The 56,574-nt window shown below is 61.9% G+C and carries 55 protein-coding genes and 1 tRNA gene (2 of these 56 only partly in view); 32 read left to right on the forward strand and 24 right to left on the reverse strand.

All coding sequences use genetic code 11. The features are described from left to right. Positions 1-870, reverse strand: partial view of a penicillin-insensitive murein endopeptidase gene (gene mepA, locus AMK05_RS01090; RefSeq protein WP_064835772.1) — the 5' portion only. 207 nt of this gene lie to the left of the window's left edge; the window shows 870 of its 1,077 coding nt (coding positions 1-870); it begins with the start codon at positions 868-870; the stop codon falls past the left edge of the window. A 212-nt stretch (positions 871-1,082) separates the two neighbouring features. Between mepA and AMK05_RS01095 the strand changes: the two genes are divergently transcribed. From AMK05_RS01095 to pncB, 7 genes are all read left to right on the forward strand, one after another. Continuing rightward, positions 1,083-2,915, forward strand: coding sequence for an extracellular solute-binding protein (locus AMK05_RS01095; RefSeq protein ID WP_064835774.1), 1,833 nt, complete (start codon positions 1,083-1,085; stop codon positions 2,913-2,915). A gap of 150 nt (positions 2,916-3,065) precedes the next feature. Further along, entirely contained in the window at positions 3,066-4,151 is a 1,086-nt protein-coding gene (locus AMK05_RS01100; protein ID WP_064835776.1) for a microcin C ABC transporter permease YejB, read from the forward strand. Then, positions 4,151-5,299 (forward strand): ABC transporter permease, encoded by a 1,149-nt coding sequence (locus AMK05_RS01105; RefSeq protein ID WP_064835778.1) that lies wholly within the window; start codon positions 4,151-4,153, stop codon positions 5,297-5,299. The genes AMK05_RS01100 and AMK05_RS01105 overlap by 1 nt, the downstream gene beginning before the upstream one ends. Next, positions 5,296-6,933 (forward strand): ABC transporter ATP-binding protein, encoded by a 1,638-nt coding sequence (locus AMK05_RS01110; protein ID WP_064835780.1) that lies wholly within the window; start codon positions 5,296-5,298, stop codon positions 6,931-6,933. Before AMK05_RS01105 ends, AMK05_RS01110 begins: the two co-directional genes overlap by 4 nt. 8 nt (positions 6,934-6,941) lie before the next feature. Beyond that, complete coding sequence (locus AMK05_RS01115) at positions 6,942-7,898, forward strand: 2-hydroxyacid dehydrogenase (RefSeq protein WP_064835782.1); 957 nt, start codon at positions 6,942-6,944, stop codon at positions 7,896-7,898. Between the two features lie 87 nt (positions 7,899-7,985). Continuing rightward, on the forward strand, positions 7,986-8,348 hold the full coding sequence (locus AMK05_RS01120) for a hypothetical protein (RefSeq protein ID WP_171899735.1): 363 nt from the start codon (positions 7,986-7,988) through the stop codon (positions 8,346-8,348). Between the two features lie 188 nt (positions 8,349-8,536). After that, complete coding sequence (gene pncB, locus AMK05_RS01125; RefSeq protein WP_064835786.1) at positions 8,537-9,841, forward strand: nicotinate phosphoribosyltransferase; 1,305 nt, start codon at positions 8,537-8,539, stop codon at positions 9,839-9,841. Here pncB and AMK05_RS01130 read toward each other — a convergent pair. The 3 genes from AMK05_RS01130 to AMK05_RS01140 all read right to left on the reverse strand — a co-directional run bounded on the left by AMK05_RS01130 (position 9,823) and on the right by AMK05_RS01140 (position 11,436). Then, a complete protein-coding gene (locus AMK05_RS01130) occupies positions 9,823-10,062 on the reverse strand; it encodes a CrpP-related protein (RefSeq protein WP_064841231.1) in 240 nt (79 codons plus the stop codon). The two genes, pncB and AMK05_RS01130, sit on opposite strands and share 19 nt — an antisense overlap. 386 nt (positions 10,063-10,448) lie before the next feature. Further along, positions 10,449-10,658, reverse strand: a complete 210-nt coding sequence (locus AMK05_RS01135) for a KTSC domain-containing protein (RefSeq protein WP_003555857.1) — start codon at positions 10,656-10,658, stop codon at positions 10,449-10,451. A 157-nt stretch (positions 10,659-10,815) separates the two neighbouring features. After that, a complete protein-coding gene (locus AMK05_RS01140; protein WP_064835788.1) occupies positions 10,816-11,436 on the reverse strand; it encodes an RBBP9/YdeN family alpha/beta hydrolase in 621 nt (206 codons plus the stop codon). Positions 11,437-11,477: 41 nt separating this feature from the next. Between AMK05_RS01140 and AMK05_RS01145 the strand changes: the two genes are divergently transcribed. Beyond that, on the forward strand, positions 11,478-11,954 hold the full coding sequence (locus AMK05_RS01145; protein WP_064835790.1) for an Lrp/AsnC family transcriptional regulator: 477 nt from the start codon (positions 11,478-11,480) through the stop codon (positions 11,952-11,954). 212 nt (positions 11,955-12,166) lie between these two features. On the opposite strand, the gene AMK05_RS01150 is transcribed toward AMK05_RS01145, so the two are convergent. Then, positions 12,167-12,256, reverse strand: a tRNA-Ser gene (locus tag AMK05_RS01150). A 227-nt stretch (positions 12,257-12,483) separates the two neighbouring features. Between AMK05_RS01150 and AMK05_RS01155 the strand changes: the two genes are divergently transcribed. From AMK05_RS01155 to deoA, 9 genes are all read left to right on the forward strand, one after another. Next, positions 12,484-12,801, forward strand: coding sequence for a hypothetical protein (locus tag AMK05_RS01155; protein ID WP_003589247.1), 318 nt, complete (start codon positions 12,484-12,486; stop codon positions 12,799-12,801). 316 nt (positions 12,802-13,117) lie between these two features. After that, the gene (locus tag AMK05_RS01160) at positions 13,118-14,110 is read left to right on the forward strand and encodes a BMP family lipoprotein (RefSeq protein WP_064835792.1); all 993 of its coding nucleotides are present in this window, start codon (positions 13,118-13,120) and stop codon (positions 14,108-14,110) included. Positions 14,111-14,198: 88 nt separating this feature from the next. After that, a complete protein-coding gene (locus tag AMK05_RS01165; RefSeq protein ID WP_064835794.1) occupies positions 14,199-15,710 on the forward strand; it encodes an ABC transporter ATP-binding protein in 1,512 nt (503 codons plus the stop codon). A 7-nt stretch (positions 15,711-15,717) separates the two neighbouring features. Continuing rightward, a complete protein-coding gene (locus AMK05_RS01170; protein ID WP_064835796.1) occupies positions 15,718-16,821 on the forward strand; it encodes an ABC transporter permease in 1,104 nt (367 codons plus the stop codon). A 9-nt stretch (positions 16,822-16,830) separates the two neighbouring features. Further along, positions 16,831-17,802 carry an ABC transporter permease gene (locus AMK05_RS01175; RefSeq protein ID WP_064835798.1) on the forward strand — a complete coding sequence of 324 codons (972 nt, stop codon included), beginning with the start codon at positions 16,831-16,833 and terminating at the stop codon, positions 17,800-17,802. A 2-nt stretch (positions 17,803-17,804) separates the two neighbouring features. Continuing rightward, on the forward strand, positions 17,805-18,194 hold the full coding sequence (locus tag AMK05_RS01180; protein WP_064835800.1) for a cytidine deaminase: 390 nt from the start codon (positions 17,805-17,807) through the stop codon (positions 18,192-18,194). Then, positions 18,191-18,991: a purine-nucleoside phosphorylase gene (locus AMK05_RS01185; protein WP_064835802.1), complete on the forward strand. Its 801-nt coding sequence runs from the start codon at positions 18,191-18,193 to the stop codon at positions 18,989-18,991. The genes AMK05_RS01180 and AMK05_RS01185 overlap by 4 nt, the downstream gene beginning before the upstream one ends. A 114-nt stretch (positions 18,992-19,105) precedes the next feature. Next, on the forward strand, positions 19,106-19,882 hold the full coding sequence (gene deoC / locus AMK05_RS01190) for a deoxyribose-phosphate aldolase (RefSeq protein ID WP_064835804.1): 777 nt from the start codon (positions 19,106-19,108) through the stop codon (positions 19,880-19,882). 1 nt (position 19,883) lies between these two features. Next, entirely contained in the window at positions 19,884-21,191 is a 1,308-nt protein-coding gene (gene deoA, locus AMK05_RS01195) for a thymidine phosphorylase (protein ID WP_064835806.1), read from the forward strand. A 6-nt stretch (positions 21,192-21,197) separates the two neighbouring features. Here the strand turns inward: deoA and AMK05_RS01200 are convergent, their stop codons facing one another. From AMK05_RS01200 to AMK05_RS01230, 7 genes are all read right to left on the reverse strand, one after another. After that, on the reverse strand, positions 21,198-21,767 hold the full coding sequence (locus AMK05_RS01200; protein ID WP_064835808.1) for a TIGR02281 family clan AA aspartic protease: 570 nt from the start codon (positions 21,765-21,767) through the stop codon (positions 21,198-21,200). A gap of 128 nt (positions 21,768-21,895) precedes the next feature. After that, positions 21,896-22,525 (reverse strand): uracil phosphoribosyltransferase, encoded by a 630-nt coding sequence (gene upp, locus AMK05_RS01205; RefSeq protein WP_049734167.1) that lies wholly within the window; start codon positions 22,523-22,525, stop codon positions 21,896-21,898. A gap of 113 nt (positions 22,526-22,638) precedes the next feature. Next, positions 22,639-23,607 (reverse strand): adenosine deaminase, encoded by a 969-nt coding sequence (locus tag AMK05_RS01210; RefSeq protein ID WP_064835810.1) that lies wholly within the window; start codon positions 23,605-23,607, stop codon positions 22,639-22,641. Next, a complete protein-coding gene (locus AMK05_RS01215; protein ID WP_064835812.1) occupies positions 23,604-24,824 on the reverse strand; it encodes a phosphopentomutase in 1,221 nt (406 codons plus the stop codon). Before AMK05_RS01215 ends, AMK05_RS01210 begins: the two co-directional genes overlap by 4 nt. Before the next feature lie 111 nt (positions 24,825-24,935). Next, a complete protein-coding gene (locus tag AMK05_RS01220; protein WP_064835814.1) occupies positions 24,936-25,517 on the reverse strand; it encodes a TadE/TadG family type IV pilus assembly protein in 582 nt (193 codons plus the stop codon). Beyond that, on the reverse strand, positions 25,517-26,152 hold the full coding sequence (locus AMK05_RS01225; RefSeq protein ID WP_064835817.1) for a TadE/TadG family type IV pilus assembly protein: 636 nt from the start codon (positions 26,150-26,152) through the stop codon (positions 25,517-25,519). Before AMK05_RS01225 ends, AMK05_RS01220 begins: the two co-directional genes overlap by 1 nt. A 114-nt stretch (positions 26,153-26,266) precedes the next feature. Then, complete coding sequence (locus AMK05_RS01230; RefSeq protein ID WP_064835819.1) at positions 26,267-26,674, reverse strand: pilus assembly protein N-terminal domain-containing protein; 408 nt, start codon at positions 26,672-26,674, stop codon at positions 26,267-26,269. A 378-nt stretch (positions 26,675-27,052) separates the two neighbouring features. Here AMK05_RS01230 and AMK05_RS01235 point away from each other — a divergent pair, with 378 nt between their 5' ends. The 10 genes from AMK05_RS01235 to AMK05_RS01280 all read left to right on the forward strand — a co-directional run bounded on the left by AMK05_RS01235 (position 27,053) and on the right by AMK05_RS01280 (position 36,591). After that, positions 27,053-27,241: a Flp family type IVb pilin gene (locus AMK05_RS01235; RefSeq protein WP_003571085.1), complete on the forward strand. Its 189-nt coding sequence runs from the start codon at positions 27,053-27,055 to the stop codon at positions 27,239-27,241. Between the two features lie 122 nt (positions 27,242-27,363). Further along, complete coding sequence (locus tag AMK05_RS01240) at positions 27,364-27,876, forward strand: A24 family peptidase (protein WP_064835821.1); 513 nt, start codon at positions 27,364-27,366, stop codon at positions 27,874-27,876. Positions 27,877-27,986: 110 nt separating this feature from the next. Beyond that, on the forward strand, positions 27,987-28,802 hold the full coding sequence (gene cpaB / locus AMK05_RS01245) for a Flp pilus assembly protein CpaB (RefSeq protein ID WP_064835823.1): 816 nt from the start codon (positions 27,987-27,989) through the stop codon (positions 28,800-28,802). Between the two features lie 12 nt (positions 28,803-28,814). Continuing rightward, positions 28,815-30,314: a type II and III secretion system protein family protein gene (locus AMK05_RS01250; protein ID WP_064835825.1), complete on the forward strand. Its 1,500-nt coding sequence runs from the start codon at positions 28,815-28,817 to the stop codon at positions 30,312-30,314. Next, positions 30,311-31,069, forward strand: a complete 759-nt coding sequence (locus tag AMK05_RS01255) for a CpaD family pilus assembly protein (RefSeq protein ID WP_082935605.1) — start codon at positions 30,311-30,313, stop codon at positions 31,067-31,069. The genes AMK05_RS01250 and AMK05_RS01255 overlap by 4 nt, the downstream gene beginning before the upstream one ends. A 14-nt stretch (positions 31,070-31,083) precedes the next feature. Continuing rightward, on the forward strand, positions 31,084-32,361 hold the full coding sequence (locus AMK05_RS01260; protein WP_064835828.1) for an AAA family ATPase: 1,278 nt from the start codon (positions 31,084-31,086) through the stop codon (positions 32,359-32,361). Positions 32,362-32,392: 31 nt separating this feature from the next. Next, positions 32,393-33,868: a CpaF family protein gene (locus AMK05_RS01265; protein WP_064835829.1), complete on the forward strand. Its 1,476-nt coding sequence runs from the start codon at positions 32,393-32,395 to the stop codon at positions 33,866-33,868. 5 nt (positions 33,869-33,873) lie between these two features. Next, the gene (locus tag AMK05_RS01270) at positions 33,874-34,881 is read left to right on the forward strand and encodes a type II secretion system F family protein (RefSeq protein ID WP_064835831.1); all 1,008 of its coding nucleotides are present in this window, start codon (positions 33,874-33,876) and stop codon (positions 34,879-34,881) included. 15 nt (positions 34,882-34,896) lie between these two features. Next, positions 34,897-35,883, forward strand: coding sequence for a type II secretion system F family protein (locus AMK05_RS01275; RefSeq protein WP_064835833.1), 987 nt, complete (start codon positions 34,897-34,899; stop codon positions 35,881-35,883). 75 nt (positions 35,884-35,958) lie between these two features. Continuing rightward, on the forward strand, positions 35,959-36,591 hold the full coding sequence (locus tag AMK05_RS01280) for a LysE family translocator (protein WP_064835835.1): 633 nt from the start codon (positions 35,959-35,961) through the stop codon (positions 36,589-36,591). A 7-nt stretch (positions 36,592-36,598) separates the two neighbouring features. Here the strand turns inward: AMK05_RS01280 and AMK05_RS01285 are convergent, their stop codons facing one another. Then, positions 36,599-37,435: a tetratricopeptide repeat protein gene (locus AMK05_RS01285; protein WP_064835837.1), complete on the reverse strand. Its 837-nt coding sequence runs from the start codon at positions 37,433-37,435 to the stop codon at positions 36,599-36,601. Between the two features lie 143 nt (positions 37,436-37,578). Between AMK05_RS01285 and AMK05_RS01290 the strand changes: the two genes are divergently transcribed. The 3 genes from AMK05_RS01290 to AMK05_RS01300 all read left to right on the forward strand — a co-directional run bounded on the left by AMK05_RS01290 (position 37,579) and on the right by AMK05_RS01300 (position 40,361). Continuing rightward, a complete protein-coding gene (locus tag AMK05_RS01290; protein WP_064835839.1) occupies positions 37,579-38,970 on the forward strand; it encodes a leucyl aminopeptidase family protein in 1,392 nt (463 codons plus the stop codon). Positions 38,971-39,129: 159 nt separating this feature from the next. After that, positions 39,130-39,480, forward strand: coding sequence for a MarR family transcriptional regulator (locus AMK05_RS01295; protein WP_064835841.1), 351 nt, complete (start codon positions 39,130-39,132; stop codon positions 39,478-39,480). Between the two features lie 23 nt (positions 39,481-39,503). Further along, positions 39,504-40,361, forward strand: coding sequence for a C40 family peptidase (locus AMK05_RS01300; RefSeq protein ID WP_064835843.1), 858 nt, complete (start codon positions 39,504-39,506; stop codon positions 40,359-40,361). A 6-nt stretch (positions 40,362-40,367) separates the two neighbouring features. On the opposite strand, the gene AMK05_RS01305 is transcribed toward AMK05_RS01300, so the two are convergent. From AMK05_RS01305 to AMK05_RS01355, 11 genes are all read right to left on the reverse strand, one after another. After that, the gene (locus tag AMK05_RS01305) at positions 40,368-41,216 is read right to left on the reverse strand and encodes an ABC transporter permease (protein ID WP_064835845.1); all 849 of its coding nucleotides are present in this window, start codon (positions 41,214-41,216) and stop codon (positions 40,368-40,370) included. A 3-nt stretch (positions 41,217-41,219) separates the two neighbouring features. Continuing rightward, entirely contained in the window at positions 41,220-42,167 is a 948-nt protein-coding gene (locus AMK05_RS01310; protein ID WP_064835847.1) for an ABC transporter permease, read from the reverse strand. Positions 42,168-42,516: 349 nt separating this feature from the next. After that, a complete protein-coding gene (locus AMK05_RS01315) occupies positions 42,517-44,046 on the reverse strand; it encodes an ABC transporter substrate-binding protein (protein ID WP_064835849.1) in 1,530 nt (509 codons plus the stop codon). Positions 44,047-44,185: 139 nt separating this feature from the next. Further along, entirely contained in the window at positions 44,186-45,091 is a 906-nt protein-coding gene (locus tag AMK05_RS01320) for a LysR family transcriptional regulator (protein ID WP_064835851.1), read from the reverse strand. Between the two features lie 42 nt (positions 45,092-45,133). Beyond that, positions 45,134-46,129, reverse strand: a complete 996-nt coding sequence (locus AMK05_RS01325; protein WP_064835853.1) for a P1 family peptidase — start codon at positions 46,127-46,129, stop codon at positions 45,134-45,136. Positions 46,130-46,257: 128 nt separating this feature from the next. Then, complete coding sequence (locus tag AMK05_RS01330; protein WP_064835855.1) at positions 46,258-46,452, reverse strand: hypothetical protein; 195 nt, start codon at positions 46,450-46,452, stop codon at positions 46,258-46,260. A 517-nt stretch (positions 46,453-46,969) separates the two neighbouring features. Next, entirely contained in the window at positions 46,970-49,891 is a 2,922-nt protein-coding gene (locus AMK05_RS01335; protein ID WP_064835857.1) for an aminotransferase, read from the reverse strand. Between the two features lie 115 nt (positions 49,892-50,006). Further along, positions 50,007-50,891 carry a formyltetrahydrofolate deformylase gene (gene purU / locus AMK05_RS01340; RefSeq protein ID WP_064835858.1) on the reverse strand — a complete coding sequence of 295 codons (885 nt, stop codon included), beginning with the start codon at positions 50,889-50,891 and terminating at the stop codon, positions 50,007-50,009. Between the two features lie 215 nt (positions 50,892-51,106). Continuing rightward, entirely contained in the window at positions 51,107-52,123 is a 1,017-nt protein-coding gene (locus tag AMK05_RS01345; RefSeq protein WP_064835860.1) for an acyltransferase family protein, read from the reverse strand. 47 nt (positions 52,124-52,170) lie between these two features. Next, positions 52,171-53,430, reverse strand: coding sequence for a hypothetical protein (locus tag AMK05_RS01350; protein ID WP_064835862.1), 1,260 nt, complete (start codon positions 53,428-53,430; stop codon positions 52,171-52,173). A gap of 2 nt (positions 53,431-53,432) precedes the next feature. After that, positions 53,433-54,482 carry a glycoside hydrolase family 5 protein gene (locus tag AMK05_RS01355; protein ID WP_064835864.1) on the reverse strand — a complete coding sequence of 350 codons (1,050 nt, stop codon included), beginning with the start codon at positions 54,480-54,482 and terminating at the stop codon, positions 53,433-53,435. A 135-nt stretch (positions 54,483-54,617) separates the two neighbouring features. Here AMK05_RS01355 and AMK05_RS01360 point away from each other — a divergent pair, with 135 nt between their 5' ends. Beyond that, on the forward strand, positions 54,618-56,267 hold the full coding sequence (locus tag AMK05_RS01360; RefSeq protein ID WP_064835866.1) for a GumC family protein: 1,650 nt from the start codon (positions 54,618-54,620) through the stop codon (positions 56,265-56,267). 59 nt (positions 56,268-56,326) lie between these two features. Then, a protein-coding gene (locus AMK05_RS01365; protein WP_064835868.1) for a hypothetical protein crosses the window boundary here: on the forward strand, positions 56,327-56,574 show its 5' portion. Its footprint extends 85 nt past the window's final position; 248 of the gene's 333 nt are visible here — the first part of the coding sequence; it begins with the start codon at positions 56,327-56,329; its stop codon lies off the right edge, out of view.

Below are 56,574 nucleotides of genomic sequence, written 5' to 3' on the forward strand. Positions count from 1 at the left end.
CGGCGGCTTCGGCGGCTTGGCGCCGGGCTTGGGCGGCTTCGGCGCGGCCCAGGGGGCCGGCGTGAACCAATAGGCGAGCGACTTGTCGCAGCCATCGCCGGGGGCAACAGGCGCCTGCGGCGTGCATCCCGCAGCACCCGGCGGGCACTTTATGCGGATGTGGAAATGCGAGTCGTGGCCGTATATCGGCCGAAGCTTGCCGAGGTTGGTGCGGTCGCCCGTCCAGGTGTCGCACATCTTCTTCTTGATCGCCGGGTTGACGAAGATGCGCTCCACCTCGGGATAGTTCGCCGCCAGCATCAGTAGCCGCGCCCGCGATTGCGTCCAAACCTTGGGGTCGACGGTCAGGAACTTATCCTTTTGCAGCATCGTGGTGAACGGCAGGTCCTCACGCTCCTTGGCCGTCATGTGGCGTGCCGGCATCGGTGTGAACCAGATATCGGCATCGAGGCCGATCTGGTGCGAGGAATGGCCGTTGAGCATCGGCCCGCCGCGCGGTTGCGCAATGTCGCCGACGAGGATGCCCGGCCAGCCTGCATATTTGACCCCGTCCTGCGAAAACCGTTCCAGAAGCGCGATCATCGCCGGGTTGCCCCAGCGGCGGTTGCGCGAAAGCCGCATCGCCTGCCAGGTCGGCCCGTCTGTGGGAAGCGCCACCGCACCCGTCATGCAGCCCTTGGCGTAAAAGCCGATCGGCTGCGCCGAGCCCTGCGTCGGCAGGCTGACTGCGCCGAACTGCCCCTTGGCACTGCCAGGGCTCGGCGTCCTCTGCTCAGCCCCGACATCGCCGGCGGCAAGGCTTGCGCCGATTGCGCCGGCAAGCGCCAGTTTGCCGAATGTCCTGAAAGCCTGAGCGAAGCCGAAAGCCATGCTGTTTCCTTGAGAAGTGATTTGCGTTTGAATCTATCGTGAAAAGTGATTTTGGTGAATCGATGTTTTGGCGGGCGGGGATGGAAGGAGTGCGAGAGGGATGATGCCAATGGCTCAAATTTTCGCGAGTCCGGCAAAAACCAAACTCTTACCTGTTTTTCGCCTGTATTTTTCGTATTGTCGAACCCACCAATAATGAGGGGAAAGTGTGAATGGCGGCTTTGTGGTCGAAGATCGGTTTGTTTGTATCGCTGGCGGGTGTCCTGGCGCCCATGACGGCAACGGGTCAGGACCAGCCCTTTCAGATCGGCAGCTCCGTCATCAGCGAGATGAAGTACAAACCGGGCTTTGCGCATTTCGACTACGTCAATCGCGATGCTCCAAAGGGCGGAGACCTGCGTCTTTCCGCCAGCGGCGCCTTCGACACCTTCAACCCGCTGTTGGCAAAAGGCCAGATAGCGGTAGGCCTGTCGCTTGCCTACGACACGTTGATGAAGCCGGCGGATGATGAACTCCTCGTCTCCTACGGTCTGCTTGCCGAGGGATTATCCTATCCCGCTGACGTCTCCAGCGCGACCTTTCGCCTGCGCAAAGAGGCGAAATGGGCAGATGGTCAGCCTGTAACCCCTGAAGACGTCATCTTCAGCCTTGATAAGACCAAGGAGTTGAACCCCCTTGCCGGCAACTATTACCATCACGTTATCAAGGCGGAAAAGACCGGCGAGCGCGACGTTACGTTCACCTTCGACGAGAAGAACAATCGTGAGCTGCCCAACATTCTCGGCCAGCTGATGATTGTGCCGAAACATTGGTGGGAAGCGCCAGGACCCGATGGCAAGCCGCGCGACATCACCAAGACGACGTTGGAGCCGGTGATGGGTTCCGGGCCGTATAAGATCGCTTCCTTTTCGCCAGGCGCAACAATCCGTTATGAGCTGCGTGACGACTATTGGGGCAAGGACCTCAATGTGAATGTCGGCCAGAACAATTTCCGCAATATCATCTACACTTATTTCGGCGACCGGGATGTCGAGTTCGAAGCCTTCCGCGCCGGCAATAGCGACTACTGGCAGGAGACGACGGCTTCCCGCTGGGCGACGGGATATGATTTTCCCGCAGTGAAGGAAGGGCGCATCAAGAAGGAAGAGGTTGCAAATCCGCTACGCTCCACCGGCATCCTGCAGGCGCTCGTGCCCAATATGCGGCGTGACCTTTTCAAGGACCAGCGGGTCCGTGAAGCGCTGAATTACGGCCTCGATTTCGAGGAACTGAACCGGACCGTTGCCTTCAACAGCTACAAGCGCATCGACAGCTACTTCTGGAACACCGAACTCGCCTCATCCGGCCTGCCGCAGGGACGTGAACTGGAAATACTGCAGGCCATGAAGGACAAGGTTCCGCCTGAGGTCTTCACGACGCCCTACACCAATCCGGTCGGCGGCGATCCGCAGAAGAGCCGCGACAACCTGCGCAAGGCGATTGCACTGCTGAAAGAAGCTGGATGGGAGATCAAGAACAATCGCATGGTCAATAGCAAGACCGGTCAGCCGATGAGTTTCGAGATCCTGTTGTCGAGCCCCATATTGGAACGCTGGGCGGTGCCCTATGCCAACAATCTCAAGAAAATCGGCATCGATGCGCGGGTGCGCACGGTCGACGCCTCGCAAGCCGTCAACCGCGAACGCAGCTTTGATTACGACATGATCTGGAATGTCTGGGCAGAGACGATGAACCCGGGCAACGAGCAGGCAGACTATTGGGGATCCGGCTCGGTCAACCAGCAAGGCTCTCACAATTATGCCGGCATTGCCAACCCGGCGGTGGATGAACTCATACGCATGATTATCTTCGCCCCCAACCGCGATGAGCAGGTTGCCGCGATCAAGGCGATGGACCGGGTCCTGCTGGCAAATCACTACGTCATTCCGCTGTTTTACCGCGATACCTATAACATCGCCTATTGGAACACTGTCACGCATCCGGCCGAGTTTCCGGCCTACAGCCTTGGCTTCCCCGATGCCTGGTGGTCCACCTCGGCAAAATGAGCGGGCTTGCAATGCAGGGGCCCTCGGCTCCAAATGGAACGAACGAATCACGACACGCCGGCGGGGCCGGCAAGGGAAGGCTGGCGGATTGAGCGGCATTGGACTGGACGGCGGGCAGACAAGAAATACATTCCCGGAGGCTGAAGGCTGATGGGCGCCTATGTCATTCGCCGTCTGCTTTTGATGATCCCGACCATCGTCGGCATCATGGCGATTTCCTTCATCGTCATTCAGTTCGCCCCCGGCGGGCCGGTCGAGCAGGTCATCGCCCAATTGACCGGCCAGGCCGATAGTGCCGACCAGCGCCTGTCCGGCGGCGGCGATCTTCCAGGCGGCGGCATCGATGAAGGCTCCAAATATCGCGGCGCCCAGGGCCTCGATCCGGAGCTGATCGCCAAGCTGGAAAAGCAGTTCGGCTTCGACAAGCCGCCGCTGACGCGTTTCGGCGAGATGATGTGGAATTATATCCGCTTCGATTTCGGCGAGAGCTTCTTCCGCAATACCTCCGTGCTCGATCTCGTCAAGGAGAAGCTGCCGGTGTCGATCTCGCTCGGCATCTGGATCCTGATCTTCTCCTATGCCATCTCCATCCCGCTCGGCATCCGCAAGGCGATCAGGGATGGATCGACCTTCGACGTCTGGACATCCGGCGTCATCGTCATCGGTTACGCCGTGCCGAGCTTCCTCTTCGGCATTCTCCTGATCGTGCTTTTCGCCGGCGGCTCGTTCTACGACTGGTTCCCGCTGCGTGGCCTGGTCTCCGACAATTTCGACCAGCTCGCCTGGTGGCAGAAGCCGCTCGATTATTTCTGGCACCTCACTTTGCCGCTGATCTCACTGTCGCTCGCCGCCTTCGCCACGACGACGCTCCTGACGAAGAATTCCTTCATCGAGGAGATCAAGAAACAATATGTGGTCACCGCCCGCGCCAAGGGCCTGAATGAGCGGCAGGTGCTTTATGGCCACGTGTTCCGCAATGCCATGCTGATCATCATCGCCGGTTTTCCCGGCGCCTTCATCTCCGCCTTCTTCACCGGCTCGCTGCTCATCGAAAATATCTTCTCGCTGGATGGCCTCGGCCGCCTCGGCTATCTCTCGGTGGTCAACCGGGACTATCCGATCGTCTTCGCCACGCTCTACATCTTCTCGCTGCTCGGCCTTGTCGTCAGCCTGGTTTCCGACCTGATCTACACCTGGATCGATCCGCGCATCGATTTCGAGCGGAGAGATGTCTGATGGACGCCGCCGCAAATCCTGCTGTCGCCACACCCGTCAAGCCGCCGCGCAAGGGCCTGCTGTCACCGACCAACATTCGCCGCTGGCAGAATTTCCGGGCGAACGGCCGTGGTTACTGGTCGCTGTGGCTGTTCCTACTGCTGTTCATCCTCAGCCTGTTTGCCGAATTCCTCGCCAACGACCGGCCGATCATCGCCTCCTACAAGGGCGAGATCCTGTTTCCGGTTCTGGTCGACTATCCAGAGGAGAAGTTCGGCGGCTTTCTCGCCGAGACCGATTACCGATCTTCGGTGATCGCAGACGAGATCAATGCCAATGGCTGGATGGTCTGGCCGCCGATCCGCTATTCCTACCGCTCGGTCAACTCAAACATTCCGCATTCGGCGCCGACCGCCCCCTTCTGGCTGATGAGCAAGGAGGAGCGGTGCTCCGGTTATCCTGAAGGGGTGAACGATCCTGCCTGCACGCTCGGCAATCTCAATTGGCTCGGCACCGACGACCAGGCGCGCGACGTGCTGGCGCGCGTCATCTACGGCTTCCGTATATCGGTGCTCTTCGGCCTGGCTCTGACCATCTGCTCGGCGATCATTGGCGTGACGGCAGGCGCCGTGCAGGGTTATTTCGGCGGCTGGACCGATCTCCTGCTGCAGCGCTTCATCGAGATCTGGTCGTCGATGCCGGTGCTTTACATCCTGCTCATCATCGCCGCCATTCTGCCGCCCGGCTTCTTCGTGCTGCTCGGCATCATGCTGCTCTTTTCCTGGGTCGGCTTCGTCGGCATCGTGCGCGCCGAATTCCTGCGCGCCCGCAATTTCGAATATGTCCGCGCCGCCCGCGCGCTCGGTGTCAACAACCGCACCATCATGTGGCGCCACATGCTGCCGAACGCCATGGTGGCGACGCTGACCTTCCTGCCCTTCATCCTCTCCGGATCGATCACGACGCTGACCTCGCTGGATTTCCTCGGCTTCGGCATGCCGCCTGGCTCCCCTTCGCTCGGCGAGATGATCGCCCAGGGCAAAAGCAACCTGCAGGCGCCATGGCTCGGGCTGACGGCCTTCTTCGCCATGTCGATCATGCTGTCCCTTCTGATCTTCATCGGCGAAGCCGTGCGCGATGCCTTCGACCCGAGGAAGACGTTTCAATGAGTGACATGACAGAACCGCTCCTTTCCGTCCGCGATCTCTCGGTTGCCTTTCACCAGGGCGGCCAGACCTCGCTCGCCGTCGATCACATCTCCTTCGATATCGCCAAGGGCGAGGTCGTGGCACTTGTCGGCGAATCCGGCTCCGGCAAGTCGGTCTCGGCCAACTCGATCCTGAAGCTTCTGCCCTATCCCTCGGCAAGCCATCCCTCCGGCGAAATTCTGTTCAAGGGCAAGGACCTGTTGAAGGCGTCGGAGCGGGCGCTGCGCGAGGTGCGCGGCAACGACATCACCATGATCTTCCAGGAGCCGATGACCTCGCTCAATCCGCTTCATACGATCGAGAAGCAGATCGCCGAGATCCTGGCGCTGCACCAGGGTCTCACCGGCCAGCCGGCGCGCCAGCGCATCCTGGAATTGTTGAACCAGGTCGGCATCCGCGAGCCGGAAAAGCGATTGAAGGCCTATCCGCACGAACTGTCAGGCGGCCAGCGCCAGCGCGTCATGATCGCCATGGCGCTCGCCAACCGGCCGGAACTGCTGATCGCCGACGAGCCGACCACCGCCCTCGACGTCACCGTGCAGGCGCAGATCCTCGAGCTGTTGCGGCAGCTGAAGGGCGAACACGGCATGTCGATGCTGTTCATCACCCATGATCTCGGCATCGTGCGCAAATTCGCCGACCGGGTCTGCGTCATGACCAAGGGCAGGATCGTCGAAACCGGAACGGTCGAAGAGGTCTTCGCCAATCCGAAGCACGACTATACCCGCCACCTCCTCGCCTCCGAGCCGCGTGGCGAGCCGCCGCTGGCCGACCCCGCCAAGCCGATGGTGATGGAGGGGTCCGACATTCGCGTCTGGTTCCCGATCAAGGCGGGCCTGATGCGCCGCGTCGTCGATCACGTGAAGGCTGTCGACGGCATCGATCTTTCGCTGCGCGCCGGACAGACGCTCGGCGTCGTCGGCGAGTCCGGGTCCGGCAAGACCACGCTCGGCCTGGCGCTCACCCGGCTGATTTCCTCGCAAGGGCGGATCGCCTTCGTCGGCAAGGATATAGCCGGCTATTCGTTCAGCGAGATGCGGCCGCTGCGCAACCAGCTGCAAGTGGTCTTCCAGGATCCTTACGGGTCGCTCAGCCCCCGCATGTCGGTCGGCGATATCGTCGCCGAAGGGCTGAAGGTGCATGAGCGCTCGCTGACATCGGAAGAGCGCGACCAGCGGGTCTGCTGGGCGCTGGAGGAAGTCGGTCTCGATCCCCTGACCCGCTGGCGCTATCCGCACGAATTTTCCGGCGGCCAGCGCCAGCGCATCGCCATTGCCCGCGCCATGGTGCTGAAGCCGCGCTTCGTCATGCTCGACGAGCCGACCTCCGCGCTCGACATGAGCGTGCAGGCCCAGGTGGTCGATCTTCTGCGCGATCTGCAGAAGAAGCATGACCTCGCCTACCTCTTCATCAGCCACGACCTGAAGGTGGTGAAGGCGCTGGCCAACGATGTCATCGTCATGCGTTTCGGCAAGGTGGTCGAGCAGGGCCCATCATCGGAAATCTTCCGTGCGCCGAAGGACGAATACACCAGGGCGCTGATGGCGGCCGCCTTCAACATCGAGGCGGTGCCGACACCAGCCGTGCAACAGTAAAGATCATCATGCCGACACCTCCCGTTCTCGTCGATATCAAGTTCAATCCCGAAGGCGTCGCCCGCGCGCTGGAGACGGCCTTTACCGATCGCGGCAGCATCAATCTCGCCGATCCGGCCGATCGGGGGCGCGATCTCCGCGAGGCCGAATATGCGCTGGTCTGGAAGCCGGATGCCGACCTTTTCGCTCGCGCGCCGAACCTCAAGGTGATCTTCTCCGGCGGCGCCGGCGTCGACCATATCATCGGCATGCACGGCCTGCCCGAAATCCCGATCGTGCGTTTCGTCGACCGCAGCCTGACGACCCGCATGAGCGAATGGGTGGTCATGCAGTGCCTGATGCACCTGCGCGGGCAATATGCGCATGACAGCCATCAGCGGCGCCGTGAATGGGCCAAGCTGATCGCGCCGGAGGCGGCCGAGGTGACCGTCGGCGTCATGGGCCTCGGCGTGCTCGGCCAGGATGCGGTCGCCAAGCTGAAGGGGATGGGTTTCGATGTCATCGGCTGGTCGCGCACCCGCAAGGAGATCGACGGCGTCGAAACCTTCGATGCCGGCGCGTTGGACGCGTTCCTTGGAAAGACCGACATCCTTGTCGGCCTGCTGCCGCTGACGCCTGAGACGACAGGTTTTTATGATAGCGGGCTATTTAAGAGGCTGCGCCGCAACGGCGCGCTCGGGGGGCCGGTCTTCATCAATGCCGGCCGCGGCAAGAGCCAGGTCGAGGCTGACATCGTTTCCGCCATTCGCAGCGGCACCCTCGGCGGTGCCTCGCTCGATGTCTTCGAGACGGAGCCGCTCAGCCCCGACAATCCGTTGTGGGAATTGGAGAACGTCTTCATCACGCCGCACGACGCGGCCGTCTCCGAAGAAAACGCGCTGTTCCGCCATGTCGAGACGCAGATCGCCCGGTTCGAGCGCGGCGAGCCGCTGCAATTCGAGGTCGACCGCGCCGTCGGCTATTAGGCGCCGGGAACCTTCCATACAGCCACCCGTTTTCTCTGCGGAAGTTCTTCGGGCCGGATCGGTCCGTTAAGACAGCGGAAGGAGACGATGATGGCGCATCAGACGGAAACACGCTGGGAACAGTCGGACGGCAAGCTTCACAAGGAAGAGCAGATCCCACCGGTGAAAGCACGGCAGGGGCGCACGGGTTACCGCATCCTGCTGGTGCTGCTCGCCGCACTGGTGCTCGCTTTCGTGGTCTGGATCCCCGTCGAGATCTGGGGCAAGCGCGAAGCAAACGAGGTGGCGCCGCAGCAGCCAGGCCAGCAGCTGCAGTCGCAGCAGCCTGGAACCCCTGCGCCGACCGTGCAAAATGGCACTGCGGTTCCCACAGAGACGCCAAACGCGACACCGGCCGCCCCCGGCGTCACGCCCGCAACGCCGGCCCAGCCCGCCGCGCCAGCGCAATAAGCCTCCGGCGGATGATCTTCCGCATCCCGCCGCCGTACCGCGGCGGGATGTTTATTGATTTGTCTGGACTTTCTCTGCCGATTTTTCGATAAGAAGGCGCACGAGCCGGTTTCGTGCGCCGGCCCCGCACTTGACAGCCCTGGGGAATTTGGCGGCACCTGACCGGGGTGGACAGGGGCAGGAATTTCATGGCCAGGACCGACATCGCAAGACGCGTCTACAATCACGCTTGGAAGCTCGATCCGATCGTTCGCAGTCTGATCGATACCGACTTCTACAAGCTGCTGATGCTGCAGATGATCTGGAAGCTCTATCCCGACGTGAACGCGTCCTTCACCCTCATCAACCGCACCACGCGTGTGCGGCTCGCCGATGAGATCGACGAAGGCGAATTGCGCGAACAGCTCGATCACGCCCGCACGCTGAAGCTTTCCAAGAAGGAGATGATCTGGCTGGCCGGTAACAGCTTCTATGGCCGCGCCCAGATCTTCGAGCCGGAATTCCTCGCCTGGCTTTCCAACTTCCAGCTCCCCGAATACGAGCTGTCGAAGAAGGACGGGCAATATGTGCTGGATTTCCATGGGTCCTGGAAGGAAACCACCATGTGGGAAATCCCGGCGCTTGCCATCGTCAATGAGCTGCGGTCGCGCTCGGCGATGAAGGCGCTCGGTCCCTTCACCCTCGATGTGCTCTATGCCCGCGCCAAGGCGAAGATGTGGTCGAAGGTCGAACGGCTGAAGGAACTGCCGGGCCTGCGCATCTCCGATTTCGGCACCCGCCGCCGTCACAGTTTCCTCTGGCAGCGCTGGTGCGTCGAGGCGCTGAAGGAAGGCATCGGCCCGGCCTTTACCGGCACCAGCAACGTTTTGCTGGCGATGGATTCCGATCTTGAAGCCGTCGGCACCAATGCCCACGAACTGCCGATGGTGGCCGCCGCCCTGGCGCAAACCGACGAGCAGCTGCGCAACGCGCCTTATAAGATCCTGCGCGACTGGAATAAGCTCTATGGCGGCAACCTCCTGATCGTCCTGCCGGATGCTTTCGGGACCGCAGCATTCCTGCGCGACGCGCCGGAATGGGTTGCCGACTGGACCGGCTTCCGCCCGGACAGCGCTCCGCCGATCGAAGGTGGCGGAAAGATCATCGACTGGTGGAAGAAGATGGGCCGCGATCCGCGCCAGAAGCTGCTGATCTTCTCCGACGGTCTCGATGTCGACGCCATCATCGATACCTACCGGCATTTCGAAGGCCGCGTGCGCATGAGCTTTGGCTGGGGTACCAATCTGACGAATGATTTTTCCGGCTGCGCGCCGACCGAAATATCCGGCCTTAATCCGATCTCGGTGGTCTGCAAGGTCAGCGACGCCAACGGCCGCCCGGCGGTAAAACTCTCCGACAACCCGCAGAAGGCGACGGGCGATCCGGCAGAGGTCGAGCGTTACCTGAAATTCTTCGGCGCCGAGGACAGGATCGATCAGACCGTTCTGGTGTAGGCGAGGGACACAGTGCCGCGATCCCGCGGCGCATTGCTATGCCCGGCCATCGCATCCTCGATCGACCAGCCGAAGCGCCAGGCGTCGAACATCGAGTACCATTCCTGGAAATCGGTGATCGGCAGGATATCCGGCTTCGACATCGGATTGTCGGCGAGGCTGCGGCCACGCGCACGGTCCCGTACGCCACGCTCCTGCATTTCAAGCAGAGTCTCGAACATCGTCATCCCCCGGTCTTGATCCGATGGATGTATGCAATCATCCTAATAAAGCATTGTCGAGTCCGGATTCGATATTTGAGGTTTTTCACAGGATTAGCCCCAAATCGCTAGTTCAGGGCATCGTCAAGACCGGCGCGGCTCGCGATGATGCGATCACCGCCAACGAAAATAGCGTAACGGGGAGGCCCGGCTTCCTGGCTGGGGTCCGCCGCCGAGCCTCCCGGCTAGCCGACCTTGAACAAGCCGGCAGCGCCGACACGTTGCCGCCTTCCGGCCGATACGATCCAACCAAGTTGATGGGAAGGGTTAACAGGCCGTTAATATCCACCGGGCCTGTCCCGATCCCGTGCACCCCCGCAGGTGGGCCGGCGGCATTCCTCGGCTTGTCAGGCAGCCAATCGCCGAAACCGGGTTCTGATCCGGTCGAGATAATAATGGCCCGGAGAGGGCGCCACCGTCATTGCATGGGCTTCGGAGGACGGAACGCCTTCGAACAGCCGCTCTTCGCCATTCTTGAAGCAAATCCTGAGCCGCCCGTCTTCCTGGCTGAAATAGACGGATTTGATGATCTTCGATTTGACCGAAAGTTCTTCCACCTGTTTTATCTCCGTTTTTTTAATTTGGCCGAAGATAAACCCAAACGTGCAAAGACGCGGTGAAGCCGCATGGTAAAAATTCAGGAATCTTGTGATGCTTTAAACGTCGCGGCGCCATCGCAAGACCCTGTTTCGGTCGTGAACTCGGAAAACAAAATCAAGCCCGGTGCGACCTTGCCAATCCGGCGGAGAAGGCCGTCAGCAAGGCCTTCCCCTGGCCCCAGTCGTCAAGGCCGCTCTGCCCGTTGATATGGGCGAAAGGGCCGATCTCAACAAGGCCGCTACCCCAGAAGTCGGCGCGCGCATGGACATAGTCGAGCGAGCCGAAAGGATCATCGGTGCTTGCGATAATCAGAGTGGGGAAGCGCATCTTTTTCGTTGGTGGATTACCGAATCCGGCCGCCTCGGCAGGGAATGAAGCGGACTTCGGATCCGGGACCGCCACAAGAAAGGCCCCTGCGACGTCAAGCGATGAGAGTTGCTGCCAATGAGCAACCAGCAGACAGGCAAGGCTGTGGGCAACGAGCAGGGGCGGGGTTGCCGATGCGCAGACGGCGCGATCGAGGGCCGAAATCCAGTCCGCCAGGTCGGGCTTGTCCCAGTCGGCTGGTTGAAAACGCCGCATTGCCGGGTTCGAGATTTCCCAGCGGGTTTGCCAATGAGCGTCGCCCGAACCACCGATCCCCGGCAATATGATGATATCCTTCATGTGGTTTCCTCTGATCATTCGTGCGGATGAAAATGATGCATTTTCATTTGCGTCGGAATGAATGATCATCGGAAAACGGCGTCCTTCTCCGATGATTTCAAGGTGTTCCCATGGCTTTTCAGGAAAACAATCGGGTGCTGCTCGATCCAACCGATGTCTCGATCATCGAGGCGTTGCAGGAAAATGGCCGCATTGCGATTTCCGAACTCGGTCGACGGGTCGGGCTTTCTCAGCCGGCGGCATCCGAGCGGGTCAAGCGGCTGGAAGACCGTGGCATCATTGTCGGCTACTCCGCCCGCATCGACCCCACTGCTTTGGGAATTGGAATGACGGCCGTGCTTCGCCTGCGCACGACGCATGAACATATCAAAGCCTGTCTGAAGCAGTTTGCCGAAATGCCGCAAGTCATGGAGGTCCTGCGTCTCACCGGAGAGGATTGTTTCCTCCTGAAGGTGCTGGTTCCGTCGCCGGGAGAACTGGAAACGATCGTCGACACGATCGCCCGTTTTGGGTCCGTGACGACATCACTTGTGTTGCGCAGCGAGAATCCGAAGCCGATCGGACGCGCCTTGCTGCAGCGTCCTTGAGAATATGCTCGGCGTGGAAGAAAATCGTCCGCGAGGCGCAGCGCGAAGAAGTGAGGTTTCACTCCGGGCTTCGTTCCCGGCATCAGACGGTATGGATGCACGTGTCGGAGAGGACCGCCTGGATGCTGAAATTGATCCTCGCATTTCGATGCGAACTGGCGTTTGTCAAACGACGTCAGACAGTGGGAGACATACGATGCGGAAATGCACCATGGCGGACAGGGTGGGATTCGAACCCACGGTACGCTTTCACGTACACACGCGTTCCAGGCGTGCGCCTTAAACCACTCGGCCACCTGTCCTTCTTGGGCGTTCGCGCCTGGATAGGAGCAAATCGTCGGAACGGCGCGATATATACCGATGAATTTTTGTCGATCAACCGAAATCTAACAGTTTTTTGACTTCTTCAGATAAAACTCGCCTCCGCCCGTCCATTGTGCTTCACCCCATCGACGACTATGTAATTCTCGAGGTGGAGAATGGCGCGGCCGGCCGGGATTGTCCGGTATAACGAGCGTCGGAGGAATTGATGCGTTTCCTGTTGCGTCTGGCCAGCCTTGTCGCGCTTGCGGCGGCCGTTATTGCCGGGACCATCGATTCGATCCAATCGGTTGCGGCCTCCTCCGTGGTGGTGACGCCGATCTCCGATGCCTGGCAGGATGTGAGCCCGGCAACCCTCACATCGCTGCAATCCTCCCTTTCCTATTATATCCACCCGCGTTTCTACGCCTTCATCTTCCAATGGCTGATGCTGCAGCCGGCCTTTGCGGTTTTCCTGGTGATCGCGCTGCTTCTCTGGATGATCGGCTATAAGAAACCGCCGGTGGCCGGTCGCTTCACCGCATAGGCACGCCGGGTTTGCCGCCACGACCGGCCCGGATTCCGATCGGCCGCCAATGTTTCTCCGGCCCCGGCAGGGCTGCCGGTTTGGCTGGAAACTCCGCATCCCGCCAGCGGAAATGTCTAAAAATCAGCCCCGGAGAATGGATTTTCGGCAATTGCTGCAAATCTTTACCGCCTGAAAAATTTCTGGTGAATTTTTCCGTGAGCCATGCAAGGATGCGCGCAGCCAGGCCTCCGGGGGGAGGTCGGTGGTTCCGCAGACATGTCCGGAAAGGACTTGCGGGAGGACCCCTAACGAATAGCAACAACAGGGCTGCACAATGAAAAAATCCCTTCTCACTCTCCTTGCCGTGGCTGCGATGTCGACGACGGCGCTGGCTGCCGATGTCAAGCCGGCGCTGGTTTACGGCACCGGCGGGAAGTTCGATAAGTCCTTCAACGAGGCGGCTTATAACGGCGCCGAAAAGTTCAAGGCCGAGACCGGCATTGCCTATCGCGACTTCGAGCCGACCGGCGACACCCAGGGCGAGCAGGCCATCCGCAACTTCGCAAGCCGCGGATTCAACCCGGTGGTTGCCGTTTCCTTCGCCTGGACTTCGGCCATCGAGAAGGTCGCAGCCGAATTCCCCGACACCAAGTTCATCATCGTCGACTCCGTCGTCGACAAGCCGAATGTCCGCTCGGTGGTCTACAAGGAAGAAGAAGGTTCCTATCTTGTCGGTATTCTTGCCGGCATGGCATCCAAGACCGGCAAGGTCGGCTTCGTCGGCGGCATGGACATCCCGCTGATCCGCAAGTTCGAATGCGGTTATGAGCAGGGCGCACGCGCCGCCAAGGCCGATGTCGAAGTTTTCCAGAACATGACCGGCACCACCGGTGCTGCCTGGAATGACCCGGTTCGCGGCGGCGAACTCACCAAGAACCAGATCGATCAGGGCGCCGATGTCATTTACGCGGCAGCCGGCGCCACCGGTCTCGGCGTTCTGCAGACCGCTGCCGACAACAAGAAGCTGTCGATCGGCGTCGATTCCAACCAGAACCATCTGCATCCGGGCTCCGTCCTGACCTCGATGGTCAAGCGCGTCGACCTCGCGGTTTACAACGCCTATACCGACACCAAGAACGACAAGTTCACCGGTGGCGTCCAGGCGCTCGGCGTCAAGGAAGACGGTGTCGGCGCCGCGATCGATGACAACAACAAGTCGCTGATCACGCCGGAAATGCAGGCGGCCGTCGACAAGGCCAAGGCCGATATCATCGCGGGGACCATCAAGGTTCACGACTATACCTCGGACAACGCTTGCCCGAAGTGATCCGCGCCCTGAAGTAATCGACGATTGAGATCGGGCGTATGGCGGAGGGAATTTTCGCCATACGCCCTTTTCTTATTTGGAGCCTGCAGTGACAGATAAGCCCGCTATCGAGCTTGTCGGCATCGACAAGAAATTTGGTGCCGTCCATGCCAACAAGGACATCAACCTCACCGTTGCCAAGGGGACGATCCACGGCATCATCGGTGAAAACGGCGCCGGCAAATCGACGCTGATGTCGATCATCTACGGTTTTTACCATGCCGACAGCGGCGAGATCCGCGTCAACGGCAATCCGGTCACCATCCGCGACAGTCAGGCAGCGATCGCCACCGGCATCGGCATGGTGCACCAGCATTTCATGCTGGTCGACAATTTTACGGTGCTCGAGAATATCATGCTCGGCGCCGAAGGCGGCATGCTGCTGGCGAGAGGCGTTGCATCGGCCCGCGCCGAACTCAAGCGGCTGGAAACGGAATACGGCCTCGAGGTCGATCCGGACGCGCTGATCGAAGAGCTGCCGGTCGGCCTGCAGCAACGCGTCGAAATCCTGAAGGCGATGTATCGCGGCGCCGAGATCCTGATCCTCGACGAACCCACCGGCGTGCTGACGCCGGCCGAAGCCGATCACCTCTTCCGCATCCTCAAGGTGCTGCGCGATCAGGGCAAGACGATCATCCTGATCACCCACAAGCTGCGCGAGATCATGGCGATCACCGATACGGTCTCCGTCATGCGCCGCGGCGAGATGGTCGCGACCCGCAAGACGGCGGAAACGACGGTGGAAGAGCTTGCCGAGCTGATGGTCGGCCGCCGCGTGCTGCTGCGCGTGCAGAAGGGCGAGGCGAATCCTGGGGCCGCCGTGCTCTCCGTCCGCAACCTCACGGTCAAGGACAATCGCGGCGTCACCATGGTCGACAATGTCTCCTTCGACGTGCGCGCCGGCGAGATCGTCGGCATTGCCGGGGTTGCCGGCAATGGCCAGTCCGAATTGCTGGAGGCGATTGCCGGCATCCGCAAGCCGGCCTCCGGCGAAATCCTTCTTGACGGCGAGACGATCGACAAGGCCGATCCCGCCCGCCTGCGCGAGCTCGGCCTCGCCCATATTCCCGAAGATCGCCACCACATGGGTCTGGTTCTGAAATTCGAGGAATATGAAAATTCCGTGCTCGGCTATCACCGGCGTCCGGGTTACAGCAAAGGTCCGCTGCTCGATCTCGAAGCGATCCGCAAGGATGCGATGGAGAAGATCGAAAAATACGACATCCGCCCGCCGAACCCGCGGCTGAAGACGGCGAACTTCTCCGGCGGCAACCAGCAGAAGATCGTCGTTGCCCGCGAGATCGAGCGCGACCCGAAGATGCTGATCATCGGCCAGCCCACCCGCGGCGTCGATATCGGCGCCATCGAATTTATCCACCGCCGGATCATCGAGATGCGCGACGCGGGCAAGGCGATCCTGCTCGTCTCCGTCGAACTCGATGAGATCCGCGCCCTTTCAGACCGTATCCTTGTCATGTTCGCCGGCCATGTGGTCGGCGAGAAGACGCCCGATGCCGGTGAACAGACCCTCGGCCTGATGATGGCCGGCATTGCCGCGTGAGGCCTTTATGAGCACTGCATCAGTTCCGCTGCCAAACTGGATCAATTACGGCCTGATCCCGCTTCTGAACCTCATCGTCGCCTTCCTGATCTCCGGTTTCGTCGTCTGGCTGATCGGCGAGAGCCCGCTCGGTGCGCTGTCGCTGCTGCTTGAGGGTGCGCTCGGCAGCGGCGAAGGCATCGGCTTGACGCTGTTCTACGCGACGAGCTTCATCTTCACCGGTCTTTCCGTCGCGGTGGCGATCCATGCCGGTCTCTTCAACATCGGCTCCGAAGGCCAGGCCTATGTCGGCGGCCTCGGCTGTGCCTTGGTGGCGCTTTCGCTCGACAATTACGTGCCGTGGTATGTGACGATGCCGATTGCAGTCGTCGGCGCTGCCCTCTTCGGCGCGGTCGCAGCCTTCATTCCGGCATGGCTTCAGGCGAAGCGGGGCAGCCATATCGTCATCACGACGATCATGTTCAACTACATCATCGCGTCACTGATGAATTACCTGCTTGTGCACGTATTGATCGTGCCAGGAAAAATGGCACCCGAAACACGGACTTTCCTCGAAGGTGGGCAGTTACCGAAGCTGACTTGGTTGATGGAAATATTCGGGGCAAAGCTCGGTGCCGCTCCGTTGAACGTCTCTTTTATCATCGCGCTGGTTATGTGCTATGTCGTCTGGCTTCTCATCTGGCGTACCAAACTCGGTTTCGAAATGCGTACGCTGGGCGTCAGCCCGACGGCCGCTTCCTATGCCGGTATTCCCTATGTGCGGATCGTGATGATCGCGATGATGCTTTCCGGTGCGCTGGCTGGCATGATGGCGCTCAATCCTGTCATGGGCGCCTCTGCCCGCCTGCAGGTGGGGTTCGTCAGCGGCGCCGGTTTTGTTGGTATTGCCGTCTCGCTGATGGGGCGCAATCATCCGCTCGGCATCATTTTCGCGGCGATCCTGTTCGGCATCCTTTATCAGGGCGGCGACTGGATCTCCTTCGAAATGCCGAACATCACCCGCGAGATGATCCTGGTCATCCAGGGGCTGGTGATCCTGTTCGCCGGCGCGCTGGAATATATGTTCCGGCCGGCGATAGTGCACCTCTATCAACAGTTCAAGCGAGCCTGAGGACGGACGATGGATTATTATGACATTTTCATCAGCGTTCTCGCCTCTACGATCCGCCTGTCGATCCCGCTGATCTTCACCGCACTTGCCGGTCTGTTTTCGGAACGCGCCGGCATCTTCGATATTGGCCTGGAGGGCAAGATGCTGGGCTCGGCTTTCGCCGCCGCCTGCATCGCCTATCTCACCGATTCGGCCTGGCTGGGGCTCGGCGCTGGCATCGTCTGCTCGGTGGCGCTCAGCTTGGTACACGGCTTCGCCTCGATCACCAATCGCGGCAATCAGATCGTCTCGGGTGTGGCGATCAACTTCTTCATTGCCGGCATCACCATCGTGCTCGGCCAGGCCTGGTTCGGCCAGGGCGGGCGCACGCCGCAGCTTTCGCCGGAAGCGCGCTTCGCGCCGATCATCCTGCCGGGCGCAGATGCCATCCATAGTGTGCCGATCCTCGGCCCGCTCTATGCCAATGTCATCTCGGGCAACAACATCCTCACCTACCTGGCCTTCCTCGCCGTGCCCTTCTCCTGGTGGGTGCTTTACCGCACACGCTTCGGCCTCAGACTTCGCGCCGTCGGCGAAAATCCGGGTGCGGTTGATACGGCGGGCATTTCGGTCGCCTGGCTGCGTTATCGTGCCGTCATGTGCGCCGGTATTCTCTGCGGCTTTTCCGGCACCTATCTGGCGATTGCCCAGTCCGCCGCCTTCATCAAGGACATGTCGGCCGGCAAGGGCTATATCGCGCTGGCTGCTCTCGTCTTCGCCAAGTGGAAGCCGGTGCCTGTGATGTTTGCCTGCCTGCTCTTCGGCTTCCTCGATGCGCTGGCCAATTTCATGCAGGGCAAGCAGGTGCCGCTGATCGGCGAAGTGCCGGTTCAGGTCTTCCAGGCGCTGCCCTATATCCTGACCTGCATCCTGCTTGCCGGCTTCATCGGCGTCGCGATCCCGCCGAAGGCCGGTGGCGTGCCCTATACGAAGGAACGTTGATCATGTCCCACGATCTGTTCGAAGCCGCGCGTGGGGCCATGGCCTTTGCCCATGCACCCTATTCGAAATTCCCGGTCGGGGCGGCAATCCGCGCCGAGGATGGCAAGGTCTATACCGGCGCCAACATTGAAAACCTTTCCTTTCCGCAAGGATGGTGCGCCGAGCCGACGGCGATCGGCGCGATGATCATGGGCGGCGCCAAAAAGATCGTCGAAATGGCCGTCATCGCCGAAAAGCTGCCGCTCTGCCCGCCCTGCGGCGGCTGCCGCCAGAAGATCTCCGAATTCGCTTCCAAGGATACGAAAATCTATCTTTGCGATGACGCGGGCGTGCAGAAGACCATGACGATGGACGAGCTTCTTCCCTTCAGCTTCGAGACCGAACTCGGATGAACGCCACGGTCAACCTGCTTGCCGCATTACTCGGCGGCATCAAGCCGCGCCACGGCATCGTACTCGGCTCCGGCCTCGGCTCCCTCGTCGGTGAGCTGGACGCCGCCGTGCGCATTCCCTACCGCGACCTGCCGGGCTTTCCGGTCAGCGCCGTCTCCGGCCATGCAGGCGAAGTCGTCGCCGGCCGGCTGGGCGGCGTGCCTGTCGTCATGCTCTCCGGTCGCGTGCATTATTACGAGAAGGGCGATGCCAATGCCATGCGCCTGCCGATCGAGGTGCTGAAGGCGCTTGGCGTCGAAGCGCTGATCCTGACCAATTCGGCCGGATCGCTGCGCGACGACATACCGCCCGGCTCGGTGATGCAGATCACCGACCACATCAATTATTCCGGCATGAACCCGCTGATCGGCGAGGAAAGCGATCATCGTTTCGTCGGCATGACCAACGCTTACGACACCGGCCTCGCTACGGCGATGCAGACGGCAGCGGCAAAGCTCAAGATCGAGCTGGCGCAAGGCGTGTATATGTGGTTCTCCGGCCCGAGCTTCGAAACGCCGGCCGAAATCCACATGGCGCGCATCCTCGGGGCCGATGCGGTCGGCATGTCGACGGTGCCCGAGGTGATCATTGCAAGAATGCTCGGTCTGAGGGTTGCGGCCGCTTCGGTTATCACCAACTATGGGGCAGGCATGACCGGCAATGAGCTCAGCCATGAAGAAACCAAGGACATGGCGCCGATCGGCGGCGCCCGCCTCGCCGCCATTCTGAAAGAGATGATTGCGGCTAGAACAGGATGATTTTAGACCGGGTCGGCCTAAAATCTGAATCCTGTTCTCAATTCTATAGTTAGAGCATGATGTCGTCCGAAACCCGCTCACACTTTTCGGCATCATGCTCTAGAGGAAGTAAAGATGAATAGCCATTCCATCCGGGAAACGGCGGCGGTCGCCCTGTCCCTTCTTGATCTGACCAATCTGAAGGATGATTGCACCGAGGCGCAGATCGATGCGCTCTGCACCCGCGCGCAGACACCCTACGGCAACAGTGCTGCGATCTGCATCTGGCCGCGCTTCGTCGCGCAGGCCCGCAATATCCTCGGCACCGGCCATGCTGTGCGGATCGCGACCGTGGTCAATTTCCCGGCGGGCGAGATGGAAGTCGCCGATGTCGCCGCCGAAACCCGTGAGGCGATTGCCGACGGCGCCGATGAGATCGATCTGGTCATCCCCTACCGCAAGCTCATATCGGGCAATGAAAAGGCGGTGACCGACATGGTCAGGGCTGTGCGCGCCGAATGCACCGGTCCCGTCCTGCTGAAAGTCATCATCGAGACCGGTGAGTTGAAGGAGGCGGCATTGATTCGCCGCGCCTCCGAACTTGCCATCGAAGCCGGCGCCGATTTCATCAAGACCTCCACCGGCAAGGTCGCCGTCAACGCGACGCTCGAAGCCGCCGACATCATGATCCGCGCCATTCGCGAAAGCGGCCGCAAGGTTGGCTTCAAGCCGGCCGGCGGCATCGGCTCGGTGGCCGATGCGGCGCTCTATCTGAGCCTGGCCGAAACCATCATGGCGCCCGACTGGGCGATGCCGTCGACCTTCCGCTTCGGGGCCTCGGGCCTGCTCGATGATATCCTGGCAGTCCTGAGCGGAACGCAGTCTGCACCTGCCGCGGCGTCGAGCTATTGACATGATCCCGCAGGAGATCATCCGGCGTAAACGCGACGGCGACGAACTCGACCCCGCCGATATCCGGTCCTTCATTGCGGCACTCGCGGCCGGTCACCTGTCGGAAGGCCAGATCGGCGCATTTGCCATGGCCGTCTGGTTCAAGGGCATGTCGCGTGAGGAAATCGTCGCCTTGACGCTGGCGATGGCCGATTCCGGCGATCGGCTGCAATGGGGGGATATCGACCGCCCGATCGCTGACAAACACTCGACCGGCGGCGTCGGCGACAACGTTTCGTTGATGCTGGCGCCGATTGCTGCCGCCTGCGGCCTCGCCGTCCCGATGATATCAGGGCGCGGCCTCGGTCATACCGGCGGCACGCTGGATAAGCTCGAATCCATTCCGGGCTATAGGATCACGCCGGATGCCCGTCTGTTCCACAAGGTCGTGAAGGAGGCGGGATGTGCCATCATCGGCCAGACCGGCGCTCTGGCGCCGGCCGATGGCAGGCTCTATGCCGTGCGCGACGTGACCGCCACCGTCGATTCCATTCCGCTTATCACCGCCTCCATCCTGTCGAAGAAGCTGGCGGCCGGGCTTCAGACCCTGGTGCTCGACGTCAAGGTCGGCAACGGCGCCTTCATGGCCGACCGCGCCCAGGCAGAGATCCTGGCGCAGTCGCTGGTCGAGGTGGCCAATGGCGCGGGTGTCAGGACCTCGGCGCTGATCACCGACATGAACCAGCCGCTCGCCGATGCCGCCGGCAATGCCGTTGAAATGCGCAATTGCCTGGATTTTCTGGCCGGTGGGAAGCCGGACACGCGGCTCGAGACCGTCGTTCTTGCCTTCGCTGCCGAGATGCTGGTGACATCGGGCATTGCCGCGTCTTCTGAGGAAGGTGAGGGGGTGGCGCGTCGGGCACTGTCATCGGGGAGGGCGGCAGAGGTTTTTGCGCGCATGGTATCCATGCTCGGCGGTCCGGCCGATCTCCTTGAAAACCCCGACCGGTATCTCGCCAGGGCGCCGGTGGAAAAGCCGGTCCCGGCCGCCCGGTCCGGCTGGCTTGCCGCCTGCAATGCGCGCGGTATCGGCGTCAGCGTCATCGATCTCGGCGGCGGCAGACGCCATCCGGCCGACCGGATCGACCATCGTGTCGGCTTCTCCGAACTCCTGCCGCTCGGCACCCGCGTCAGCGCGGGGGAACCGATCGCGCTGGTTCACGCCGCCGATGACACAGCGGCGCAAAGTGCAGCGGCCGCACTTGCCGAGCACTACCGTATCGCCGAGGAAAAGCCGGAGCTGACGCCGGTGATTTCGACCCGGATCTGATGCGGTTTACTGCTTGAGGCTGAGCGAACCATCTGCGACGGAATAGGAGGCGAGCTTCTGCAGGAAGCTCATGCCGACCAGCGTCGTCGTCAGCGCGTCGTCCTTGAGCACGAAGGCTTCGACATTGCGCACGCGAATACCGCCGATTTCGACCCGGTCGAGCATCACATGCGCCGCCTTCGTCTGGCCGTTGGCGGTGTTGACCCCGTAGCGGAAATCGAGCTGGATGGCCGTGTAGCCGAGGCGGCGGGCGAGCGTCTCGTTGAGCGCCACATAGGTGGCACCGGTATCGATCAGGCCCTGCACCGGCTTGCCGTTGATCTTGAAGCTGCCGGTATAGTGGCCCTGCGCATCCGCCTGCAGGCGGATAGCATTGCCGGCGGAGACCGGCGCGGGTGCGGCGGACTTGTCGCTTTCGGTTGAGATGTAATTGGCGGAGAGAGTGTCGGCGGGCTGCTGGCCGGTGCTTCCGAAGAAGGAAGGCGCCTGTGTGGCCAGCACTGCGGCGATGCTGGCGAATATGACGGTACGCACGAGCATGAAACAGAAATCCTTCCTGTATAAACCCCGCTTCATGCGGGGCCTCATTCTTCAAGCTTGCTACGCCCCAAGTGCTGACAAGTTGCTAATGCCGACAACAAAAACGGCCCGGAATGAACCACCGGGCCGCAAACTCTTTCGATTTGGTAAAAGAAGACTGAAGTTTATTTGGTGCCGTACATGCGGTCGCCGGCATCGCCGAGACCGGGCATGATATAACCCTTCTCGTTGAGATGGCTGTCGATCGAGGCGGTGAACACCGGAACATCGGGATGGGCGGCGCGAAAGTTCTGGATGCCTTCCGGGGCGGCGAGCAGGCAGAGGAAGCGGATATTGTGGGCGCCGCGTTCCTTGAGCTTGTCGATCGCCGCGATCGAGGAATTGCCCGTCGCCAGCATCGGGTCGACGACGATGATCAGGCGCTCGGCCACGTCTTCAGGCGCCTTGAAGTAATATTCGACAGGCTGCAGCGTCTCGTGGTCGCGGTAGACGCCGATATGCGAGACGCGGGCGGAAGGCACGAGATCGAGCATGCCTTCGAGCAGCCCGTTGCCGGCCCGCAGGATCGAGGCGAAGACCAGCTTCTTGCCTTCGAGGATCGGTGATTCCATTGTCTGCAGCGGCGTCTCGATCGTTGCCATCGTCAGTTCGAGATCACGGGTCACTTCGTAACAGAGCAGTGTCGAGATTTCGCGCAGCAACCGGCGGAAACTGCCCGTCGATGTTTCCTTGCGCCGCATGATGGTGAGCTTGTGCTGCACCAGCGGGTGATCGATGACCGTGACGCCGTCCATGGGGAAGCCTTTCATTCTTTCTGTCGAATGTTTCTTTCACGGAAATCGGCCCGACCGCAAGAGTGGCGGCAAATTTGCACCGATCTTCCCCAGCCTCGCTCAGCATTTGGCTCTCAAAGCCGGGCGAGCAGGACTTTGCGTGTCTCTTCGTCGACGAAGGCCGCCTCGATCGCCGTTCGCGTCATGGCATCGATCTCGGCGTCGCTGAAGCCGAAAGCCTCGGCGGCAAGTTCGTATTCCCGCGCAAGCGAGGTGTGAAAGAAAGGCGGATCGTCCGAGCTGATCGTCACCCGCACGCCGGCTTCCTTCAGCCGGCGCAGCGGATGGGAGCCGAAATCGGGAAAGACCCCGAGCGCGATATTGGAGCCCGGGCAGATCTCGAGCACGGTGCCGAGATCGGCTAGCCGCTTCACCAGATCGAGATTCTCGATGGCGCGTACGCCATGGCCGATGCGTGCAGGGCGCACAGCATCGAGCGCGTCGGCGACGCTGAAGGCGCCGCAGACCTCGCCGGCATGGATGGTGAGCCCCAGTCCGGCATCGCGGGCGATATCGAAGGCCCTGCTATAGTCGGCGACGCGGCCCATGCGCTCTTCGCCGGCAAGGTTGAAGCCGGTGATCAAGGGATTGCCGGCTTTTGCCGCATATTCGGCAGCACCGATCACGCTCTCCGGGCCGAAATGCCGCTCGCCGGTGACGATCAGCCGCGCCTCGATGCCGCTCTTTTCCCTGGCCCGCCGGATGCCTTCGCAGACACCTGATATATAGGCGTCGGCGCCGAGACCGATGCGTTTGCCGTGGTCGGGAGAAACGATCAGTTCGCTGTAGATCGTATGGATACCGGCGAGTTCGTCGAGATAGGTTTCAGTCAGGAGCGCATAGTCCTCCTCGGTCCTGTAGACCTCGGAAACCTTGTCATAACATTCGAGGAAGCTTGCGAAATCATGCCAGACGTAGGCTCCGCTGCGCAGCTCGCCGCTGATATCGACACCGTATTTGCGTGCCTGCGCTTCGGTCAGTTCAGGAGGTGCTGCACCCTCCAGATGGCAGTGCAGCTCGACCTTCTTCAAATGCGATGTCACAGAAAATTCCTTCCATGCGGTCCGGCCGGGATGCCGAGATGGCGCGCGATGCTTTCACCAATATCGGCATAGCTGCGGCGCACGCCGATCGAACGCGACCGGATGCCGGGGCCGTAGGCGATGACGGGCACCCGCTCGCGCGTATGGTCCGTGCCGCGCCAGGTCGGGTCGCAGCCGTGGTCGGCGGTCAGCACGACGAGATCGCCCGGCTTCAATTTCTTATGGACTTCGGCCAAGCGTGCATCGAAGGCTTCGAGCGCCGCGGCATAACCCGGCACATCGCGGCGATGGCCGTACATCATGTCGAAATCGACAAAATTGGTGAACACGAGATCGCCGTCGTCGGCCTCGTCGATGGCGGCAAGCGACGCATCCATCAGCGCCTCGTTGCCGTTCGCCTTGATGAGGCGCGAAATCCCTTGATGCGCGAAGATGTCGCCGATCTTTCCCACGGCGTGCACCTGCCGGCCATGTTCGATCAGCCGGTCGAGCAGCGTCGGCTCCGGCGGCAGCACCGAGAAGTCGCGCCGGTTTCCGGTGCGCTGGAAGGTAGGGCTGGAGTGACCGACGAAGGGCCGGGCGATGACGCGGCCGATATTATAGGGATCGAGCAGTCCGCGGGCAGTGCCGCAGAAGGCGAGCAGGCGATCGAGGCCGAAATGCAGCTCATGCGCCGCCACCTGGAAGACTGAATCCGAGGAGGTGTAGCAGATCGGCTTGCCGGTGCGGATATGCTCCTCGCCGAGCCGGGCGATGATCTCCGTTCCGGAAGCATGGCAGTTGCCGAGAATGCCCGGCACGCCTGTCTCCTTGCAGAGTGCCTCGATGAGCTCCGCGGGAAAGGCGTCGCCCTCCGTCGGGAAATAACCCCAATCGAAACTGACGGGTGTTCCCGCGATTTCCCAATGGCCTGATGGCGTATCCTTGCCGCGGGAGATTTCGGTAGCGGCGCCGTAAATGCCGTAGACCTTTTCCGGAATTGGCATGCCGGCCGGAAACCGTCCGGAGGCGGAGCGGGCAATCTGCATCAGCCCGAGTTCCGACAGGTTGGGCAGGGAAAGCGGCCCGCTGCGCAATCCGGCGCGGTCTCCCGCGCCGGCGGCGCAGAACTCGGCAATATGGCCGAGCGTATCGGCGCCCTCGTCGCCATAGGCCGCCGCATCCGGCGCGCCGCCGACGCCGAAGGAATCCAGAACGAAAAGAAAGGCACGCGCCATTTTACACCCGAGAGAGCCGATCGCCGGCCCTGGAAATGTCAGAGGCGGCAGAGGTTCAGCCATATAATGCTGCGGCCGGCTTGGCAAATTCGAGGTGAGGCAAAAGTGGTGTCAGCAGTCGCCGCAGGGTATCGAGTCGCCTTGCCGCTGGCGGTAGAAATAGTTGCGGCTGATGGTGATCGTGCGCATGCCGTCCGGCATGAAGTTCGGGGCAAACAGGAACATCGTATAGGGGATGCTGAGTTCGGTGCGAACCAGGAAGCTGTTCGCCGTCTTCATATCGGACGGCACGTTGGACACTGCGGTGTTCTTGGCATAGGGCGCCGTGCCATCCTGCGCCCAGGACCAGAGCACCTTCGCATTGGCGCCGGCGTCGACGGTGATCCCGGTGATCTTCAATGTAAGCGACGTCGAGTTATAGGGCACGAAGATCGAGTTTGCGACCGACGGCATCTGCGCGAGCGCGCTCTTCGTGACGGATTGCTGCTGGGTGACGAGGTCGGCCACCGTTCCTGCGGCGCGTGTCACCCGCTTGCTGACGCTGAGGCCGATTGTGATCTCGAAAGCGCCGATATAGAGCATGACGAGCACGGGGAAGAGGATCGCGAATTCGATCGCTCCGGCGCCCTTGCGGTCTCGGGCCAGCCGTCGCGCCGTCAATACCAGCCTGGTGAACGGGTTGCGAAGCGCCATTATGGATACTGCTCGTTCTGGAAGGCCGCGGTTGCGACGATCAGATAATAATTCGGCATCGAACCATCGGAAGGCCGTATCGTCGTGATGTAAGGCCGGACCAGATCCGTGATGATTTCCCAGCGGTAGTAGGCGCGAACCATGTTGATGGTGCCGGCGCCGCCCGGCGTATATTTGAAGGCTGCCGTATTGATGTCGGCATATTTGGCGGTGGAAAGTTTGGGAATCGTCGTCGGAATGGCCGAGAAGGTGCTGAACGTCTGCACATCCACGTAGAGCTTGCTCGGCGTCGCCACTTCGCTCGTCGAGCAGCGGATCAGAATCGAGATTTCATCGCAGAAAGCCTGACGGAACTGCGTCTTGTTCATATCGGTCGTGCGGCCGAGATTATAGGTGATTTGCCCGGTTCGCATCTTGCGGCTCATCGTATCGACGGCGTTGGAAACGAGTTCCTCGGCGGCAAAGGCGACGAAGGTTTCGAGGATGGCGAAGATCACCAGGAAATAGGGAATGGCGAGCAAGGCGAATTCGATCGCCGCAGCCCCTTCGCGTGAGCGGGCGAGAGCGCGAAACCGCAAGAATCGGAACGGCGCTGGGGAGTGCGCCTTTTCCGTCTTCTGATCAATTGCCGTCATTGCCTGGACCCGAGCGACATTCTCTGTTCGCCACACTAGGGTCCGTTCGTTGATTTTCCGTTTCAGTCTGACGCGACGATTTTAACGAATGGCCGAAGAAGTGAAGGAAGCCGATCAGGGAGAGGTGGCGCCGGCCGCCTGCTGGGCGTGCTGCTCGCAGTTCGGCGTGCAGGACAGCACGGAGCGTTCGGTCTGCCGGTAAACGCGCACCGTATTGCCCTCATCGATCGACACCAGAATACGCTCGTCGAGAATGGCATTGCCATCGGCATCGAGCAGCACCAGATTGGTGGTGCCGAAACTGCGTCCTGTCAGCACGATCGTCTTGGCGTCGGCGACGGTCGCATCGGCAACCTTGGCGTTGCCGACGATGACCTTGCTGACAGGGCGGTCGAGCTTCAACACGCGCGCGTGATCCATATAGACACGCAGCATGTCATCGTCTGCGGCCGCGGAAATTCCCGTAACACCGAAAACGGCGATCATGCCGGCAAAGAATATGGTTTTGCCGCTCGATGACATTTGGTCCTCTTTCACGATCACAGCGCAATATCGCCATAGAATGGAAAAAATTGGTGAACGAAGCCTTAAGCTGGTCGCCTTGTGCCGGAATGAAGCGTGATGACCCAATTTGGTGCGGCGTCGGGAGAAGCTCGCGGCGGTTGGAAGTCGAGCCTGTGCTATTTCCGGATGAATGCAGGTGAAATAGCGGGAATATTGTTAAATATTGAGGTAAGCCTGCAAGAAAATACTTACTCTACAAAGGCATGTTGTCTCGTTCACACCTGGTTAACTCTTTTCCTTAAGCCGATGGAAACGCCCATTCGCTAGGTTGCAGTCATCCGATCAACGGCAACAGTTGGCGGACGTGCTGAACATCAACTGGAGTTAGGAGTTACCATGACCAAGCTTTTTAGCCGTTTTCTGAAGGACGAATCCGGCGCGACCGCAATCGAATACGGCCTGATCGCCGCTCTCATTTCCGTAGCGCTCATCACCGGCGCAACGGCCCTCGGCGGCAAGATCGGCAACACGTTTAACGGCTTGAGCACCAAGATGGATGGCGCTCAGACCGCAAGCGGCGGCTAATCATAGCTGCCGCCCGACGGCATCCGCATAATACCGGCCATTGATTTGGCCGAACTATCGAGCGGGCTCACAGGCTGAACGGCCGTGAGCCTTTTCGCATCAAATCAGGATCGGGTATACGCATGATCGCAGCTGCAGTCTTCGTGATACTGCCCCTCTGCCTAGCCATGGCCGCCTTCTCGGATCTGTTCACCATGACGATCCCGAACCGCGTTTCCCTGATCCTCATCGCCTCCTTTTTCGTTCTCGCGCCGCTGTCTGGCCTTGGCTTGCAGGCGATCGGCATGCATCTTGCCGCCGGCGCCATCGCCTTTACCGCCTGCTTCGCTCTTTTTGCCTTCAATGTGATGGGCGGCGGCGACGCCAAGCTGTTGAGCGCCACCGCGCTCTGGTTCGGCTTGAACGAATCCCTTCTTTTCCTGATGACCGATGTTGCCGTGATCGGCGGCTTGATCACCTTGCTGATCCTGCTGGTGAGAGCGCAATCGAACACGATCCTCGCCATTGGCCTGCCGGTGCCGAATTCGGTCCTGCTCGCCAAGAAAATCCCCTATGGCATCGCCATCGCGATCGGCGGATTCATGGCCTTCCCTTCCTCGCCACTCTTCCTCGCCGCACTGGAAAGCCTGAAATAACGGCATTTTAAATGCCTGTTAACTTAAAATGTAAGCGTTCCATTAACCATAATTATACCAATTGCTGAGCATTCTGCAGGGCGAACATATCGTGCCCTGAGGAATGATCTATGAAACCCGCCCGCCTTATAATCCTAGCTGTCGCCCTGGTGGCAGCCGGTCTCGCCGGCTTCCTGGCGATGCAAATGGCGGGTAGTGGCGGTGTCGTCACCCAGGTTCAGTCGGTGATCGAGAAGGAACCGACCGTCAACGTCCTCGTCTCCACCGGCAATCTGGCGGTCGGCGAAAGGCTGAGCGACCAGACGGTTCATTGGATGCCCTGGCCGCAGGGCGGCGTCGTCCCGGGCCTGATCACCGAAGCCGACAAGCCGGACGCGATCAAGGATCTGCAGGGTGCCGTCGTGCGCCTGCCGATCTTCGAAGGTGAGCCGATCCGGCCGGAAAAGGTCGCCGATTCCAACAGCCGCATCCTTTCCTCGCTTTTGCCGGCCGGCAAGCGCGCCGTCGCGACCGAGATATCGGTGGCGACAGGCGCCGGCGGTTTCATCCTGCCGAACGACCGCGTCGATGTCATCATGGTCCGCAAGGGCACCGAGGCCAACAAGCTCATCACCGAAACGGTGCTGAGCAATGTCCGCGTCCTCGCCATCGACCAGCAGATCCAGGAAAAGGATGACGGCTCGAAATCGGTTGTGGGAACGACCGCCACGCTCGAGTTGACGCCGGATCAGACGAAGGTCCTCGCCGTCGCCCAGCAGATGGCGGACCGGCTGTCGCTGGCGCTGCGTTCGGTTGCCGATGCGCAAGAGCAGGATACCAGCGCGGCCGACTATCTGCTGAGCGGCGACAACGGCAGTGCGATCATCCAGGTCATCAAATCGGGCGCCATCGTTACCGATGCCGGCGCAGCGCCGAAAGCGGAGTAAGAGGACGTGCAAATGGGCAATTCAAAGCGGCGCGCCGGGCTTCTCCTGAAAGGTTGCCTCTCGCTGGCAGTCGGCGTCTCCGGTATTGCGCCGGCCTTTTTCGCGCCGCTTCTCGGGTCAGGCGAGGCGCGTGCCGATTCTGAAAACCTGGTCCGCATCTCGCAGACCGGCCGTGATGCCCACCGTCGGCTGAAGCTCGGGCTGAACAAAGCCGTCGTCGTCGATCTGCCCGAGGATGCACATGATATCCTCGTCTCCGATCCGACCATGGCCGATGCCGTCACCCGCACCTCGCGGCGCATCTACCTGTTCGGCAAGAAGGTCGGCCAGACGAATATTTTCGTTTTCGGCGCCGGCGGGCAGGAGATCGTCAATCTCGACATCGAGATCGAGCGCGACGTGTCCGGCCTTGAAGTCAATCTCCGCCGCTTTATTCCAGACTCCAACATCAACGTCGAAATCGTCTCCGACAACATCGTGCTGACCGGCACCGTGCGCACGCCGCAGGATGCCACGCAGGCGGCCGATCTGGCGCAGGTGTTCCTGAAGGGCGGCGAAGCGACGACCAGAACCGAGACGGCATCCGGCACCGGCGGCGACAGCTCGGTGGCGCTCTTTGCCGAAGGCCGTCAGTCGTCGCAGGTGGTCAACCTGCTGCAGATCGAAGGCGAAGACCAGGTCACCCTCAAGGTGACGATCGCCGAGGTCCGCCGCGAGGTGCTGAAGCAACTCGGGTTCGACAATCTGGTTTCCAATTCCTCAGGGATGACGGTCGCCCAGCTCGGCAGCCCCAGCGCCGACAGCGCCACATCCGTCGTTGGCGGCGGCCTAGCGGCGCTCTTCAAGAGTTCGATCGGAAAATACGACATTTCCACCTACCTCAACGCGCTGGAGCAGGCCAAGGTCGTCAAGACGCTTGCCGAGCCGACGCTGACGGCGATATCGGGCCAGGCCGCGACCTTTAATTCCGGCGGTCAACAGCTCTATTCGACGACCGACAACGACGGCAACGTCACCGTCGTGCCGTTCAACTACGGTATCAACCTCGCCTTCAAGCCGGTCGTGCTCTCATCGGGACGCATCAGCCTTGAGATCAAGACCAATGTCTCCGAACCGGTCGCCGGCAGCGGCAACGCCACATATCAGCGCCGTTCGGCTGAAACTTCGGTGGAACTGCCTTCGGGCGGCTCGATCGCGCTGGCCGGCCTGATCCGCGACAACGTCTCGCAGACGATGGGCGGCACGCCCGGCGTCTCGAAAATCCCGCTGCTCGGTACGCTGTTCCGCCAGAAGGGTTTCGAGCGTCAGGAAACCGAGCTCGTCATCATCGCGACGCCCTATCTGGTGCGCCCGGTGGCGCGCAATCAGCTCAACCGGCCGGACGATAATTTCAGCCCCGAAAACGACGGTGCGACCTTCTTCCTCAACCGTGTCAACAAGGTCTATGGCCGCCGCGAGGCGCCCGTGGCCGATGCGCAGTTCCACGGCTCGATCGGGTTCATCTACAAATGAGCGGGGCACGGTCGGCAGCAATGGAAGAGAACAGAGATCAGGCGATGACCCATATCAATTCGACGACACCCCGCCTCGGACTCTCGAAGGCGCTGCTGGCCGCAGCCGGCTTCTCGGCGGTGATCCTTTCCGGATGCGCCGGTCCGCACGACCAGCTGACAACAGGCGGCATTCCCGACGACTATCGTGCCCGCCACCCGATCATCGTGACCGAAGCGGAACAGACGGTCGACATACCGGTGGCTTCCACCGATCGCCGCCTGACCAGCGCCCAACGCGACCTCATCCGCGGCTTTGCCGCAAACTACATGGCCCGCGCCTCGGGTCCGGTTTACGTACTGTCGCCGCAGGGTTCGCCGAATTCGGCCGCCGCCTATCAGCTGCGCGATCAGGTCCGGGCCGAGCTGGCGAGGAGGGGAATTGCAAGCTCGAAAATCGTCAACACCTCCTATGCCGCGGTCGGCCCCGGCGACGCGGCGCCGATCCGGCTGAGCTTTACCGGCACCACCGCGGTGACCACGCAGTGCGGCCAGTGGCCGAAGGACATCTCGAACGATTTCACCAACCAGAATTACTATAATTTCGGCTGCGCCTCGCAGAACAACCTCGCGGCCCAGATTGCCAATCCGGAAGATCTGGTGGCGCCGCGCGGCATGACCCCGATCGACGCGCAACGGCGCAACAATGCGATTCAGGAATACCGCACGACGACATCGACGATCGAAGAGGTCGCCGGCAGCGACAGCAGCTTCTGAGACGGAACGGGACGATGAGCGCGATCGAATACGAAATCAAAAATCCGAGCGAGCTTCGCCACGCCGAAGAGGCAGTGCGCATGGCGGATCTGGAAAATATGCGGCCGCTGCCGCGCATTTCCGTGCATGCCTTTTGCGAGAGCGAAGCGCTGCAGCAGGTCATGGAACGCTGCGCCAATGACCGGCGTATGGCGAAGGTCAGTATGCGCATCACCAGCGGCGGCATCGCCGCTGCCGCCAATATGTTCTCAGGCGCCCCGACGCCGAACCTGATCATCCTGGAGACCAAAGCGAATTCCGGGAGCCTGCTCGGTGAACTGGCGCCGCTCGCCGCCGTTTGCGATCCGACGACCAAGGTGGTGATCGTCGGCTATTACAATGATATCGGGCTCTATCGCGAACTCATCCGCAACGGTATTTCCGAATATATGGTCCAGCCCGTCGCGATGCCCGATATTCTGGCGTCGATGGCTTCGATCTTCGTCGATCCCGAAGCCGAGCCGCTCGGCCGCAGCATCGCCTTTATCGGCTCGAAAGGCGGCACCGGCGCTTCGACCATCGCGCATAATTGCGCCTTCGGCATTTCCAACCTCTTCTCCACCGAGACGATCCTGGCGGATCTCGACCTGCCCTATGGCACGGCGAACATCGACTTCGATCAGGATCCGGCGCTCGGCATCGCCGAAGCGGTCTTCGCGCCCGATCGTCTCGACGAGGTCTTCCTCGACCGTCTGCTGACGAAATGCTCCGCGCATCTCTCCCTGCTGGCGGCACCCTCGCTGCTCGACCGCGCCTATGATTTCGACGGCCATGCTTTCCAGCCGGTGCTCGATGTCCTGCAGCGCAGCGCGCCCGTCACCGTGCTCGACGTTCCACATGCATGGTCGGAATGGACACGCTCGGTGCTGTCGAGCGTCGACGAAGTGGTCATCACCGCGGTTCCCGATCTCGCCAACCTGCGCAATGCCAAGAACATGCTGGATGCGTTGCGCAAGATGCGGCCGAACGACAAGCCGCCGCATCTCGTCCTCAACCAAGTCGGCATGCCGAAACGCCCGGAGATTTCACCGTCGGATTTCTGCGAGCCGCTGGAGATCGATCCGATCGCGATCATCCCCTTCGACATCAATCTTTTCGGCAACGCTGCCAATAGCGGCCGGATGATCTCGGAGGTCGACCCGAAATCGCCGACGGCGGAGACCTTTTCGCAGATATCGCACGTCGTCACCGGCCGTGTCGCGATAAGGAAGGCGAAGAAGGGCGGCCTGCTGGGCCTCCTGAAGCGTAAATAGCAAGCAGAACAAGCAGATTGGATTAAGCGGCATGTTTGGAAAACGCGGAAATGAAGGTTCCGGAAAGGTCGGAGGGGCAATTGCTCCCCCGCCGCCGGCTCCGGCTGCCGCCCCTGCGGCCGCTGCTCCCTCCATTCTGGTCGAACCCTCGCGTGAGCCGGCACGCCAGCAGGTGACGCCACCGCCGATGCAGACGCCGCAGCGCAAGCGCCCTGTTCGCACCGACGAATATTACGACACCAAGGCGCAGGTCTTTTCCGCGCTGATCGATACGATCGATCTCTCCCAGCTTTCCAAGCTAGACGGCGAAAGCGCGCGCGAGGAAATCCGCGACATCGTCAACGACATCATCACCATCAAGAACTTTGCGATGTCGATCTCCGAGCAGGAAGAACTGCTCGAGGATATCTGCAACGATGTGCTCGGCTACGGTCCGCTGGAGCCGTTGCTGGCGCGCGACGATATCGCCGACATCATGGTCAACGGCGCCGGCCAGACGTTCATCGAAGTCGGCGGCAAGACGATCGAATCGGAGATCCGCTTCCGCGACAATGCGCAGCTTCTCTCGATCTGCCAGCGCATCGTCAGCCAGGTCGGCCGCCGCGTCGACGAATCGAGCCCGATCTGCGACGCCCGCCTGCCCGACGGCTCGCGCGTCAACGTCATCGCGCCGCCGCTGTCGATCGACGGGCCGGCACTCACCATCCGCAAATTCAAGAAGGACAAGCTGACGCTTGATCAGCTCGTCCGTTTCGGCGCGATCACGGCTGAGGGTGCGACCGTGCTGCAGATCATCGGCCGCGTGCGCTGCAATGTCGTCATTTCGGGCGGCACCGGCTCGGGCAAGACGACGCTGCTGAACTGCCTCACAAACTATATCGACAGGGACGAACGCGTCATCACCTGCGAGGATACGGCAGAACTGCAGCTGCAGCAGCCGCATGTCGTACGCTTGGAAACACGCCCGCCGAATATCGAAGGCGAGGGCGAGATTACCATGCGCGATCTCGTCAAGAACTGCCTGCGTATGCGCCCCGAGCGCATCATCGTCGGCGAAGTGCGCGGACCTGAAGTTTTCGACCTGCTGCAGGCGATGAATACCGGTCACGACGGCTCGATGGGCACCATCCACGCCAACACGCCGCGCGAATGCCTGAGCCGTATCGAATCGATGATTGCCATGGGCGGCTTCACCCTGCCGGCAAAGACGGTGCGCGAGATCATCTCCAGCTCGGTTGATGTGATCGTCCAGGCGGCGCGCCTTCGCGACGGTTCGCGCCGCATCACTCAGATCACCGAGGTGATCGGCATGGAAGGCGACGTCATCATCACCCAGGACCTGATGCGTTACGAGATCGAAGGCGAGGATGCCGGCGGCCGCCTGATCGGCCGGCATATGTCGACCGGCGTCGGCAAGCCGCATTTCTGGGATCGCGCCCGCTACTTCAACGAGGAAAAGCGTCTTGCCGCCGCCCTCGACGCGATGGAAGCGAAAACGAAGGATTAGGCGAGATGTTCGGGTTCGATCCGATAGTGCTGGCAATTGTCGTCCTCGCCGCCGTCGCCGCGGCGGCGGTCGCCTATGCGCTGATGTATTCCCGGATCGAGGCCGACAAGAAATCGGCAAGCCGCATCGACCGCGTCAAATCGGCCGAAAGCGACCGGGTGAAGGTCAAGGCTGCCCGAGACCGGGTGCAGGAAATGTCGAAGCGCCGGAAATCGGTGCAGGACAATCTCAAGGATCTGGAAAAGCGCCAGCACGAAAAGACCAAGAAGACCCTGTCGATGAAATCTCGGCTGGTGCAGGCCGGTCTGGCGGTCACGGTCGGGAGATTCTATCTGATCAGTGCCGTCTTCGCCTGCGTGCTGCTGCTCATGGCCTTCATCATCGGCATGTCGCCGATGGTGATGATCGGTATTGCCGTCGTCGCCGGTCTCGGCCTGCCGCGCTGGATCGTCGGTTTCCTGATCAAGCGCCGCCAGAACAAGTTCCTCAACGAGCTCCCCAATGCGCTTGACGTCATCACCCGCTCGATCAAATCGGGCCTGCCGCTCAACGATGCGATCCGCCTCATCGCCACCGAAGGCACAGAGCCGGTCAAGAGCGAGTTCCGGCGGGTGATCGAGGCACAGCAGGTCGGCCTCAGCATTCCCGACGCCTGCGCCCGCATGACGCTCCATATGCCGCTCCAGGAAGTGAACTTCTTCGCCATCGTCATCGCCATCCAGTCACAGGCCGGCGGCAATTTGTCGGAAGCGATCGGCAACCTCTCCAAGGTGCTGCGCGAGCGCCGGAAGATGAAGGCCAAGGTCTCGGCGCTTTCGATGGAAGCCAAGGCGTCGGCGGTCATCATCGGTGCGCTGCCCTTCATCGTCGCGACCCTCGTCTATCTGACGTCGCCAAGCTACATGATGATCCTTTTCACCGATCCGCGCGGACACCTCATCATGGGTATCTCGGCGATCTGGATGTCGATCGGCATCTTCGTCATGCGCAACATGGTCAATTTTGACATTTAGCCGGAAGGACGCACCATGTCGCAGGACCTTGCCGCAACCCTGACCAATCCAAGCATGCTGATCGCGCTCCTCGTGGCGATCGCGGTCTTCGCCACGTTTTATACGATCGCCGTCCCCTTCTTCGAACGGGGCGATCTCAACAAGCGTATGAAAGCCGTTTCGACCGAGCGCGAGCAGATCCGCGCGCGCGAACGCGCCCGCATGAACACCGAAACCGGCGCCGGCAAGGCATCGCTCCGGAGCCAGAACAATCGCTCGGTCCGCCAGATCGTCGAGCGCTTCAACCTGCGCAAGGCGCTCGTCGACGAGAATACGGTCAACAAGCTGCGTGCTGCCGGGTTTCGCTCGGAGAATGCGCTGAATACTTTCCTGGTGGCGCGTTTTCTGCTGCCCTTCCTTTTCCTGGCGCTTGCCACCTTCTGGGTCTTCGGCCTCGGCAATCTCGCCGACAGGGGCACGCCCATCCGCGTCTTTGCCGTTATCGGCATCGGCTATCTCGGCTTCTACTCGCCGAACATCTATATCTCGAACCGCATGGGCAAGCGTCAGCACTCGATCAAACGTGCCTGGCCGGATGCGCTCGATCTGATGCTGATCTGCGTCGAATCGGGCATCTCGATCGAGGCGGCGATGCGTCGTGTGTCGGAAGAACTCGGCGAGCAGTCGCCGCCGCTTGCCGAGGAGATGGTGCTGACCACGGCCGAACTCTCCTTCCTGCCGGATCGCCGCGTCGCGCTCGACAATCTTGCCACGCGCACCCAGATCGAACTGGTGCGCTCGGTCACCCAGGCGCTGATCCAGGCCGATCGCTACGGTACGCCGGTGGCGCAGGCGCTGCGTGTCCTCGCTCAGGAAGGGCGTGACGAGCGCATGAACGAGGCGGAAAAGAAGGCGGCCGCCCTGCCGCCGAAACTGACGGTGCCGATGATCCTGTTCTTCCTGCCGGTGCTGATCGCCGTCATTCTCGGCCCGGCCGGCATCCAGGTGTCGGACAAGTTCTGAGGCTTGCCGCCGTCTAAACCGGTTCCGATTTGAGGAATAATGCAGTAGTCTTCGATCCCTCACGAGGGGTCTGGAATGTCTTCCGCAGGCGTTTTCATCAGCATCATGGCAGCTCTGGCGGTCGGCGCGATGAGCCCCGGCCCGAGCTTCGTCGTCGTCTCCAGGATTGCCATTTCGCGGTCACGGCTGGACGGTCTTGCGGCCGCACTCGGCATGGGCGGCGGCGGCGTGGTTTTTGCCGTGCTGGCGCTCGCCGGTCTGACGGCGCTGCTCTCGCAGTTCGAATGGCTCTATATCCTGCTCAAGGTCGCCGGCGGTGCCTACCTCGTCTATATCGCCGTCAATATCTGGAGAGGCGCTGCGCAGCCGCTGGAAGTTTCCGAAGCCGGCGATGGCCATCGTGCACCGAGGCTGAGCTTCACGACTGCGCTTTTGACCCAGCTCAGCAACCCGAAGACGATCATCGTCTATGCCAGCCTCTTTGCCGCGCTTCTGCCGAGGGCGGTGCCGCTCGGTCTGATGATCGCGCTGCCGCTCGGCGTCTTTGCGGTGGAAGCGGGGTGGTATTCGATCGTGGCGTTGGCCTTTTCGGCCCGCCATCCGCGGCGGCTCTACCTCGCGGCGAAGAGCTGGATCGACTGGGCCGCCGGTGCCGTCATGGGCGGCCTCGGACTTCGTCTTATACTTTCAGGCCTGAGCGCCCGCTAAAGCATCGTCAGTTGGTGTTGCCGGCGTCTGCGGCGCCCGGCGTCTTGTCCTTGGCGGCAAGCTTCTGCCAGGAGTTCTGCTGCGAGAGCATGCCGCGGAGATAGGCGACATTGGCATCGGCCTGCTGCGGCGAAAGTTCGCGCCGCGCGATCTGCTCGGCCTCCGGGAAACGTCCCTGCAGGCCGACGACGAGCGCAAGGTTCTGCCTGACGCGGCTGTCGGCGGTGGGCTGGCCGGCGGCCGAGCGCAGATAGGTTTCGGCGGTGCGCAGATCGCCGGTCAGCACATAGGACATGCCGAGATTGGAAAGGATGGAGGGCTCGTTCGGCTGGATGTCGAGTGCGTCGCGGTAGCGCTGCCGGGCATCGCTTGCCCGGCCCATCTGGTCGAGGATCGCGCCTTCGGCCGAAATCAGCTTCCAGTCCGGACGATCCGGTGTCTGGGCGCGGCCGATCGTGTCGAGCGCCTGCTGGAATTGGCCGGCCGCCGCCTGCGCCTTGCCGTAGGCGGCCAGCACATTGCGGTCGGCGGGATTGCTGATCGCCACCTGCTGCATCACGGCGAGCGCCTGCGCATCACGGCCGTTCATGCGCAACAGATTGGCATAGCTGACACCGGTGACCGGATCGCGCGGGTTCTTTTCATAGGCCTGACCGAGGCGGTCGGTTGCCGAGCGCAGCTCGGTGGCGTCCATCTCTTCGACCGGCTTGGTAAGCTTCGGCACCGAGCCAGTGGTCATCCGATCCTTGGTCGTCGAGCAGCCGGCAAGTGCCAGGACGAGCAGCGATGCGGCAGCACCCCGCAGGAGACGATGGGTGAATGTGGTGGTGAGCGAGGCCGGCATGATGCGTTCCCTGGATTCCGAAATCGGCGCCTGACCTCGAAGCGGAACAGGGAAAGGTTTGACGCAATCTTCGCTCCAGCAATAGTCTGTTAACCCTAACAGACCGTTAAGGAGTGATTCCTTACGACCGCCGAAGGACAATCATGGCCCCCTATCAGTTTATCGAGAGACCGACCCCTTTCAACACGAAGGGCGGTTCGACGCTGCCGATCTTTGCCGTCACCCCTGCCCATATCGAGACCGGCACGATCGATCCGATCGCGCTCGATTGGGCGCAGAGGGCGGGCTACAAGGCCGAAAGCGGGTCGCTGCTGCTGATCCCGACGGCCGAAGGCCATCTCGGCGGCGCTCTTTTTGGCCTCGGCACCAATCCGTCCGAGCAGCCTTACATTACCGGCAGGCTCGCCCGGGCGCTGCCCGCCGGCGACTGGCACATCGAAACCGCACCGCTGACGGCAAATCGTCTGGCGCTCGGCTTTGGTCTCGGCAGCTACCGTTTCGACCGCTACAAGTCTGAAAAATCGCCGGCGGCGACGCTGATGATCCCCCGCGATGCCGACAGTGCCGACATCAAGCGCCAGCTCGCCGGCGTCTTTCTCGCCCGCGACCTCATCAATACGCCGACCAATGACATGGGGCCGAACCAGCTCGAAACCGTGTTCCGTGGTTTGGCTGCACATTACAAGGCAGAGGTATCGGTTATCACGGGCGACGATCTGCTCGAGCAGAATTTCCCGCTGGTTCATACCGTCGGCCGCGCCAGTGCCGATGCGCCGCGCCTTCTCGAACTGCGCTGGGGCAAGAAGGGCCATCGCAAGGTGACCCTTGTCGGCAAGGGCGTCTGCTTCGATACCGGCGGCCTCGACATCAAGCCCGCCGCCTCCATGCTGCTGATGAAGAAGGACATGGGCGGCGCGGCGAATGTCATGGGGCTCGCGCTGATGATCATGGACGCCAAGCTGAAGGTCGATCTGCGCGTCATTGTCCCGGTCGTCGAAAATGCGATCTCCTCCAATGCCTTCCGCCCCGGCGACATCTATAAGAGCCGCAAGGGTCTGACCGTCCAGATCGACAATACCGATGCCGAAGGCCGTCTGATCCTTGCCGATGCGCTTGCCTATGCCGACGAAGAAGAGCCCGATCTCCTGATCGACATGGCGACGCTGACGGGCGCTGCCCGTGTCGCGCTGGGTCCGGATCTCCCGCCCTTCTTCACCGACGACGCCAATCTGGCGCATGACCTGACCGAAGCGAGCCTGGAAACGGACGATCCGATCTGGCGGCTGCCGCTCTATTCCGGTTACGACAAGGATATCCGCGCCAAATTCGCCGATCTCACCAACGCGCCGGCCGGCGGCATGGCGGGAGCGATTACCGCGGCCCTTTTCCTCAAGCGTTTCGTCGGCAAGACGAAGAGCTGGGCGCATTTCGACATTTACGGCTGGGCCCAGTCCGAGCGGCCGCATTCGCCGGGTGGCGGTGAAGCACAGGCAATCCGCGCGCTCTTCCATCATATCCGCGAGAGCCTGCGCTGACGGTGCAAACGAGGGCTGAGGGGGCGGTCGCATCTTGCCCGCGCAGCCGATCGTTAAAATTTTATTCACCCTGCCGGGCGGCAATTCCTGCCGCCTCTTGCATGTCCATGGCAACTGCCGGAAAATGAAACGTTAGCGTAACGATTTTCCGGAGGGGCCGTGCCGATCGAACTGACCGCCTCGCAGGCGCTGGGGCTCTGGCATGGCGTGGCACTCGATCAGGTCCGCCACGATAACCGCGATTTGACGTTGCGCCAGATGGCGATCCTGCTGCATATTTACCTGGTGCCGCCGCCGCATACGGTGCGCGGGCTTGCCGCGACGCTTGAGGTCACCAAGCCGGTCATTACCCGCGCCTTGGACACGATGGGCGAGATGGGCCTGGTCGACCGTGTGCGCGACGATGCCGACCGGCGCAGCGTGATCATCAAGCGCACGGTCGGCGGCGCGCTATACCTGGAAAAGCTCGGCGACCTCGTCCGTGATCAGGCCCGCCGGCTGCCGCTCTGAGAGGCCATCTGAAAGGAATAGCAATGACGATGCTCGACCGCCGCCTGCATGCCTATCGGCCGGATCTCGCTGAAGCGGGGCTCGAAGGCAAGGTGGAGGCGTTGCGCTTCGTCGAAGGCGCCCCGGCCCGCATAGCCGTTCCGGTCGCGGCCTTGCGCCCCGAACCCGACCTAGCGCGTGGCATCGATACCGAGCTGCTTCTCGGCGAGGGCGTGACGGTGTTCGATCGCGCCGACGGCTGGTGCTGGGTGAAAGCTGCCTCGGACGGGTATGTCGGTTATCTCTCCGCAGAGGCCCTGTCGCAAGGCCTGATGGCGCCGACCCATATCGTCACCGTCCAGCGCACCTTCCTCTATCCGGAACCGGAGCTGCGCAAACCCCACCGGGCGATCCTGTCCATGGGAAGCCGCGTCCATGTGGCCGGCGAGGCGGAGGCGCGCGGCAATCGCTATGTCGTGCTGGAGGATGGAACCGCGATCTTCGCCAAACACGTCCAGCCGATCGGCGGGCTCGATGGCGCCGATTACGTCGAGATCGCAGCCCGTTTCCTGGAGACGCCCTATCTCTGGGGCGGGCGCTCCGGCCTTGGCATCGATTGCTCCGGTCTTGTCCAACTGGCGATGCTGATGACGGGCAGAGATGCGCCACGCGATACCGACATGCAGGCAGCCGGTCTCGGCCGGCCGATCGACCGTTCCGAAAGCCGCCGCGGCGACCTGGTGTTCTGGAAAGGCCATGTGGCCGTCTTCGAGGATCCGGAAACCATCCTGCACGCCAACGGCCACAGCATGACGGTGGCGCGCGAGAATTTCGAGGCCGCCGTCAAACGCATCGGCTGGCTCTACGAGCAGCCGACCGGCTATCGCCGTCCGATCGGCTGATCAGGGTCACGCCTCGCGCGGGTCGAGCAGATCGCGCAAGCCGTCGCCAAGCATGTTGAAACCGAAGACGGCGAGCGCGATGGCAAGGCCAGGCAGGATCGCCAGCCAGGGCGCAAGCGCCAGATAGGTTTGCGCATCGGCCAGCATCCGTCCCCAGCTCGGCGCCGGCGGCGCCATGCCGAGCCCGAGGAAGCTGAGACCGGCTTCGGTCAGGATCGCCAGCCCCAGCTGAATGGCGCCATGCACAATGATCTGGCTGATGATGTTCGGCAGCACATGGCGCAGTGAAATGGTCAGGCGCGTATTGCCGAGTGCCTGCGCCGCCGTCACATAATCGCGGCTCCAGGCCTGCAGCGAGGTCGCAAGCGTCACCCGTGCAAAGACCGGGATCATGAAGACTGCGATCGCGGTGATTGCCGTGAAACGCCCGGGCCCGAGAAAGGCGCCGAGCACCATGGCCGACAGAATCGGCGGCAGCGCGAAGATGACGTCGCAGAGGCGCATCAGCAGCGCTTCGAAAGGACCGCGAATCGCCGCCGCAGAAATGCCGGCGATCGAGCCCAGCGTCCCGCCGACCGCAACCGCGGTGATGGCGATCGACAGCGAATTCCAGCATCCCGCCATCAGCATCGACAGCACGTCGCGGCCGAACTGGTCGGTGCCGAGCAGGCCGAAGGCAAGCGGCGGCTGCAGCTTATGGATGATCTGCATTTTCGCCGGCGGTAGCGGCGTCCAGACGAGCGACAGCAGCCCAACGGCGACCAGCAGGCCGATAATCGCGGCTCCGGAAATCAGGCTTATTCGCCGGCTAAGGGTGCGGCGGCCGGCAGTGGCGCTGGAGATGACGGGAGCCATGCCTCAAACCGCCTTTCTCATCCTGGGATCGATCGCGAGATAAGAGAGATCGACGATGAAATTCACCATGATGACGAGGGCGGCGAAGAACAGCACTACATCCTGCATGACGATGATGTCGCGCTGGGCGAGCGCCTGCAGCGCCAGCCGCCCGAGGCCGGGCAGGTTGAAGACGTTTTCCACCAACACCGCGCCGGCGACGAGAAAGGTGAATTGCAGCCCGATCATCGTGAGGATCGGGATCAGCGCGTTCGGCACGATATGCCGCCACAGCACGGCGCTACGAGAGAGTCCTTTGGCGACGGCAGTACGGGCAAAATCCTCATGCATCGTCTCCAGCACCGCCGAGCGCGCCACCCGCGTCAACACGCCGGCCTGCGGCATCGCCAGCGCGACGGCCGGCATGGCAAGCGCCTGCAACGCCGGCAGAAGGCCGGCACTCCAGCCCGGAAAGCCGCCGGCCGGCATCAGCCCGAGCATCGTCGAAAACAGGATGATCAGCAGCAGCGCTACCCAGAAGGCAGGCACGGCAATGCTGATCTGTGAAAACAGCGTGGCGATGACGTCGAAGGGACCGCCGCGGCGCGACGCGGCCAGCACCCCGAGCGGCAGGGCAATCGCCACCGAAAGCACGACCGCCGACAGCGCCAGCGGCAGCGTCACCGCCAGCCGCTCGACGATCAACCCGGCGACCGGGACGCCATAGGTGTAGGATTGGCCGAGATCGCCCGAAAATATGCCGGCCAGCCATCGCCCGTAACGCAGGATCAGCGGCTGATCGAGCCCGAGATCATGGCGCAGCGCCGCCAAGGTCTCCGGGCTTGCCGAAGTGCCGAGCATGATCGAGGCGGTATCGCCGGGTAGGAGATCCATGACGGCGAAGATCAGCAGCGAGACGATGAGGAGGGTGACGAGGAGGCCGGCGAAGCGGCGGGCGAGCAGGGCGATCATGCGGGCCGCGCTGCAGAGGTGGCTTTAAGTCGTGCATGATGGTCTCCCCACCACGCATTCGACGTGGTGCAGCCCTCACGCCATCCGCCCTCATTCCTGTCCTCGGGCTCGACCCGAGGGATGTCACAGGAATCCAGCCACGGCGCGTCTGCGCCGTGAATGACTGGGACCCAGGCAAGAGAGTCTCCTGCGCCCAAGGACTTGGGCGCGCTGGATTCCTGTGACATCCCTCGGGTCGAGCCCGAGGACAGGAATGAGGGATGGAGAGAGCGGCGACCGGCATTGAACGTCGCGCTGTCCGGCCTCCATTCGCTCATCTCGGTGCCTTTCGATCCGTTGGAACCCCGCCTCACTCCTCCCACGAAACCCCGGACAATACATTGGACGGCATCGGCTCGTTCTCCCACAGCCCCTTCAGCTTCCTGTCCCACACACCGAGTTTCGGCATGACGAAGAGGTAGAGCGCTGGCACGTCCTCGGCGAGGATCTTCTGCGCCTCGCCATAGATCGCATTCTGCGCGGTGGGATCGGTCGTCTCCTGCACCTTCTTCATCAGCGCGTTGAAGACGGGGTTCTTATAGTTGAAGTAATAGGGATCGCGCCCATAGATGTCGATGTCGAGCGGCTCGGCATGGGCGACGATGGTCATGTCGAAGTTGCGGTCCTTCATGATGTCCTGGACCCATTTCGCCGGAAACTCGGTCGGCTCGATGGTCATCGTCACACCGATCTCGGCAAACATCGCCTGCATCACCTCGGCGCTGCGCGGCGCATAGGCCATCTGCGGCGATTTGATCGTGAAGGTGAAGCCGTTGGGATAGCCGGCCTCAGTAAGCAGCGCCTTTGCCTTGCCGACATCGTAGGGAAGCACGTCGGTCATATCCTGATAGCCCGGATCGTTCGGCGTGTAGTGGCTGCCGATCGGCGTGCCAAGGCCCGACCACGCGCCGTCAATCACCGCTTTACGGTCGATCGCCATCATCAGCGCCTGGCGCACGCGTTTGTCGTCGAACGGCTTCCTGGCATTGTTCATGCCGGCGACGACCTTGAGCTCGGTATTGCCGATCCGGGTGACGAGCCTCGCATCGCCGTCGAAGGAACGCATCAACTCGGGTGCTGCAAATTCCGGAAAGGCATCGAGATCGCCCGATTTCAGCGCAGCCGCCTGCGCCTGCGGATCGGCGATGAAGCGGAAGGTCACCTTGTCGAGCTTGGCGGCCGCAGCCTTGTTCCAGTAGTCGGCATTCTTTTCCAACTCGACCTTGTCGCCCTTCGCCCAGCCGGCGAATTTGAAGGGACCGGTGCCGACCGGCGTCACCTTGTCGCCGGCCGCCGTCTTCGGCGCGACCATCACAGAAGCCGCCCAGCCGAGCCAATAGATCAGGCTGCCGGTCGGTGCCGAGAGATGCAGCACCAGCGTTTCGGCATCGGGCGTATCGATCGAGGCGATCGAGGCGAAGAAGCGCTTCTGCGGATTGACCGAATCGGCGCCGCGGGCGCGGTCGAGCGAAAATTTGGCGCTGGCGGCATCGAAAATCTCGCCGTCATGGAATGTGACGCCGGTCTGCAGTTTGAACGTATATGTCAGGCCATCGGGAGAAATCTCCCAGCTTTTCGCCAGCTGCGGCTGGACCTTGCCGGCTTGGTCGATGCTCACCAGTCCCTCGAAGACGTTCTGCCAGGTCACCTGTCCGATCGCCACCGGTGCCGCGACCGTCGGGTCGAGGCCGGTCGGCTCGACGCTCATGCCGAGAGTAAGGGTGCTCTTCGCCGCCTCGGCCGGCGCCATCGCCGCCATCATCAGTCCCGCCGTAAGCGCAGCCCTGAAGGAAATCTGCCGGGTAAAACGCGCCGACGGCGCGAAAGAAACCTTGATCATCGTGTCCCTGTCCGGCCACGCTTAGGGCGAAGGCCTTTCATCAATAGGCTGCGGCCTACTCCGTGCACACATTATGATGATTTTTAATGACCGGTGTAGCCAAAATAGCTACACAGCAAATCCGCTGCAAATGCAAGCGTCAGCCTTTGATCTCCATGCGTTCGCGCATGAAGTTTTCGATGAAGTCGACCAGGGTCGCCGCCGCAAAAGATAACTGCCGGTCGGGCGCGACGCAGAGATCGACATGGGTGCGGATGCTCTTGCCGGTCAGCGGGATGGCGCGCAGCTGGCCAGCTTCGATCTCGCGGCGAACGGCAAGCGCCGGCAGTAAGGTGGCGGCAGCCCCGCTGAGGACAAGCTCCTTCAGCATCTCGATCGAACTCGTGACGAAAACGGGATCGAGCTCCAGTCCCTCCTTTTCGATCAACGCATCGAAGGCTTGACGGAAACCAAAGGAATGCTCCGGTAGCGCCAGCGGGTAGTCGGCAAGTGTCCTCAAGCGGATATCGGGCTGAGCAGCAGCCGGATGCTGCGGCGCGACGATAAGATCATAGGCGATCTCGGAGCGCAGCCGGACCTTGGTGCCTGACATGACCGGCGCAAACAGCGTCACGGCGATATCCGCCTCGGCGCTGCTGACGGCGTCGACGGCCTGCCGCGCGCTGCTGATCGTTACCGCAAAGCGCAGCTTCGGATATTTCAGGCTGAATTCCGCGAGCACCGGCGCCAGCAGACTGGTGAGTGTGGCGCCGTTGGCATAGATGCTGACATGGCCGTGTTGCAGGCCCTTCAGGTCTTCGATCAGTTGCTGGACGTGATCGAGTTCGCGCAGCGTGCGGCCGGCGTGGGCGGCAAGCAGCTCACCGGCAGCCGTCAGCTTGACGCCGCGGGAGCTGCGCTCGACCAGCGGTGCGCCGAAATGAGATTCGAGATTTTCGATCTGCCGGCTGATCGCCGTCGGCGCGACATTGAGGTTTTCGGCCGCCTGGCGCATCGAATTGGTCCTGACCAGCTCGTCGAAATACATCAGCGCCCGGATCTGCATTCACGTCTCTCCGCCATTCTGTCCGGGCTGGACCCTATTCAATCATTGACCCTCAGGATAGCGGTCACGCCACGCCTTTTGCGCGCCCTCGACCGGCAGCGCGGTGGCGGCGTAGACGCCGCGGGCGATCGCCCGCGCCATGACGATGGTGGCAAGATGGCAAAGCTCCATCAGGCTCGCCATGTCGTCTCGGCGATGCCTGGCCGTCGAAGCGGCAAAAACGGTGTCGCCGTCGAGCGGCAGGTGCGCCGGCAGCAGCGCCCGGGCAAGGCCGTCATGGCCGGCGAGCGACAGCCGGTGCGCCTCGGCCTTTGTCAGCTGCGCGTCGGTCACTACCGCACCGATCGTCGTTGCCGGCGTATTCATTCCCTTGAGCCGCATCCTGTGATCCGCGATCGCAGGCATGCCGAGCCCGCCGAATTCCGCGTCTCTCTCGAAGGGGGCTGCCCAGAAATGCGGCCCGTCGCCGATCGTTGCCGAGCCGAGCGCATTGACCGCGACGATGGCCGCGACGCGATGCCCGGCGCTGCTGGCCGCGCTGGCCGAGCCGAGACCACCCTTGAAGGTGGCCGTCGTCGCTCCCGTGCCGGCACCCGCGGTGCCGAGCGCGAAGGCGCCCTTGGCTGCCGCCTTCAAGGCCGCATAGCCCATGTCGCGATAGGGCGAGTGCAGGCCCCAATCCTTGTCGCCGCCGTTCAGCAGGTCCATCAGGATCGCCTGCGGCACGATCGGTATGCGCACCGGCCCGACCGCGAAGCCGCGGCCGAGTTCGCGCAAACCCGCCTGCACGCCGCCGGCGGCATCCAGCCCGAAAGCCGAGCCGCCGGAGAGCACGAAGGCATCGACGGCGTTGACGGTCATCGACGGGTCCAGCAGGCCGGTGTCGCGCCCGCCCGGCGCGCCGCCGAGCACCGTGCCGGAGGCGACGGCCGGCGCGTCGAAGACAATGACTGTGACGCCGGAACCGAGCGCAAGGTCGGTGGCGTGGCCGACGGAAACGCCTTCGATGTCGGTGATCAGGTTGAGAAGATCGGGCAAGGGCGGATCCTTATGCGGATGGGCGCTGATAGGACTGCAATTGCCTTCAAAAAACAAGACCGGCCCCAAATGGCGGGACCGGTCGGAGATCGGGAAAAGCCGTGAATGCTATTGCCGGCCTCATGCCCTCAGGCATGAAGCGGCTTTGGATGACGGCGGGTCATCAGGTCGTGGATGGCCAGCCGCACCTCGTCCGGCGAGCCGAAACGCTGCTCGTCGAGGTCGTGGACATGAAATTTCACGGCGATGAACTTCAGCCGGTCTTGATCGGGAATGACGATCCCGACGGGAACGCCTGCATATTCGATAACTTGCTTCTTCATAGATAGAACTCCTGCCGCGCGATATGCGCAGCCATGGCGAATTGACTTGTCTGGTACCGTTGAAAGGAGGACGAACGTCACATTCGACAGTTCGGGCGGGAGAGGGCGCCCGGACGGTCATTGCCAAGCACAGATCGCCCAAGGTCGGCGAGAATATCGATGTCTATCATGCTCGTTCCTTGCGTTGGCGTTGCACTTGAGAGGTCCCGGAAGAGCCCGGGCCCGGCGATGGCTGCTTTTGATAATCTACCAACTTGGTAGAGATTACCCGGCAGCCTGTCAGAAACATATTCCGAAACGTGTCAAAATATCGACGATCCGAAAAAATTCATTCCATCCCAGCCGAACTTTACGGAAAGAAACATATCAGCTCTTCGTAAAATTCGCATGACAGAATCGAAACTCTTTCGATCGCCGCAGCAGACATAGGAAGCCCCGCTGATTCAGGCAATGGGCCGTTTCATTAAAAATCGAAATGCCTCGAAATGAACGATTTGGTTAAGGCCGCAAGCCCTTGTCACCAGCCTTCATCGAGCACCTTTTCCAGCATGTCCGCGAAGAAATCCGCGCTTTCGGTGCTGAGGCACAGCGGCGGTTTGATTTTCAGCACATTTTGGTGATCGCCGGTCGGTTGCATGATGACGCCGAGGCTCAGCAGCCGCTCGCAGATGGCCGCCGTCTCCTCGGTCGCCGGCTCCAGCGTCGTTCTGTCGCGGACGAATTCGAGCCCGAGATAGAGGCCCATGCCGTGCACGGCGCCGGCGATCGGGTGGCGGTCGATCAGCGCGGCAAGCCGCGCCTTCAGATGGTCGCCGACCTCTTGCGCATTTTCCTGCAGCTTTTCGTCGGCCATGATGTCGAGCACCGTCAAGCCGGCGACGCAACTGACCGGGCTGCCGCCGGTGGAGGAAAAGAACGTGCCCTCCTTCTCCAGCGACCGAGCGATCTCCCGGGTGGTGATGACGGCGCCGAGCGGATGGCCATTGCCCATGCCCTTGGCGATGGTGACGATGTCGGGCACGACCCCTTGCTGCTCGAAGCCCCAGAAATAATGGCCGAGCCTGGAATAGCCGACCTGCACTTCGTCGGCGATGCAGAGGCCGCCGCGGGCACGTACCTGCGCATAGACCTGGGCTAGATACCCGTCCGGCAGCGGAATGCCGCCGGCATTGCCGTAGACCGATTCGCAGATGAAGCCGGCAAGGCCCTCGCCGCCGGCGTCGATCGCCTCCAGCACCGGCGTTATCGCGCCGAGATAGCCGGCCGCCGTATCGGGGCCGCGGAATGCGCCGCGATAGGTATTCGGCGCCGCGACCGCATGCACCCAGTCCGGCCGCGTGGTCAATGCCTGCGGGTTATCGGCAATCGAGGTGGAGACGGCGTCACTTGCCGACGACCAGCCATGATAGGCTTCGAGCAGGCAGAGCATGTTGCGCGCGCCGCTATGAGCCTGCGCCAGCCGGATCGCCAGATCGTTCGCCTCCGAGCCGCTGTTGACCAGGAAGACCGCGTCGAGCCCATCCGGTAAAAGTGCCGCGAGCCGTTCGGAAAATTCAGTGATCGCGGCATAGTGGAAGCGTGAGTTGGTGTTGAGCCGCAGCCATTGGGCGCTGATCGCCGCAGCAAGCTTGGGATGGCCATGGCCAAGAATGGAGACATTGTTGACCATGTCGAGATAGGCGCGGCCCTCGACATCGAACAGATGCTCCTTCCAGCCGCGCTCGATCTGGGGCGGCGCTGCGTAATAATTCTTCTGAGCCCCTGCCAGATGCGCCTGCCGCTTGGCGAGCAGCGCGGCGGTTTCGGGTTTCGGCGCATCGGCTCCAGGGTCGAGAAGCAGCGAGGGCGAAGGGCAGAGCACCGACCAGGCCGCCGTCTCGCGCGGCGTGGCAAAGAGCGGCGGCTCCAGCCCCGCGACAGTGCAAAGCTGGACGCGCAGCCCACCGAGCGATGAAGCCTCGCCGACGACCGTGCCGAGCGGCTCGCCGCCGGCAATCTCGGCGCCGCCCTCGACCGAGAGGTCGAGCCCGTCGAGATGCAGGGTCATGCCGTCGCCGGTCAGCGTCAGATGCTGGTCCTTCCAGCCGATGCGGCCGGCAAAGGGCGCGGCAACCGCGCTGCCGGCGGCAAGGCATATATCGATATGCAGGGCGCAGGTCGCCTGTCTCCCGGCGGTTCCCGCCCGGGACAACCGATATTCGCCGTAACGCGTCGCTGCCGTGCCGTTTTCGGTTGCAGCCCGGGCAAGCAGCCGCCAGTCCATGTCGGCATTCAGCCAGTTGCCGGCGGAAAAATGCGGGCTGCGCACCCCGAGGTCGACATAGGCGATCCCGGCGGGATCGATGTCGGGCAGCAGCGGCAACCATCCGGATGTTTCCGGGGCGGCGACATCCACGCCGGCCGCTTTGAGGATTGCGGCTTCCATCAATTCGAAGGGAACGGACATCGCCGTATCGAAGATCGCCCGCTCGCGATCGAGATTGCCGCGGACATAGTCGTTGTCGGGGTCGACCGAAATCTGCTGCTCGCTGCTGGCGACGAGAATGACCGCGCGGGCGACGACCAATGGCCAGAGCGCCTTCAACTCCTCGTCCGTCAGCGGATAGATCGCCTGATAGGCGGTGACGGCGGGCAGGATATGAAAAGGGTCGCCCTCGGCCTGATGCAGCAGCGAGGCGCATGTGACGGCGAGGTCGCCGACCAGCCAGCCGCGAATGATGTCGCCGAAATCGATCACCCCGTCGGGAATGACATGGCCATGGGCACTGCGATGGCCGACGACATTGTCGCCGGTGACGTCGTGATGCACTGCCTGCAGCCGAAGCGACGGCGCCAAGGGCTGGATGCGGCGAACGGCCATTACCATCGTCTTGGCGATTCGGTCGCGCGCGGCGCTGTCGGTGATGGCGGAAAGCAGCTGCACGGCGACCGGTCCGGCCCGCCGGAGATCCCATTGCAGGCTGCGGTCGAGGCCGGGATGGTTGAAATCGGCCAGCGCCTCCGCTAGCCTCGCGCAGAGCGCGCCGAGTGCGGCGACGGACGCCGGCGCCAGGTAGGTCAGTTCCGTCAGCCCCTGGCCTTCCAGATATTCCAGCAGCCGGACCTGGCAGCCCTGCCCGCGCACGGTCAGCACGACGATCTCTCGCCCGTCATTGGTGGCGATCACATTGGGAACGCGTGGCGCATCCTGCTTGCTGTTGAGGTGATGGATCGCCGCATTCTGCGCCTCGAGTTCGCGGGTCTCGTAGGCCACATGGCAGATCTTCAGGACGTAGCGGCCGCGATCGCTGTCGACGCGGTAATTCCGATCCTGCTGACTGCCGAGCTCGGTTATGGTGCCGGACAGGCTGTAATGGGCAAGAAGGATCTCTTCCGCGTCCGCGACGGTGACGTCGGGACGCGGCAGCGTCATGCGATCAACAAGCGCCTCGTCGGTCATGACACCCCTCCCGCAGCATGATTCGATTACCTATTGGCGATAATCAAATACTTGCTGCTGGCAGGCAACGGGAGATTGTCGTTGCCTGCAAAAGAGATGTGGGTCTCGATCGCGCTCAACCCATGCGTTCGGAGGCATAGCTTCCGGGGCTGGCCGGGAAGACCACGGTTCTATTGCCGTTGATGAAGGTGCGGTGGTGGATATGGGCGTGGATGGCGCGGGCCAGCACCTGGCTTTCGACGTCGCGGCCGATCGAGACATAGTCGTCGGGCGACTGCGCATGGGTGATGCGGGCCGTATCCTGCTCGATGATCGGGCCTTCGTCGAGATCGGCGGTGACGTAATGGGCGGTGGCGCCGATCAGTTTGACGCCGCGGCCATAGGCCTGCTTGTAGGGGTTGGCGCCCTTGAAGGACGGCAGGAAGGAATGGTGGATGTTGATGATCTTGCCCGACATCTTCTGGCACATCTCGTCCGACAGGATCTGCATGTAGCGGGCGAGCACGATCAGCTCGGTGCCGGTCTGCTCGGCCACCTCCATGATACGGGCTTCGGCCTGAACCTTGTTGGCCTTGGTGACCGGAATATGGTGGAAGGGGATGTCGTGATTGACGACGACCTTCTGGTAGTCGAAATGGTTGGAGACGACGCCGACGATGTCGATCGAAAGCGCCCCGATCTTCCAGCGGTAGAGCAGGTCGTTGAGACAATGGCCGAAGCGCGACACCATCAAGAGCACCTTCATGCGCTTTTCGCTGTCGTGAAACTCGTAATCCATTTCGAAAGGTGCGGCGACGGCGGCAAAATCGGCGCCGATCTCCGAGCCGGACAGACCCTCTTCCGAAATGAAGCTGACGCGCATGAAGAATTTGCCGGTATCGAGATCGTCGAACTGCGAGCTGTCGATGATATTGCACCCCTTCTCGGCCAGATAGCTCGAAATCGCCGCAACGATGCCGCGCGTCGATTTGCAGGATACCGTCAATACATAGCTTCTCATGTCTCTCCCTCTTCCCTCTTCAAGGCCGCCGCCGTGCTTAGATCAAAGCCCGGGCCGCGAACAGGCCGGTGCGCTTTCATTCATGCGACAAATTGCAAGGCAAACCATCATGCTTCTGCAAGTTCTCTCACGTTGAGCCCAGCTTAGGAGAAGTTACGCGAAAAACTGTGCCGCCAGCGCCGCCGGGATGCGTATTCTCGCCTCAGCTGCCGATTTTAGGCCGGCGGACGGTTCGCCACCGCGACTTTCCGCCGCGGCGTGGTGATCTCGTGGATGATGGCGCCGCCAATCGACGAGAGCACCAGCGACAGGATCACGAAGAGCACCGGCTGCTGCAGGATGCCGATCGGCAGGCGGTCGGCGGCGACCCTCAGAAACGCGAGCGTGAAGGCGTGGGTGATATAGATGCTGTAGGAGCAGTCGCCGAGGTAGTTCAGCCAGCCGATAAAATGCAGCCTGGAAAAGTCGATCGAGACCGCCCCGTAGACGATGAAGATCGCCGGGATTCCCCAGGCGTAGAACCGGCTTTCCGGCGGCATCAGCGCCTCGTTGATGAAGAGGAACGCAAAGCCGATGGAAAGTGCGGCCCATGCCCAGCGGTTCGGCAGAACCACCTTCTGCCGGTAGAGCCAGCCGAGCACGGTGCCGGCAAGGAATTCCAGGATGATCGGCTCGCCGTAGAACCGGGTGGCCGTCATCTCCGGCAGCAGCCGGCAGGCGATCAGGATGACGGCAAAGACGGCAAACATGGCCGGGATGCGGCGGTTTTCCGAGAGCGGCAGCAGCAGCGCGAAGACGAGATAGAAGAACATCTCGTAGTTCAGCGTCCAGCCCGGCACGACAACGGGGGTGATCGTGCTCGGATCGGCGGTATTGGCCCATGGCAGAAAAAACAGCGAGGCGAGCAGATGCGGCAGGTCGAACACGGTCGATTTCAGCAATGACGGGGCCACCAGCGCCACGACAGCCGAAAACAGCGTTGCCAGCCAATAGAGCGGCACGATGCGTTTGATGCGCCGGCGGGCGAAATCGATGGGGCTCATCGCCCGCCCGCTCGTCGTCAGCCACATGACGAAACCGCTGAGCACGAAGAAGATGTCGACGCCGGTTTCACCATAGACGAAAGCAGTCGCGTCGATCGCCGGATTGACCTTGGCAAGCTGCAATATTGCGTGGAAATAGACGACCATCAGCGCCGCGACGGCGCGCAGATATTGAAGCTGGACAAGCATCTGGCGTCTTGCTCCCTCGGGCGTCGGTCAGAACCGTGCCGCTGCGGTCAACTCTCTACATAAGCCGCACCATCCTGCCGGATGCGCGGGCTGTCGTGGAAGCGCATATATCCGACGATGAACCACAGGAGCCCGGCGATCTTCATCGAGAAAACGGCGGTTCCCCCGATCATCATATTCAGAAAAATGAAAAGAGAAAGTGAATGGGCGCAGCGCCGCTGTGCCGCCGTGCGCCCGGCGGGAAACAGGCAGACGAAAAGCCATAGGGCGATGACGCCGAAGATCGTCGCCGCGTAGATCAGGTAGACATAGCCGCTGTCGGCGAATTCGGCGACCCGGTCGACCGAAAGTCCGAGGATGGCAAGCGGATCGAGCTCCATGATCTTCTTCATCGTCAGATTGATGCGGCCGGTGAAATTGTCGCCGGTCGCATTGGGTTTCAGGGTGTAGACGAGGAAACCGGCGGCGACGATCAGCGGCATCAGCGCCAGATTGAAATTCCTCGGGATCTTCGGAAAGACGAAATAACCGACAATGCAGGCAAAACAGAAGATCAGCATGGTGCGCGTGTCGTTCGTCACCAGGATCAGCACCGCCGTGCCGATCATCAGCAGCCGGTCCCAGCGGCCGAGTTTTTCCCACATGGAAATCAGGTAGACCGCGATCACCCCGCAGAAATTGGCCAGCGACACCTGTTCGAGGAAGATCGAGGAGGAACGATGGTCGATGATGCCGAAGGAGAAACGCTCGGGAAAACCGAGCGCGTTCTGGAACAGGCCGGTTGTGTTGTAGCTCAGCGGCAGCAGCCCGCGCGTATTGGCGAAATAATCGGAGGGATGCACGATACTGACATAGAACGGCACGCTGATGATCTCGAAGATCAGGAAGATCATCACTGTCAGGCTTGCCCAGCGAAAGGCGAGCTTCATGGTCTTCTCGTTGCTCCAACTGCCGAGCCCGGCAAAGCAGAAGATGATCAGAATGTTGCGGAAATGATCGATGAACAGCATGCGGTTGAGCACGCTGACATAGATGGTCACGACAAGCGTGAACAGCAGGAACAGGAAGGCCGGCAAATCCGTCTCGTAGATCCCCTTGTGCAGGATGTAGATGATGGCGCTCGCCATGATCAGGCCTTCGCTGGCGGCGACATGCGTCATCGAGAGCGGCATGATGTTGTGGTTGATGAAGGCGAGAATGCCGTTGTAGAGCACCGACAGCAGGCCGAGCCAGAGCAGGGGATAATCGGTCCGCGCCGCTTGGCCGCCGGCTAGCGAGAAAGCTGCCTTCTGGTCGAGGACCGCCACCGTCACTTCCCCGCTGGCTTGACGCTGGCGCAGGCGCCGGCTTTGGCTTTTGCCGAACTGGCGAGAAGCCGCATCTGCGGCCGCTCAGTGCCCTTTTGCGGCTGGACGTTGAACGGCTCGTCGGTCGGCCACCATTCGCCCGCGGCCCAATAGGACCAGCCAAGCCAGGCGTCGCCATTATCGGACATGGTGGCATAGATCTCGGTCAGCCCGCTCATGCAGTCCTTGTCGGCGGCGGCGCCGAATTCGCCGAGAAAGCCGCGCTTGTGGTTCTTCTTCAGCCAGGCGGTAACGCCGGCGATCGCTTCGACCGCGGCTGTGGCGCCCTCGCAGGTCGGATGGGTTCCGGAGGAATCGATGTCGAGATATTGGTGGACCTCATAGGCGTAGAAGTCGAGCGGATCGCGCACGCCGAGCATCACCGTGCCGTTGGCGCCGCCGATCACGTCCTGCTCCCAGCTGTGAGCGCCGCTCCAGGCGGTGCCCGGCACCAGGATGAGGTTGCGGGCGCCGACGGCACGGATGCTGCGGATGGCCGCATTGGCGGCATCGAGCCAGTCCGTCGCCTTGATATCATGCGGCTCGTTCATCAGGCCGAAGAGCACGCCATCCCGATTGGCGAATTCGACCGCGAGCCTTGCCCAGAAGTCGGCGAAGGCCGCGTCGGTCGCCGGCGCCGTGCCGACCTGCGTCTTGTCGTAATAGCCGAAATTATGCGGGTCGAGCAGCACGGCCATGCCGTGCTTGCGAATCAGGCCGACCGTATCTTTGATCCGCTTGAGTTCGTCCTCGTCGAGCCGTCCACCGAGCGCCGGCTGCAGCCGCTCCCAGCGAAAGGGCAGCCGGATGATCGACATGCCCTTTTCGGCGAAATAGCCGATCGTGTCTTCGCTGGGATAGGTATAATTCGTGCCGTAGACGCCGTCGCGGTCACCATATTCGCCGCCGGAAAGATTGACGCCGCGATAACAGGGCGCGTCGGCCGCAAAGGCCGGCGGGGGGACGAGAGCGGCCGCAAGCAGCAGCGCCGTCAGATGTCGTCTCGTCCTCATGCTTACCCTCGTAATCCAGGCAAATCGCAACATCGGCGTCGCTCGAATTATTTTAACGGTCCGTTAGCTAAGAATTTCTAAAGTCTCCGCACCTCGGCTTCAGTCTTTGACGCTGGGCGGGACATGAGTGCGCGTATGAACCAGTATGACAGGAACAGGGTAAGCCGGCTCCCTGGCTGGCGCAGTTATGACTCGCCTCAGACTGCGCCGGAAGGCGTGTGTACGCGCAGTCCTGTGGTCCGTCCGGACGATTTCGTCCCTCCGGCGCCAGAACCCGCCGCTCCGGCCCCCGCCCCTCCCGTCTTTGTGCCGCCGCTGGCAAATGTTGCGCAGCCCCGCCAATCCGAGCGCCCGGCGCCTCCGCCCCCGGCTGTGCCCCCGACTGCGCCCATGAAACAGCCTGTCGTCGATGCGCCGTCGGCCGCAGCCTTCGCATCGTCCGCACCACTTCTCGACCTCCGCTCCAGCGTCGCCGCGATCTGGAGCCGGCGGCTGATCGTGCTGGGTCTGGCCCTTCTCGGCGCCGTTGCCGGCGGGGTGGTGGCGCCCACGATCGGGCAGAAATTCACCGCCATCAGCAGCCTCTATTTCGATCCGCGCCAGATCGGCCTTGCCGATGCGGGCGGGCAATCGTCGGGGCCTTCGCCGGAAATGATCTCGACGCTGATCGACAGCCAGGTGCAGATCCTGACCTCGGGCAACGTGCTGCGCCGTGTCGTCGAAACCATGAAGCTCGATCAGGATCCGGAATTCACCGGCGGCCGCACCGATGGCGCTGCGGTCATCGGCACCCTGCAGAAGGCGCTTGTCATCACCCGCCAGGCCAGCACCTATGTCGTTTCGCTTGCCGCGACGACCAATGATCCCGAGAAATCCGCAAGGCTTGCCAACCAGGTCGTCACCTCCTTCACCGAGGAAGAGAACAGCGCCTCGAACGGCATCTATGAAAACACCTCGTCGACGCTCGACGGACGCCTCGACGATCTTCGCCAGAAGGTGCTGGAGGCCGAGCAGGCCGTCGAAACCTTCCGCGCCGACAACGACATGGCCGCCACCGAGGGCAATCTGATTTCCGATCAGCGGCTCGTCTCGCTGAACACGATGCTGGTTACAGCGCAGGAAAAGACCATCCAGGCCAAGGCCCGCGCCGATGCCGTCGCCAATCTTCGCGTCGAGGACATCGTCGCCGGCAACCAGGCGGAGGGCGGCGTCACTTCGCCGCTGGTCAGCCTGCGGCAGCAGTATGCCACCCAGGCCGCTGCCGTCGGCAGCCTCGAAAGCCAGATGGGCACGCGTCATCCCCGCCTGCAGGCGGCCCGCTCCTCGCTGCAGAGCATATCAGGCGAAATCAAGGGCGAGTTGCAGCGGCTCGCGACGTCGGCAAGAGGCGAATACGAGCAGGCCAAGGCCGCCGAGGACAGCATCGCCAAGGAGCTCGCCGTCCAGAAGGCGCTGCAGGCGAGCACTTCGGACAAGCAGGTGGAATTGAACGAATTGCAGCGCAAAGCGACGGCGGCGCGCGATATTTATGAGACGGTGCTGAAGCGCTCCAGCCAGACGAGCGAGGAGCAGAACCTCAACCAGAGTAACATTCGCGTCATCTCGCCGGCCGAGCCGCCTGTGAAGGCCGATGGCCCGGGAAAGAAGATCCTGCTCATCGCCGGCGTCATCGGCGGTCTTCTCGCCGGTTTCGTCGTCGGCGCCGGTTTTGCGATCCTCGCCGGCCTCTTTAGCCATCCCGTCGTCAGAAGCTATTTCAGGAAATCGCCGGCTGCGGTTGCTTGATCACGATCCCCGGTTCTCCTACATCCTGTGAACGGCCTATTGCCGGCAGGAGAATTCCCATGCGGCTTGTGATGATGCTTCTGATGTCGCTCGTTGCCGTGTCCAGCCTGGCAGCCGCGTCGGCCTTTGCCGTCGACTGGACGAAATCACTCGATTCCGGCGTGCAGCCCCTCTACCCCTACAAGGGCCTCCCCGGCGTCAAGGCGCAGCCGGACAAGAAGGAGGAGGAATCCTACAATTGCCGCACTGAAACCGTCCAGATCCGCCGCCGCTACGACGAGATCTTCCGCTCGGGCGGCATGCCGAC

This window comes from Rhizobium sp. N324, from assembly GCF_001664485.1.
Taxonomy (GTDB): domain Bacteria; phylum Pseudomonadota; class Alphaproteobacteria; order Rhizobiales; family Rhizobiaceae; genus Rhizobium.

Bases quoted from the DNA above. Each gene is read 5' to 3' on its own strand.
- upp (WP_049734167.1), bottom strand. From the start codon at position 22,525: ATGGACGGCGTCACGGTCATCGATCACCCGCTGGTGCAGCACAAGCTC.
- AMK05_RS01335 (WP_064835857.1), bottom strand. From the start codon at position 49,891: ATGACCGACGAGGCGCTTGTTGATCGCATGACGCTGCCGCGTCCCGAC.
- AMK05_RS01235 (WP_003571085.1), top strand. From the start codon at position 27,053: ATGACCAAGCTTTTTAGCCGTTTTCTGAAGGACGAATCCGGCGCGACC.
- AMK05_RS01180 (WP_064835800.1), top strand. From the start codon at position 17,805: ATGTCCCACGATCTGTTCGAAGCCGCGCGTGGGGCCATGGCCTTTGCC.
- AMK05_RS01355 (WP_064835864.1), bottom strand. From the start codon at position 54,482: ATGAGGACGAGACGACATCTGACGGCGCTGCTGCTTGCGGCCGCTCTC.
- AMK05_RS01120 (WP_171899735.1), top strand. From the start codon at position 7,986: ATGATGGCGCATCAGACGGAAACACGCTGGGAACAGTCGGACGGCAAG.
- AMK05_RS01175 (WP_064835798.1), top strand. From the start codon at position 16,831: ATGGATTATTATGACATTTTCATCAGCGTTCTCGCCTCTACGATCCGC.
- AMK05_RS01185 (WP_064835802.1), top strand. From the start codon at position 18,191: ATGAACGCCACGGTCAACCTGCTTGCCGCATTACTCGGCGGCATCAAG.
- AMK05_RS01200 (WP_064835808.1), bottom strand. From the start codon at position 21,767: ATGAAGCGGGGTTTATACAGGAAGGATTTCTGTTTCATGCTCGTGCGT.
- AMK05_RS01100 (WP_064835776.1), top strand. From the start codon at position 3,066: ATGGGCGCCTATGTCATTCGCCGTCTGCTTTTGATGATCCCGACCATC.
- AMK05_RS01230 (WP_064835819.1), bottom strand. From the start codon at position 26,674: ATGTCATCGAGCGGCAAAACCATATTCTTTGCCGGCATGATCGCCGTT.
- AMK05_RS01270 (WP_064835831.1), top strand. From the start codon at position 33,874: ATGTTCGGGTTCGATCCGATAGTGCTGGCAATTGTCGTCCTCGCCGCC.
- AMK05_RS01360 (WP_064835866.1), top strand. From the start codon at position 54,618: ATGAACCAGTATGACAGGAACAGGGTAAGCCGGCTCCCTGGCTGGCGC.
- AMK05_RS01305 (WP_064835845.1), bottom strand. From the start codon at position 41,216: ATGGCTCCCGTCATCTCCAGCGCCACTGCCGGCCGCCGCACCCTTAGC.
- AMK05_RS01255 (WP_082935605.1), top strand. From the start codon at position 30,311: ATGAGCGGGGCACGGTCGGCAGCAATGGAAGAGAACAGAGATCAGGCG.
- AMK05_RS01290 (WP_064835839.1), top strand. From the start codon at position 37,579: ATGGCCCCCTATCAGTTTATCGAGAGACCGACCCCTTTCAACACGAAG.
- AMK05_RS01095 (WP_064835774.1), top strand. From the start codon at position 1,083: ATGGCGGCTTTGTGGTCGAAGATCGGTTTGTTTGTATCGCTGGCGGGT.
- AMK05_RS01160 (WP_064835792.1), top strand. From the start codon at position 13,118: ATGAAAAAATCCCTTCTCACTCTCCTTGCCGTGGCTGCGATGTCGACG.
- AMK05_RS01310 (WP_064835847.1), bottom strand. From the start codon at position 42,167: ATGATCGCCCTGCTCGCCCGCCGCTTCGCCGGCCTCCTCGTCACCCTC.
- deoC (WP_064835804.1), top strand. From the start codon at position 19,106: ATGAATAGCCATTCCATCCGGGAAACGGCGGCGGTCGCCCTGTCCCTT.
- AMK05_RS01345 (WP_064835860.1), bottom strand. From the start codon at position 52,123: ATGCTTGTCCAGCTTCAATATCTGCGCGCCGTCGCGGCGCTGATGGTC.
- AMK05_RS01260 (WP_064835828.1), top strand. From the start codon at position 31,084: ATGAGCGCGATCGAATACGAAATCAAAAATCCGAGCGAGCTTCGCCAC.
- AMK05_RS01300 (WP_064835843.1), top strand. From the start codon at position 39,504: ATGACGATGCTCGACCGCCGCCTGCATGCCTATCGGCCGGATCTCGCT.
- deoA (WP_064835806.1), top strand. From the start codon at position 19,884: ATGATCCCGCAGGAGATCATCCGGCGTAAACGCGACGGCGACGAACTC.
- AMK05_RS01155 (WP_003589247.1), top strand. From the start codon at position 12,484: ATGCGTTTCCTGTTGCGTCTGGCCAGCCTTGTCGCGCTTGCGGCGGCC.
- AMK05_RS01240 (WP_064835821.1), top strand. From the start codon at position 27,364: ATGATCGCAGCTGCAGTCTTCGTGATACTGCCCCTCTGCCTAGCCATG.
- AMK05_RS01225 (WP_064835817.1), bottom strand. From the start codon at position 26,152: ATGACGGCAATTGATCAGAAGACGGAAAAGGCGCACTCCCCAGCGCCG.
- AMK05_RS01115 (WP_064835782.1), top strand. From the start codon at position 6,942: ATGCCGACACCTCCCGTTCTCGTCGATATCAAGTTCAATCCCGAAGGC.
- AMK05_RS01145 (WP_064835790.1), top strand. From the start codon at position 11,478: ATGGCTTTTCAGGAAAACAATCGGGTGCTGCTCGATCCAACCGATGTC.
- AMK05_RS01140 (WP_064835788.1), bottom strand. From the start codon at position 11,436: ATGATCATTCATTCCGACGCAAATGAAAATGCATCATTTTCATCCGCA.
- pncB (WP_064835786.1), top strand. From the start codon at position 8,537: ATGGCCAGGACCGACATCGCAAGACGCGTCTACAATCACGCTTGGAAG.
- AMK05_RS01320 (WP_064835851.1), bottom strand. From the start codon at position 45,091: ATGCAGATCCGGGCGCTGATGTATTTCGACGAGCTGGTCAGGACCAAT.
- AMK05_RS01105 (WP_064835778.1), top strand. From the start codon at position 4,151: ATGGACGCCGCCGCAAATCCTGCTGTCGCCACACCCGTCAAGCCGCCG.
- AMK05_RS01250 (WP_064835825.1), top strand. From the start codon at position 28,815: ATGGGCAATTCAAAGCGGCGCGCCGGGCTTCTCCTGAAAGGTTGCCTC.
- AMK05_RS01110 (WP_064835780.1), top strand. From the start codon at position 5,296: ATGAGTGACATGACAGAACCGCTCCTTTCCGTCCGCGATCTCTCGGTT.
- AMK05_RS01285 (WP_064835837.1), bottom strand. From the start codon at position 37,435: ATGCCGGCCTCGCTCACCACCACATTCACCCATCGTCTCCTGCGGGGT.
- AMK05_RS01215 (WP_064835812.1), bottom strand. From the start codon at position 24,824: ATGGCGCGTGCCTTTCTTTTCGTTCTGGATTCCTTCGGCGTCGGCGGC.
- AMK05_RS01130 (WP_064841231.1), bottom strand. From the start codon at position 10,062: ATGTTCGAGACTCTGCTTGAAATGCAGGAGCGTGGCGTACGGGACCGT.
- AMK05_RS01220 (WP_064835814.1), bottom strand. From the start codon at position 25,517: ATGGCGCTTCGCAACCCGTTCACCAGGCTGGTATTGACGGCGCGACGG.
- AMK05_RS01170 (WP_064835796.1), top strand. From the start codon at position 15,718: ATGAGCACTGCATCAGTTCCGCTGCCAAACTGGATCAATTACGGCCTG.
- AMK05_RS01315 (WP_064835849.1), bottom strand. From the start codon at position 44,046: ATGATCAAGGTTTCTTTCGCGCCGTCGGCGCGTTTTACCCGGCAGATT.
- AMK05_RS01275 (WP_064835833.1), top strand. From the start codon at position 34,897: ATGTCGCAGGACCTTGCCGCAACCCTGACCAATCCAAGCATGCTGATC.
- AMK05_RS01280 (WP_064835835.1), top strand. From the start codon at position 35,959: ATGTCTTCCGCAGGCGTTTTCATCAGCATCATGGCAGCTCTGGCGGTC.
- cpaB (WP_064835823.1), top strand. From the start codon at position 27,987: ATGAAACCCGCCCGCCTTATAATCCTAGCTGTCGCCCTGGTGGCAGCC.
- AMK05_RS01330 (WP_064835855.1), bottom strand. From the start codon at position 46,452: ATGAAGAAGCAAGTTATCGAATATGCAGGCGTTCCCGTCGGGATCGTC.
- AMK05_RS01265 (WP_064835829.1), top strand. From the start codon at position 32,393: ATGTTTGGAAAACGCGGAAATGAAGGTTCCGGAAAGGTCGGAGGGGCA.
- purU (WP_064835858.1), bottom strand. From the start codon at position 50,891: ATGAGAAGCTATGTATTGACGGTATCCTGCAAATCGACGCGCGGCATC.